Below are 42975 nucleotides of genomic sequence, written 5' to 3'. Positions count from 1 at the left end.
TCTTCAAGGCGCGGTGGTAGCTCTCCACGGCTGCTTCGTCCTGCCCCATCTCTTCCAGCGCCGCCCCCAGGGCGACTTCCGCCTCCACGAACTCTGGCTTGAGTGCGAGTGCCCGTCGATAGGCCTGCGCGGCCGCCTCATGCTGAGCCAGCCGTGCGTGGGCGGCCCCGATGTTGAAGTGGGCGCCGGCCGAGTCCGGTTTATATTGCACAGCCTTGGCAAAAGCCCCTAGTGCATCCTGTGCATCGCCCCGGTCAAGCAGTATGCTGCCCCGGTTGAAGTGCGCCCGCGCCAGGTCGGGCGCCAGGGCAATCGCCTGGTCATAGCGCCGCAAAGCCTCTTGCGCTTGCCCTTGCTGCTCAAGTTCCATGCCTTGTGCCAGCAGATCATCGGCGCTCAATGCCGGACTCTGCGCAGCGGGCACGTCACCTTTTCCGTCCGCACGCGCCACCCGCGCAAATCGGTCAAATAGTCCCATTGATCGCCTCTTCAGCCTGCCGCGGCGGGCAGGGGGTTCTTCTCGCACCACACTTGCCACATGCCGCGCAGGGCGGCCTCGAAATGGACGGCAAAGCGCGGCGCGTCGAAGATGGGTGAGGCCAGCACCTGCTGTCGCAAACCTGCGCGCAGCCTGGCCAGACTTTGCAAGTCACCGGCATGCGAGACCGCACGGGCGACATAGTCAGCGGAGTCTTTCGCGACCCATTCGGGCAGCCCGGCGTTCATCAAGAGGCCGACGCCCTGCCGCGACAAAAAGCGCTCTCCCGCCAGTGTCAGCATGGGAACGCCCATCCACAGGCTCTCGACACTGGTTGTCACTCCAGGATAGGGGAAGGGGTCGAGTGCGATGTCCATTTCATGATACGTCGTCAAATGCTCGCCGCGTTGGACAGGTGTTTTTAGTATCAATCGCTCCGCTTCAATGCCATGGATGCCAAACCGCTCAATGACCTTCTTCCGAACAACATCCGCGTGAAGCTGCGTCGACTTCAGGAGCAAGCGGCTATTGGGAACAGCCATTAACACGCGCGACCAAAGCGCGACGACATCGTCGTTCATCTTGGTCAAATTGTTGCAACTCCCGAAGGTAACGTAACCGTTGCTGATTGCTGGAAGTGCCGAGGGCATGACGTCATGGACCGGGGGGGTGAAGCAAAGATAACTTTCCGGCAGTCGCCAGACTTTTTCCGTGAAGTTCACCTCCTCTGCCTTCGGGAAGGTCCACGCGTCCGCAATGACATAGTCGACAGTTGCTAAGCCCGTGGTTGCCAGATAACCAAGCCAGGTAAGTTGCACAGGGGCCGGTTTCCAGGCAAACACGGGTAGCCGGTTGCGTGCGGTATGGCCCGAAAGGTCAATCAGTATGTCGATACCATCCTCCCGCACGCATTGCGCCATGGCTTCGTCGGAGAGCCGGACTACCGAGCGCCAGCCTTTGCAGCAGGCCCGAAGACGTTGACTCGTCACATCTTCAGTAGCGCGATTCGTATAAGCAAAAAGATCCAGTCGCTCAGGTGTCTGCGAGGAAAGCGCGGTCAGCACGCTCTCCAGAAAATAACCTACCGGGTGGTCTCCCAGATCGCCGGATACCAGGCCTACGCGCAAGCGCCGGTCGGGGTCGGGGACGTTCGGCCAGCTGCTGTGGGGGTGGGCCAATCGCGCCGCCAATTCCCCAAAACGCTGCGCATCCCTGAATGCAAGCGCAGGGGGCAGGCCGGCTATGTAGGTATGCATAAACAGCAGGTTGTTATGTGCCAGGAAACAGCCGGGATCAAGCTCGAGTGCGCGACGAACGCTTTTCAGCGACGACTCATATTCACCCAGGTCCTTCAGCGCATTGCTCATGCCCAGGTGCGCATCCCGCCTTTCTGGGTCTATCTCAAGCGCCCGCTGAAAACTCGCAATGGCCGTGGTGGATTGGCCAATGGCCGCCAACGTGATGGCCTCGTTGAGATGTCCGTCGGCGCTGCCCGGGTCAATCTCAATCGCCAGCCGAAAGTGCTCCAGCGCTTGCTGGTATTGCTCGCGCTCGCACAATGCCGTCCCGAGGCTGTTATGGGGCTGTGCATCATCAGGCTTGATGGCCAATGCGTGCCGGTAACATGCGATTGCCTGGTCAAGCTGCCCTTGCTGCTGAAAAGTCAAGCCAAGGTTGTAATGCACCTCGGCTAAAGCAGGATGGATCTTTAGTGCCTGGCTATAACAGGCAATGGCCTCGTCAAGACGGCCCAGCTCTTTCAGCGCGCTTCCCAGATTGCTGTGCGCTTCGGCAAAGCCGGGATTGATGGTCAATGTATGTCGATAAGCATGAATGGCCTCATCGAGCCGCCCAAGGTCATGCAGAGCGATGCCTCGGGCGTGGTGAGCTTCCGCATAATCAGGATTGAGTGCCAGGGCGGTGTCAAAGCTTTTGATCGCATCTTCAAGCTGCCCGCTTTCCATCATGACGCGGCCCAGCGTGTGATACAGCTCTGCGGATTCCGGTCTGATTTGAGTAGCCTGCCTGTAGCTGGCTACTGCATCAAGATGCTTCCCCAGTTTTTCGAATGCCATTCCGAGGCTGACATGCGCGTCAGCGAAATCGGGCTTCAATGTGATGGCCCGTCGACAGGCGGAGAGCGCTTCGTGCGCGTCTCCCAGGCGCAAGTATGCGTTGCCCATGTTGTAATGCACCGCAGCCGAGTCGGGTTTGTATTTCGCGGCCAGGAGGTAGGCCTCCAGTGCACCTGCCGCTTCGCCTCTATCCAGCAATATGTTGCCGCGATTGAAGTGGGCGCGCGCTAGTTCAGGTTTCAGCTCAATCGCCGCTTTGTAGTGATTCAGGGCTTCTTCCAGTTGCCCCTGGTCTTCAAGCGCAAGRCCCTCCTCAAGAAGGTGTTCCGCTTCGCTTTGGCTTGGAGCGGTCGCATCCTCGATGGCGTTGGCGGGCCCGGATGGCGCTTTCAAGAAACGATCAAACAGCGTCATTTGCCCTTTTGGCCTTGCAGTGCAGTGTCGGGATATTGGGCACACCAGCTGAGCCACATCTCACGCAACGCGGCCTCGAAATGCTCTGCAAAGCGGGGGGCGTCAAAGATGGGAGAGGTCAACACCCGCCGGCGCAGATCGCTTCGCAGCGCGGCCAGGGCTTGTAGATCGTTCGCATGCGCTACCGCGCGAGCAACATAGTCCTGTGGATCAGCGGCGACCCATCCGGGCAAACCGGCATTCATCAAAAGGCCGACGCCCTGGCGCGATAAAAAGTGCTCACCCGCCAGCGTTAACACCGGCACGCCCATCCACAGGGACTCGACACTGGTGGTGATGCCGGGATAGGGAAACGGGTCGAGTGCGATGTCCATTTCATGATATGTCGTCAAATGCTCGCCGCGCGGGACAGGCGTCTTTAATATCAATCGCTCCGCTTCAATGCCATGAGCGCCAAACCGCCCGATGACCTTTTCCCGCACAACATCCTCGTGAAGTTGCGCCGACTTGAGGAGCAGGCGGCTGTTGGGAACGGCCTGCAATATGCGCGACCAGAGAGCCACGACATCGTCGTTCATCTTGGTCAAATTGTTGCAGCTTCCGAAGGTGACGTAGCCGTTGTTGACGGCCGGAAGCGGCCCGGGCAAGGTACCATGGACGGGTGGCGCGAAGCAGAGATAGGTGTCGGGCAAACGCCAGATCTTTTCGGTGAAATAAGCTTCTTCCTCTTTTGGCAGGGTCCATGCGTCCGCGATAACGTAATCGATAGCCGTCAGGCCCGTGGTTGCCAGATAACCAAGCCAGGTAAGTTGCACGGGCGCCGGCTTCCAGGCGAACATTGTCAGCCGGTTGTGCGCCGTATGCCCGGACAGGTCAACCAGGATGTCGATGCCGTGTTCCGTGATGCGCTGCGCCAAGGCTTCGTCTGAAAGGCCGACCGCCGAATGCCAGCCTTTGCAGCAAGCGCGCAGCCGCGCACTTGTCTCATCGTCGCGGGCAAAGGTGGGGTAGGCGAACAACTCCAGCCTGCTTCCAGTGCGGGATGTCAGCGCCGCCAGCACACCTTCGAGGAAACACCCCACTGGATGGTCGCTAAGGTCACCGGATACAAAGCCCACCCGTAACACCCGCTGGGGATCGGGTGGGTTTTGCCAATGCGTGCGGGGCTGGGCCCGACGTGCGGCGACTTCGCCAAAACGTTTCGCGTCCGCCAGCAACTGTTCGGCCGGCAAGTCGGCCACGTAGTTGTAAATGAACAGCAGGTTGTTGTGCGCTAGGACGTTATCCGGGTTAATCTCAAGTGCCCGGTGCAGGGTTTCCATTGCATCGCCAAGGCGGCCTATATCTTTCAGAACACCGCCGAGATTCGCGTAGGCATCCGCGTAATCGGGCTTGAACTTGATGGCGCGCTCAAAGCTCGCGATAGATTCGGCGAGCCTGTTGGTGCGGCTGAAAAGAATGCCGAGGTTGTTGTGGGCTCGAGCAAGCTGAGGGTTGATTTCCAGCGCTCGAAGACAGCTTGCCTCGGCCAGGTCGGGCTTGTTGAGATGCTCCAATACGCTACCGTAGTTGGAGTGCGCGATGGCAGAGTCGGGGGCGATGTCCAACGCCCGCCGGTAACTTTGTGCCGCCGCATCAAATTGCCCGAGGGCCTGCAACACGCTGCCCATGTTCACATACACTTCAGCGAACTTGGGCCGAAGGGACAGGGCTTTTTGAAAACAAACCATGGCGGCGTCCATGTTCTGCCGTCTCTGCATGACGAGGCCCAGGTTGTTATGCGCTTCCGCAGAGCCAGGTTCCATCTCAAGGGTACGACGGAAGCATTTTTCTGCGGGATCAAGTTGTCCGAGATCCAGCAAGGCAACACCTTGGTTCATGTTGGCTTCGGCGTTGTCGGGCTCAATTTCCAATGCGCGGCGGTAGCTGGCGATGGCCTCCCTCTGCTGACCGAGATCTCCCTGGATGTTGCCGAGCTGAATCAGCGCCGCCGCATAATCCGGCGCGAAGGCCAGCACCTGCTGGTAGCTGGCAACTGCCTCATCAATCTGCCCAAGGGACTTCAAGGCGTTACCGAGATTCATCCGGATTGCCGCGTTCGTGGGATCGACCTCGGATGCGTGTCGGAAATACGGCGCGGCCATATCGGCTTTCCCCTCGCGAAGCAGGATGCCGCCGAGGTTGTTGCAGGCTGCCATGTGATCGGGATTGATGGCCAGGGCCTGGCGATAGAGCGCTTTTGCATGATCGAACTGCTCGAGGCCCTGTTCGGCGAGGCCTTGACGGAAATAGACCTCGGCTTGATCGGACTCAAGCCCCAGCGCGAGTTCAAGCGCGGCATGGGCATCCGAGAAATCAGGCTTGAGTGCCAGAGCCTGCCGGTAGGCGGTGACGGCGGCTTCACGCGCCCCGAGGCGCAGATGGGCGTTGCCTATGTTGAAATGCGCGGCGGCCGAATCCGGTTTGTGCTTGATGGCCTCGAGGTAGGCGCCCAGTGCGCTCTGTGCGTCGCCACCGTCCAGCAGAATGTTGCCGCGGTTGAAATGGGCCCGCGCGAGCGTCGGCGCCAAGCCAATGGCCGATTCATAACAGCTTAAAGCCTCGTCAATTTGGCCTTGTTGCTCGAGCTCCATGCCTTTATCCAGCCACTGTCCCGCGGCCAGGGCGGAAGCCGCAGCCGCATCACCGGCGGGTTTGGAGGCGGTGCTTGCGCGTTGCGCGAATCGATCAAAAAGTCCCATGGTTCGCTGACTCTGTAGGCCGCTGACGCTGACGCTGGCCGGGATGGTGAGAATCAAGCGCCGGCTGGACAGTCGGCGGTTGGTCGTTGGTGCGAAACGTTGCTGATTCTATAATCAGCGCACGAGCAACACTATCAGGGATCGATATGGCATTGGCTTGGTTTGACGCCGGCGAGGCAAAAAAATTCGGCACGTCTCTTGCGCAGTTTTTCCTGGAAAGAATTCCCAAGGTAACGGAAAAGAAAGACAAGGAATTTGCCAAAAAAGTCGATTACGTCCTGGAAAAAATGGCGGTGCAGATTGTTCAATTCAAAACACAGCATAAATTGAACACCTACAAGAAGGCCCAGCTCGGGAACGTTTTCAAGTGGACGCTTCTCGATGCCGGTATTTCAGCAGACTATGCGGACGAGATGACACGCTGGGTGATTCAGCGGCTTGAATAAACGATTGGAGCCTGCCGGATTTCCAACGTGACAAAAGTGTCACGCTAAAAATTCAAGGTGACAAAAACCGCATCAAAAACCCTGCTTTCCGAGCGATCTCCAGGGTGCCCATAGGTGTTCAAAGGGGGTAGCGGATGCTGGCATGAAAACTGCTGCGACTTAAGGCCTTTTGGTTTTTATTGTTTTTCATCTAAGGAGTTTTTCATGAAACGTTCCCTCCAGCAGGGTTTTACCCTGATCGAATTGATGATCGTTGTCGCGATCATCGGTATTCTGGCCGCAGTGGCTTTGCCTGCCTACCAGGACTACATGGTTCGCGCCAAAATGTCCGAAGTGATCCTGGCTGGTTCCTCCGGTCGTACCGCCGTGTCGGAAACCTATGCCCAGAAAAACACCATGACGCTGTCGGCTCTTTCGATGGGCGTGCAGGACCAATCAACGAAATATGTTGCTACCGTGACCTATAGCGGTGCCTCTTCCACCCAGGGTGACATCATCGTGATCACCAAGAGTGATGCTGGCCTGCCTACCGGCGCTTCTGCCAAGCGGGTGGTTCTGCGCGGCGATGCGAACACGACTACCGGCCAGGTGAAGTGGAGCTGCGGTGGCGGTTCCACCAGCCCCGTCGAAGCCAAGTACCTGCCAAGTTCTTGCAAAGACTTCTGATCGATTGAATTGTCAAAAAAGCCCCTTGGCCTCTCGCCAAGGGGCTTTTTCTTTGCCTCTTTCATCTTTCCTTCTTTATCTCCATGCGAACGTACATCGTCGCCCTGGCTGCACTCGTCGCGAGTGCTGTGCTTGTTGTCATCTATTGGCCGGGCTTGCAGGGAGGTTTCTTTTTCGATGACGGACCCAGCATCCTTTTTGCGCAAGGTGTGCGCCTCGAAAGCCTGTCGCGCGAATCGATTCATCAAGCGCTCATGAGCGGCGGCGCCGGTCCTTCCGGACGCCCGGTGGCCCAACTGAGCTTTGCGCTCAACTACTACTTCAGCGGTTTTAATCCCTTTGTCTTCAAGGCAAGTAATCTTGCGATCCACCTCGCTTGCGGTTTCCTGGTGTTCTGCCTGGCGTATCGCTTGCTGACGGCGGGCGGGAACGCGGCGAAGCAAGGCAATACGCTTATCGCTTCCGGCGCGGTGGCTGCATTGTGGCTGCTCCAGCCTATCCAGCTTCTTCCTGTTCTGCTCGTGGTGCAGCGCATGACGAGCTTGTCCGCGTTTTTTCTTCTCGCCGCCCTGCTGCTTCATATCTATGGACGGGAACAAGGCGGACGCGCCGGCGCCGCCTGGATCTTGCTGGCATGGGCGATCTTGTGGCCGCTGTCCTTTCTCAGCAAGGAAACAGGTGCACTTCTACCCCTGTTTGTGCTCGCCTGGGAGGTGATTCTGCGCAGAGCTTCATTTGGCAAGCTGGACCGTCTTGCCCATGCCCTTATTGTCTTGGCCGGGCTTTTGCTGGCAGGGGTGGCTGTGTATATGCTGCTGGGGCGTGCGCAATGGTTGTGGGCAGGCTACGGTCTTCGCCCGTTCTCGCTAGTCGAACGGTTGCTGTCGGAAGGACGGATACTCTGGTTTTATCTCGGCCTGATGGTGGTGCCGCGCAGTGAGGCTTTCGGCCTGTACCACGACGACATCGTGGTTTCCACCGGCCTCTTCTCCCCGTGGACAACTTTGCCCGCCTTGTTCGGCTTGTTCGGCCTGGCCTGGCTGGTCTGGCGGCTACGCAGAAGCGCGCCGCTCGCGGCCTTTGGCATCGCGTGGTTCCTGATCGGGCACGCCCTGGAATCCACCGTGCTACCGCTGGAGCTCGCACATGAGCATCGCAACTACCTTCCGCTTCTCGGCGTTTTGCTGGTGGCCGGATGGGCACTGCTTCGCGCCTTGGAGGGTACAAGACGCGCCAGGACGGCAGGTATTTTGCTGGCGGGCATGGCGCTGGCCTATTCCGCTTTGGTCACGGGGCTTCGCGCCAACCAATTCGGTGAGGAAGTGCGACGCACCCAGATCGAGGCCCTGCACCATCCGGCCTCCGCCCGTGCCCGCCATGAAGCGGGGCTGGCGCTGTCCGACCTTCCGGATGCGGTATTGTCGGATTCGAGAATCTACGCTCTCGCTCGCGGGCACTACGTGGCCGCCACCGAAGCTGATCCTAATTTCAAGATGAGCTTGCTTGGCTTGATCCAGCTGGACTGCAAGGCCAAAAAGGCGGTGGCACGGACCGACATTGACGAGCTGTCCCGTCGCTTGCGTGAAACACGTTTCGCGCCGGGCGACAGAGGCGTGCTGTACAGTCTCAAGGCAATGGCTATTGCGGGCACGGCCTGCCTGAACAGGGCCGAAGTTGATGGCTTGTTCGCGGCCGCGCTTGCCAATCCCGGTGTCTCGCCTGCGGTACAGTCCATTCTGCATTCCTGGCACGCAGACTATTTATGGTTGCACGAGCGCGACGTCGCTGCAGCCCGCGGCGCCCTTGGGCGATCGTTGGCGCTGAACCCGGGCAATCCGAGCAACCGTCTCAAGTGGGCGCAGCTGCTGCTCATTTCGGGAGAGCGCGAGCAGGCGCGGCGCCTGCTGCTTGAGTTGCAGGGTGAGAGTTTTTCGGCGGAGGAGCGGCAAACAATTAACGAACTGCTGGCGTCAAAATAACATGACACGGCGCTGACGCGAACCACCCAGGTTTCCAATGATCCACACAGTCAAACTCTCGGTTGTCATACCCGCCAGAAATGAAGCGGCAAATCTGCGCACCATCCTGCCCCGGCTCGTTGCACTCGTGCCGGATGCGGAGATACTGGTTGTCGATGATGGTTCAACCGACGACACGGCTGCAGCATGCCTTGCGTCCCGGGTCAGGCACCTGAGGCATCCCTACCCCAAGGGCAATGGCGCGGCCATCAAGACCGGGGCTCGCGCAGCCCAGGGCGAGGTGATTGTTTTCATGGATGGCGACGGCCAGCACAAGCCCGAAGATGTTCCTCTACTGCTTGAAAAATTCAATGAAGGCTACGACATGGTCGTTGGCGCGCGCCAGGCAGGCTCGCAAGCCGGCCTTCATCGCGCCGCGGCAAACGACATCTTCAGCCGTTTCGCCAGCTGGATGGTGATGCAGCCGATTGCCGACCTTACCTCGGGATTCCGGGTGGTCCGCGCGGCCCGTTTCCGCCAATTCCTTTATCTGCTGCCAAACGGATTTTCGTACCCTACCACGATCACCATGAGTTTCTTTCGGGCCGGTTACAGCGTAGCCTACGCCCCGATTCACTCACCCCGGCGGGCTAACGGCTCCAGCCACATTCATCCCTTGCGTGACGGCTTGCGTTTCCTGCTGATCATTATCAAGATCGGCACGCTGTTTTCTCCGCAAAAGCTTTTTCTTCCCATCAGCGCCGGATTCTTTCTCACGGGCCTTGCCTATTATTTGTATACCTACCTGACTGCCGGTCGCTTCACGAATATGAGCGCGCTGCTGTTCATCTCCGCAATCTTCACTTTCTTGATCGGCATTGTTTCAGAGCAGATATCTGCACTGCATTACAAGAACATCGACACCAGCGACGGCGAACACGACTAGCCCGGCCGCAGTGCAAGGCCTCCCGTCCATCCCCGGCCCCGTAGGCTCGCCCTGACCATGATCCATAGTTTCGCCCTCCCCAGATTTTTCCGCGGCATGCCACCTTCCATGAGGCTGAGCCTGATCGTCTTGATCATGCTGACGGCGGTGCTGGGGTTGATGCAATATGCAACGGGTGGGCGAGTCGCCTACACGATGGACTCATTAACGTACAGGGACGCCGCGCTCCAGTTCCTGTCGGGCCACCCGATGCAGGCTACCAATGTGTCCTCGCTGATGCCGGAGCTCAAACCCCTGGTCCATTGGCCGCCAGCGTATCCGGCCCTCTGGGCGGCCGCCCTGAGCCTGGGGGGCGGCGATATCGACAAAGTCTCTGCCGTGCTGAATCCGATACTGCTGGCGATTACCAGCCTGTCCATCTTCTGGATTTGCTGGATGGTCACCGGCAGAGCGGTCATCGCTGGCATCCTGGCGGTCGTCAACGCGTTCACGCCGATGAGCATGATTGTTTATGGCCACGCGTGGAGCGAGACTCTTTTTATCTCCCTGTTGCTGCTGGGCTACGCGGCATTCTGGAAGTATCGGATATCCAACGAGAAAATCATCTGGCTGGCCGTCGCTGCCGTCCTGATAGGAAGCAGCAACTGGGTGAGGTACGCAGGGGTGGTTTTCCTGCCCCTGCTGGGATTCTCGATTCTTGTGGCATCGGGCTCCGCTGTGGGCAAGCGGATTGCGCATGCCGCGGGCGCCATGCTGCTGGGCGCTGCAGTGGCCTGTCCGCTTTGGTTTCGCAACTGGCAACTGACCGGGAACATTTCGGGTTCAAGCCGCGGAGGCGTGACCAGGGTCGACAGGTTCTTAGAGGACATAACGACCATTGTCGATCTGTTTGAACATTCCTTTTTTGCCTTCAGCATGGTGCTGCGTGCGAACCTGGAGGTTCCGATTCTCATGGCGGTCGCTTTTGTGGCCTATAAAGCTTTTCGCCGCAGCGGTACTCAGTGGCTTCGCCCCCCTGAAATCTGGCTGCCTCTCGTCTGGCTGGCCGGCTATCTGCTGTTCCTGCTTTACGCCAGGAAAGTCCAGGTCACGGTGGACCTGGATCTGCGCATGCTGGCAGTGGGCTTTCCCTTTCTACTTCTTGCGATGGCGCCCGCAGTGGGCGCCGCATTCTCGGACCGAGCCCTGGACACCCGGAAAATACTGATGGCCTTGCTGCTGGGCCTGCTGGTTTACGCCGGCCTTGATCAGGCCGGCAGAGTTCACGCAAACTACGCGTCCGACGGCATTCCGCGTTGGCGGTCCACGTTCGGCCTCGGCTTCCGGGAACTGCGCGACACCTCGCCGACCAGCCGCGCGATCAAGGAAAGCATAGGCCCCGCCGAAGCGTCGACCGTCATACTGACCGACTATCGTGCGCTCTATATCCGGTACCTGACGGGCGCGAAAGCCTATTCACCCGAAGGCAGCGACTGTGCACAGTGGGCCAACATTCCGGGTCCGGGCATCCTGTTCATAGGCAGCAAGGAACTTCCGGCATGGGTGGCCGACTGCCTGAAAGAAAAGCCACAATGGCGATTGCTGCGGCCCGGCGGAAAGGCTGCGCCCTCCATATATGCTAACTGAGCCCTCCTTGAAGAAGGCAAACGCTTGAACATCCTGATGAGCAGCACCTCCTACCCGGAAAGTCCGCAGGATTGGCGTGGCCGTTTCATTGCCAACCAGGCCGGCGCGCTGGCACGGCGTGGCGAGGTCAGCCTTTCGCTCTGGGCGCCGCCGGGTGAGTTGCCCGCCGGCGTGACCGCCGCGATGACCCCTGCCGACGCGCGTTGGCTCGGAGGGGTGTCACGGCAAGGCGGTATCGCGCACCTGCTGCGCACCCGGAAGGCGCTGGCCGTCGGAACCATTCTGGTATTGCTTATGCGCCTGGGCCGCGCCTATCGCCGCCAGCCGGCCGACCTGGTCCACGTCAACTGGCTCCAGAACGCCCTGCCCTTGTGGGGTACCACAACGCCGGCGCTGATCACCGTGCTGGGCAGCGATTTTGGCCTGCTGCGTCTGCCGGGCATGAAGGCCTTGCTGCGCGCCGTGTTGCGGCAACGTCGCGCGATCCTGGCACCCAACGCGGAATGGATGCAGCCGGCGCTGGAGCAGGCCTTTGGCGACCTCGCCGAAATCCGTCCGATTGCCTTTGGCGTGGACGATCCCTGGTTTGAGGTGGTGCGCCAGCCTGCACCAGGCAATGTGCGGCAATGGCTGGCGGTGACCCGGTTGACCCGCGATAAGATCGGCGACCTGTTCGATTGGGGGGAAGGCCTTTTCGATCATGAACGGCAGTTGCACTTGTTCGGTCCTATGCAGGAGGCGCTCGAGCTTCCCTCCTGGGTGCGCTACCACGGCGCCACGCATCCTGCGGACCTGCTGGAGAACTGGTTCCCCCAGGCTTGCGGGCTTATCACCCTGAGCCGCCACGACGAGGGCCGGCCGCAAGTGATGCTGGAAGCTATGGCAGCGGGCTTGCCGGTCCTTGCGTCCGACTTGCCGGCCCACCGCGACATGGTGCAACACCGCGTCACGGGCTGGCTTGCGGCCAGCCGTGAGGAGCTGTCCCAGGGCCTGGGATGGCTGGAAAACCCTCAGCAAAACCAGGCTACAGGGCAAGCGGCTCGAGACGGGATCAGGGACACAATAGGCACCTGGGACGGCTGCGCCGGCCGTTATGTGGCTGCTTACCAAAATCTTCTGGAGCACAACGCGTGAGGCACGACGGCGTATTGCTGCTGGGCGGGGCGGGCTTCATCGGCAATGCCCTGGCCAGGCGCCCCCAGCGTGAGAAGAGGGCTGTGCATATCCTCGGCCGCCAGCAGGAAGCGCAGCTTGAGCAGGTGCTGCCCCAATGCGGCACGGTGGTGCACCTCGCCCGCTCCACCACGCCGGGTGCATCCGCCGCCAGCCCCGACCTGGAGTTGGGCAATCTCGCTTTCACCCTGCGGCTGCTGGACTTGCTGAAAAATCAGCCACAGACGCACCTGATTTTCTTTTCGTCGGGAGGGACGGTGTACGGCAACCCCCAAAGCCTGCCCGTGACGGAGGACAGTGCTATCGCGCCACTTTCCAACCATGGGGCGAGCAAGGCCTCACAAGAGTTTTTTTTCGGCGCGTTGCGGGCTCGCGGCCACGCCGTTACCATCCTTCGCCCCTCGAATGCCTATGGCCCCGGGCAAACGGTGAAAAGCGGCTTCGGCTTGGTGCGCACCGTGCTTGAGCATGCCCGGCTGGGCACGGAGATGGAAATCTGGGGTGACGGCGAGAGTGTGCGCGACTTCATTCACGTTGATGACGTCGCCGAGGCGTGCGCGCGCCTGGTGGACCTTCCGCAAGACAGCGGAACTTACAACCTTGGCAGCGGCAAAGGGCATAGCGTCAACGAGGTGCTGCGTATCGTGGAGAGCGTTGGCGGGCGCGAGGTGAAGAAAACCTATCGCCCGGCCCGTTCGGTGGATGTGCGCAATATCGTGCTGGATATTTCGCGGCTGGAAACCCGGCCGTCCTGGGCGCCGTGCATTCCCCTTGAAGAAGGGGTTCACGGGAGCTGGCAATGGCTATTGGATCAGCCGTGAAATCACACACGGACGGGAGCGCCGTGCGCGCCGGGGCAGAGGCAGTTTCTTTGCAGGAAGGCGCCTGCGGCGCGTCCCTGGGCCAGGTGTGTGCGATTGTCGTCGCCTATTACCCCGACGAGGAATTCAAAACACGGCTTCGTAGCCTGTTGCCCCAGGTGGCGCGTGTAGTCGTGGTCGACAACACGCCGGCGGAAGGCGTCGTGCGTCAACTGGATTTACCGGAGGGCGCAGCAAACATCTACCTGGTCTCAAACCGGGCCAATCTGGGCATTTCAGCCGCGCTCAACCAGGGCCTTCACCACGCCTTGGATGCCGGATGCAAATGGGCGCTGACGCTGGACCAGGACACCCAGTGCTTTCCGGATATGGTGAGCACGCTTCTTGGTGTGTCCGTGGCGTGCACGCCAACGCCGGCAGTCGTTGGGGGGAACTACCTGGACCCAAGGAGCAAGCGCCCCGAGGTTGCGGTCGGAGAGGCCGGGGCCTTCCTGGCGCGAAAAACAGTCATTACCTCCGGATGCCTGGTTGATGTGCGTCTTGCACTGGCGATGGGAGGGTTCCGGGAAGACTATTTCATCGACCAGGTGGATCACGAGTTCTGCCTGCGAGCCCGGGCGCATGGGCATCAGGTGGTCATCAGCCGCAAGCCCGTCATGACGCATAGCGTCGGCGAGTCCGGCGGGGTGCGCCTTCCTTTGTTGGGCATGCTTCCGAATCATCCGCCGGTGCGCAAGTACTACATCGCCCGCAATACGGTGGTCACCGTGAGGACCTATTGGCGGCAAGAGCCCGAATGGTGCTTGCGGCGGCTGGCGCGCCTGTTGCTGGGGCTGGGAGGCATGGCACTTCTGGAGAGGCAGGGCTTCGCCAAAGTCCGTGCATTCGCGGGTGGCGTCGCGGACGGCTTGCGCGGGCGCATGGGCCCTTGCGCGAGGGAGTCGGCGCTGCGACCTCGTTCCGGGATATCCTGAGCTCATTCAACGCATGTTTTGGTCGCCAACCCATTCCCGCCTCCAGTCCTGAACTCTTGGTAGTAACGCCATGATTCGAAGAGCCATTCATATATTGCAATCGCGGGGAATCCGGGGCCTTGCGCGCGCGGCTATGGCGCGTGCACGCGGCATGTTCGCGAAGCCATCCGCGCTGTTACTGACTTACCAGGACAGGTTTATAGGCAAGTCCGGAATCGAAATAGGCGGGCCCAGCCAGGCCTTCACACGAAGAGGTGTATTTCCTGTCTACCCCATGGTTGGAAATCTCGACAACTGCAATTTCGGTGCAAACACGGTGTGGGAAGGGACTCTCCAGCAAGGGAAAACCTTTGTGTTTGATCCGGCAAAGCCCGCCGGCCAACAATACCTCGCGGAAACGACGGCATTGGGCGAGCTTCCGTCCGGAACCTACGATTTTGTGCTGTCCTCGCACATGCTGGAACATACCGCCAATCCTATACTTGCCCTGCAGGAGTGGAAACGCTTGTTGGCCGACGGTGGAACCCTGGTGCTTTTGCTGCCCAACAAACGCCACACCTTTGACCACCGCCGCCCGGTTACCTCATTGGCGCATCTGATCGATGACTTCAACGCCGGAATGGGAGAGGATGACCTGACGCATTTGCCGGAGATTCTGGCGCTGCACGATCTGGAGCGTGACCCCGATGCGGGAGATGTGGTGGCCTTTAAGGCGCGCTCCCTGCTGAATGTGGAAAACCGTTGTTTACATCATCATGTGTTTGACGCATGCCTTGTGCGTGAACTTGTCGAACACGTAGGGCTGAAGGTTCATGCTGTGGAAGAACATGGGCCACATCACATTCTGTTGTTGGCACAAAACAAAAAATGAGATGAGTCCCAGGAAGCCCGCGATCTTGAAGATGCCGCTCCTGGGGCCTGCTGCGACAAAGGCGCCGCGCCGAACAAAGAAGTGCCTACCGACGGAAAGACCCGCGCAAAAAGCGCACAGTGCGAAGCACGGCCGGCAGCAATCCATTCGCCTTGACGATTGCGGTGAATTCTTCGTAGAGTTGATAGAAATAGCTGCCTGGAGGAAGGCCGGGCCAGATAAAAAACGCCCTAAACCGCAGGTGTTTGAGCGAAATGTATTTCGTTTTCGGCGCCGATCGCGAATGGTCGGCTGCGGCTACCTTAAGAGGCGCCGTTGGCGCTTCCAGCACCGTCGGCGTTTCATTGGCTACCGCGTAAAGCATTTTCTCAATCTCCGCGAGAACCGTCCCAGGATCTACGAAGTTTCTGCAATCTGAGCCCCCATATAAGGGGCAGCGCGAGATGGCAGCGCAGGGGCGACACCGCAGGCCCCTTTCGAGGAACGAATAATTCGGCGCGGGGCGGGCGTTGGAATTCTCCGGGCGTGTAGTGGCGAACAGGCAAATGGTGGGGAGCCCCAGAACGTGAACTGCATAGTGCACGGGGAAAGAGTCCATGCCCACCAGAAGATGGTGAGAGCGGAGCAATTCGACAAGAGATTCATAGCTCTTGAATGTCGTGACTCGACACTTGGGGTGATCGTATTGCATACCCGCAAGGACTGTGACCGAATATCCCCTGGCATATAACAGGCTAATCAATTGTTCCTGTTGGTTCTTGGGGTAGATTTTCAAAGGCCAACCGCCATCAAAATGAAGCAGGATTTTGCGAGGGCTGTCGGTGAGTTCTGGCACAAATAGAGTCGGCGCCGCCTTTTTAGGTACCAGCAGTTCCGTTTGCGAGCCAAGGCGTCCACCTAAGGCAAAAATGAAATGATCAATGAGATGGAATTTAGTGACGTTGTAGTTTCGAGAGGGGCGATAGTAGCCGTAGAAACCATCCTCGGGCAACTGGTCGCAAAAGCGCTCGAAATAGAAATGATCGGGAGTAGGAGTGCCATGCTGAAAGTCCTCTCCCCGATTGATCACGGGTAGATCTATCGGTAGCACGGTCATATTGGGCGCATTGTCGCCGACTATGTCCGCGTAGTTTTTATTGACGACAATGCGGGATACGGATGACTGAAGGTGGTTAAGGGCAATGATGAAGAACAACAGGTCACCTGCGTGGTGCGGCATCACTGCGGTGAATGAAATAGCGTCTCTCTGATGAAGCGCTTCGTCACTGTCATTTGCCTGGACCTGCCGGTCCAGTGCCTTTATGGCTCTGTCAGTCACCCACTGATAAATGGACAGGTTGCCCTCATATCGAAAGCCATTGTGGGTACACCATTTCAGGGAAATGTGACCAAGCTGAACATTCGATGCGGTGGCGAAGTAGGCGCGTTGCAGTAGTCCCGTGTCGGTAGTTCCATCGACGGTAGAAAGTAAGGCCAGGAAGCGAGAATCCTTGCTCATCAGCCTCGCCGGAAGCAAATAGCCCGCAGGCCGGCCTTGGTCGTCGCTCAGCACAGCCATCTCATGCTGTAAGGAGGCATTGCGCAACGCGTCCAGCACCAATTCGATGTTCAGCTTCTCCATTCTAAACAAAGGGTTGAAGATGAACTTCGGGGATCGCTGACCAGGTTCGTCCAGCGAACAAAGCCGCACAAACATTTCCTCCACGTAGCGAGCAGGAGTGGAAAAGGCGGAACTGAAGATTTCTGAAAAGGAAAGGGAGCTTCCCGAAATGGTGAAGCTGTGAATTGCCCAGCTGTCGATGTCTGAGCCGGACAGGATAAAGCGGGATTCGTTAATGATCCCGATCTTCATGCCCGAATCCTGAACGACCGTCGCAGCCCGAGGCTTCATGGTTCATCCCCGCGGTGAAGGTTCCGGCGCCAACCCCGGTGTTGAAAAAAGGAAGACAGAAACGAAAGAATGCCTGATGGCCTCAGTATCCTGGCTCTGCATTTTTGAAGCAGGCTATTCGCTCGTTTCAGAAGAGCAAGAGTGGCCGTGTCAGCGGGAAGAACCTGCAGGCGCCGCTGGAGCACTGCAATTGCTTCAGCCCTCCTACCTCTTTCGAGAAAATTCCTGGCCAGGAGCAGGCATTGAGGCGACTGAACGATATCCGGTGTCAGTAGCACCAGAAAGTCATGCAATTCATCGGGGTTCAGGCATACCCACATGTTGTACAGGGCGTGGAAGCCGAAGGGCATACTTTTAAATGTCGTCGATTCGAAGGAGAAGCGCTGCGCTACCGTTTCGGGGGCAAAACGAATGCCGTAACGTTGCTCCAACAACGGGCGGTAGTGACGGCAGATGGCCGCATCCTCCGGGTGAGTCTCAACAATTTCTGGATCACGGAGCGCGTCAAGCAAACGTTTCGATCGCAGCGAAAATCCCCCATTGCCTACCCGATGAGAGTCCTTGAGAAATCCCCATGGTGCGCCTATGTAGTCGTACTGAAGAAATTCCTCCGTCCAGGCCGAGGGGTTGATGATATAGCCATCCCATTGCACGAGAAGTACATGTGAAGTATGTATGTGTGTAACGAGCGTCTTGGCCACAAAATGGGAATACTCGGCGTGGCTTTGTAGGGCGGGTATGCGTTCCACGCGTAGATCCGGCAGGTCATGAAAACCGCTGGTCAAGAACAGGGTTTCAGCAAAGGGAAGCGCTGGCATGGAGTGTCGAAGCGCGCGAACTGCCAAGGGCTGATTGACGCAATCGATGCAACAGAGCGTGATACTTCTCATGGATCGGTTTTGTTGAGATCGGGCGTCGAACTGAGCGGCTGATGATTTCAATGTGATCGATCAAGGTGAGCGGCGGGGAGGGATGGCCCCACCACTACCTTAAAACGGCCGTGATCTGGAGCTCCGAGTAGGCGGTGGAGTTGGCGTCGTAGTCACGCAAGGCATGGGTGAGGCCTCGGAACCGCCGACGGCTATTGAGGTAGGCAATCAGTCTGCGATACGGAGGGAAAAACTTGAAGGGACGAAGACTCCAAGCCGCATCCCACTTCCTGAATCGTTTGACATGCTGCAGATCGCAATAGAGATTGGCGTCCCAACGTTCGTGGTACGAAACATGAATGTCGCCAAAGCCATGACGGGAAAGCAGCGCCGCGATGCCGCTTGCCGTGAAATGAAAAATATGGATCAAGGGTGGCTGGGCCCATACCCATTGCATACCCTGCTCTTGGTAGCCTCGCCCCGAAAAATTGGGCACGGCGAGGAGCAGTCGCCCTCCGGGGGCCAGTAGCTCCTTGAATTGCGCACACATCCGGTCGAGATCGTTGGCGTGCTCGAGAACGTGCAAGGCGACTACGGTATCCCAAGCGCTCTTTTCGGCTGGCGCAGAAGAGGTAAAAGGATCGTAGGTCACACTCGTATGTCCTGCCTCGCGTGCAACTTGGGAAAAGTACCCTACGCCGCCGCCGAAATCCAGTACGCGTCGGCCGAGCAAATTTTTGTACTCTTCCAGGCGCATCCGGCAGTCTTTCAATTTGGCGGGGAAGTGATCGCGATACCAGCGAAAATCGAATGACGATTGATAAATGCGCTGGAGTGAAGCATCGTCAGGAAGCGGGGATGTGAATGCGCTCTGGCAGGCTTTACACCGGGCCAGCTGGTAGGACTTTTCGAAAAAGAGCCAGCGCTTCTCCCCGAACGGAGCGCAGGCATTTTTCTGACAGACTGGGCAAATTGGATTCATCGTCAATTGAGTAGCTGTTAATGTCGGGCTGACAGCCCGTTTGGGGCGCCATGGATTTTGAGAGGCTTTTGAGGAAATAGACAATGGCCGCTATTCTGGAGGGCGATTGTTCGGCTGTCCGCCTTGCCGGCGCGCAGGTGAATCAATTGTGCGGCGTAAAAAATTGCGGACAATCCGAAACGGAGAACCCAGCCACCACCCAAAGGTCGATTTAACGCGTGTGATCTCGTTGCGGAGTCCTTCAAGCTCCGCCTCACGGCTGCGCAGCACTTTCACAAGGCGGATGTACTGGGCGTGCTGTTTTAAAACCGAGGCGGTATCGGGAATACTTAATTTCCTGATGGGCAACCCGCTGCGCTGAGCAAAAAGATGCTCGAGGTTATGACGCAGGTGGAGGGTGGCTGCCGCTCGGCTTGCGTGCGCTTCCAGCTGGCCAAGGGTGCTCGCATACCCGTGGATCATTTCAAGGACGATGGTTTCCGGTGCTTTTTGAAGAAAACCACGGCCAGAGAAATTATTTTGGCCAGCGAGGTCAAAATTGCTTTCATCGAGCCAACCCGGCCCTCCAAAATGATCGTAACAATAGACGGAAACTTTCAAGGCAAGGCAATAGGGGACGGTTTTCCCGATAGTGATTACCGCGTCGTAGCTCCTCAAGAGCTTGGCGCTGATCAAAATCTCGATACCGCCGGCTCCAATGTGCACCACCTCGACACCGCGTTGCCTTAAGATTTTTGCCGCCTGCAGAACTTCTGGCGGAGGATGATTGCTGACGACGGCTAGGCGCTTTAATAGGGGGTTGTGAAATTCCTTCCCTTCAATCCAGTAATTGTTGGGTACGGCGTTGGGAAAAACGAGCACTTGGTCTTCATCCAGCCCGGATGTACTGATGATGTGATTTCTGTTTTCAACAGAATGGGCAAGCAATAGGTCGACGGATTCTCTATGCTCAGGTACTGCTTCCAGCGGTTCGAAATGGGACAGGCTGCAGAAAACCACCGTGGCCGTTTCTACCCCATGAATCAGTATTTCATAAAGCACAGGCGCATGATGGATCCATACAAGATCAAACCGGGCGTTGCTGATAGCCGATCGCGCGGCCAGCAAGTCGATAATTTGGAATCCCAGTTCTTCGAACTCGGAAAGCATAGGCGCGCCAGGCAGTAGGGCCGCAACACAAACCTCCCAACCCATTTCCCGTAGCTCTGCAGCGAGCTCGAGGGTGAGCACTTCCGAGCCCGCATATCCGGCCAAATGGTGCGTGGCAATTAGCACGCGTCGTGGTTGCATGGCATTCATTTGAAAGTGGCAATGTATTTGTATCGATGGGTCGAGTCGATCGATGTCAATGGATCACCACTGCATTGTTGAAGAGGGCATCACCCCATTCGAATAGCGGCCTGGAAAAATCGGATTGCTGGTGGATTGCGGTACCTTTCCGGGCAAGCCATTTTTTTCCGTATGTATCGAACGGAAAATGTCTGACGTAGTAGTCGCAGGTTTCCTCCCATTGCTCAAGCGAGATCGCTTTCCCATAGTGCTGGCAATAGAATCTCGTCTCGATTTGATCAACTCCGGTTGGTTCTCTTGCATCAAGTCCTCTGTATTGGACGCGAGGCAGGTTCCTCCACAGCATTAGAATATCTCTTCGCTCAGGACCAAAAAAACGACGAAAGCCGAGCAGATTCTTTCCCGGGACGAAAGGGGCTTGATCGTCGGGCGTCATGTAGGCGTCGAATAGCTGAATGCGGACGCCGTTGCAAGCCTTGCTGCGGGCTCCTCCAATATAGTTGCGAAGATCGCCAATCACTCTTTCATCGGCGTCGAAACATAGAGTCCAGTCAAAATTCAACCGAGAACGCGCGACTTGAAGCAGCAAACCTCTGTGACGAGTTTCAGCGGAGAGCCGTTCAGCAATTCCGTGCTCCCAAGAGGTGTTTCGAATAATCAAGGCGACCTTGGGATGACTGCGGAGAATGTCAAATGTGCTGTCGGTGCTCGCATCGTCGTAAGCGACAATTGCATCAACGTGTTCGCCGACATGATCAAGCGTATCGCGCAGAATGAGCGACTCGTTGCGGACTCGGGTAATGCCGACAAGAAGGGACTTCTTCTTCAGCAATGCCTTGTTGCAAACGAGAATGCGTTCGGAGTTCCGTAAACGGATGCGTCCGATTTTGCGCCGCCACCAATCACCAAAGCCAAGCATGTTCACACGCCACCTCCCCTTCCCATCGAGGAATTCCGGACTGACTGAATTCAGTTAACACCTCGAAAGAGGCGCATCGTTGGAATTCGTCATAGGCGAACATGATATGGCGGTCGCAAACATTGGCCGAAATCCAGTAGTGGCCGGGAATAAAAGAGGTGCGAGGAAGCGTTAGGCGAACTTCCCGCACGCCTCCCACAAGAAAGATGTTGTCCCGGATGGTATTGAAGATCGCAACCAGCCGACCACTGTCGTTGTGAATTTGAACGCCTAATCCAAACTCGCTGACCGATTGAGCCAAATCGGAGAAATGCAACGAAAAACAAACGGTCAAATCTTCACCAACCTTCAACTGCTGGGCGTCCACGGCGCCGCCGGCAATCATAATGATCTTGTCACTCCCTGACGGGTGTTTGCCGCGGGTGCTCAACACGGAATTTGGGGCATCCGGATTTATTTGCCTTTGCTTGTGGAGTTCTTGATCAACGCGTTGCTGGTAGGCAAAACAAACCTCGCCGGCGTCACCGCTCATGAGCACGTCCCCTCCATCAAGCCAGACTGCACGTTGACAGAAGTTTCTGACGGCGGGAATGGCATGGGTCACTAGAAGAATGGTCGTTCCATTGCTTTGCAGGCTTTTCATCCTCGAGATGGAGCGCTCCTGGAACTCCATGTCTCCCACGGCCAAAGCCTCATCCACAATCAAAATGTCTGGATCAACGTTGACGGCTACCGCAAATGCGAGCCGGACAAACATACCGCTGGAATAAATCCTCACGGGCTGGTCAATAAAATCGCCGATATCCGCAAACTTGACAATCTCGTCAAAGCGTTCGTCTAATTCGGAGCGCTTGAGCCCCATCACCGCCCCCTGGAAATACACATTTTCCCTCCCGGTGAATTCTGGATTGAAGCCAGCGCCCAATTCCAGTAATGCCGAGACTCGTCCATTAATCTGCACCGACCCCGAACTAGGCCTGAGGATTCCACAGATCAGCTGCAACAGCGTGCTTTTGCCTGACCCGTTGCGGCCAATAATGCCGACCGTCTCTCCTTTTTTTATCTCTATAGAGACGTCTTTTAGCGCGGTGAATTCGCGGTGAAAGCGCATTCGTCCTAGCGTGAATGCTTGCTTGATCCGGTCGCCGGGGTGGCCGAAGATGCGGTAGGTCTTGGTCAGATTCTTGACGGAAATGGCAACGTCAGAGTGCATCGGCGAACTCCTCCCGGCTATGTTGGAAGAAGGCGTAACCCAACACCGACACAGCCAGGCAAAAAACCAGCGCCATGGCCCATGCGACCCAGTCAATGGCCTGCCCGGTGACCACGGCGCGTGAGGCTTCGATGACTATTCCCAGGGGGTTGTAGTGGTAAGCGGGGCGCAAGGCGGCCGGTACCGCGCTCATCGGATAAAACACCGGTGACAGAAACATCAGCATTTGCACAAATACCGGCAGGATTTGGGTCATATCCTTGATGAATACGCCCCAGGCCGCCACAAACCAGGAGAGGCCCAGGGCCAGCAGCAGCACGGGAAGGAGCAGAAGCGGGAAAAGTACGATCTGGCCGTGCAGGCCGCCCACCCAGGCCAGCGCTGCCACCAGGATCAGGAAGTTGAACGTGCCGTGAACCAGGGCGGCCCCCAGCGGAACGACCGGCAGGATATCCACGGGGAAGATGATCTTCTTCACAAAGCTGGGATAGCCGCGCACGGAGGCTGGTGCACGGGAAACTGTCTCTGCAAAAAGATTAAAGGTAATCAAACCGCTGTAAAGCAACAGCCAGAAGGGCAAGCCGCTGTTTTGCTGGGGCCAGCGGGTCTGGAAGACCTCGCCGAAGATAAAGGCGAAGATCGCCAGCATCAGCAGCGGGCTGAGGAAAATCCACAGCACCCCGAACATGGCGCCCCTGTAGCGCAGCAGCACGTCTCTTTTAATGAGCTGGCCGAGCAGGTAGCGATGCCGCCAGATATCGGCAAAGATCCGCAGCGGGTTGACGATGATCGCGCTCATGGTGCGGGGGGGGCGCATATCCGCGAGAGAAAGCCGGCCGGGGCTATGCTCGATGGTGAGTGCTGAATCAGAGTTTCCATTATTTTCATTGGCAGTTGCTTACAAGCGCCACACCGTGAATCCGGCCGCGTCAAGCCTGTCGCCATCGAAGCGCGCCTTGACGTCGATAAAACATCCGCCGGATTTCAATTTTTCGGCGTACGAGGAATGCGGCTTGGAGAGCAATGGTTCATGGGCTACCGCAACCACCACCGCATCGGCTTGCGGCAAGGCCTCCCAGGCCAATAGCTCGATCCCATACTCCAGCAAGGCTTCGGCTGCATCGGCGATCGGATCATGGACAAACACGTCCACGCCGTAGGCACGCAGTTCGGTGATCAGGTCCCATACTTTGGAATTGCGTAAATCAGGCACATCCTCCTTGAACGTAATTCCCAGCACGTTGACCTTGGCGCCCTTGATATGCCTGTCCGCCTGGATCAGTTGCTTGACGGTCTGCTCCGCGATGAATTTCCCCATGTTGTCGTTGATGCGCCGCCCCGCGAGTATCACTTCGGGGTGGTAGCCCAGCATCTCGGCCTTGTAAGTCAGGTAGTAGGGGTCAACGCCGATACAGTGCCCGCCGACCAGGCCCGGACGGAATGGCAGGAAGTTCCACTTTGTCCCTGCCGCTTCGAGCACCTCCAGCGTGTCCAGGCCCAGCATGTTGAAGATCACCGCCAGTTCATTCATCAGGGCGATGTTCAGATCGCGTTGCGTGTTCTCGATGACTTTTGCGGCCTCCGCCACCTTGAGCGACGACACTTTATGCACGCCGGCGCCAACCACTTTTTCATAGAGGGCGGCAACACGCTCCAGGGTTTCGGGGCTGTCTCCGGCCACGACCTTGATCGTGTTCGCAAGCGTATGCCGCTTATCGCCGGGGTTGATGCGTTCCGGGGAATAACCGACGTGGAAATCCCGCCGCCATTTCAGGCCCGATACCCGTTCGAGCACCGGAATGCAGACTTCTTCCGTGGCGCCGGGATATACCGTGGATTCGTAGATGACGGTTGCGCCTGGTTTGAGCTGGGCGCCGACGGCCTCGCTGGCGCGGACAAGCGGCGTGAAATCGGGTTTGCGGGCGGCGTCTATCGGGGTTGGAACCGCGATGATGAAGATGCCGGCGTTCGCCAGTTGGGCGGGGTCTGTGGTGAAGGTCAGCCTGTCGGCGGCGCGCATGTCCTGCCCGGAGACTGTGCCGCTGGGATCGAGGTGCTTGTGGTAGCTCTCGATTTTTTGCGCAGAAAGATCGTAACCAATGGTCGGCATCAGCCGGCCGAATGCGACGGCCAGCGGAAGACCGACGTATCCGAGGCCGATGACTGCGACTGCTTCCATGATTCTTGTTCCCTCTCCAATGCATTGGGGCCCTGTTCGCCCGCGGTTTCAAGGCCGAACGGAACGATGCTAACGCATGAGGGGCTGAGAGGCGATTGTGTATGCGCTTTGGGCCGGCTGCGGTCTATGGCCGCGGTTGTACCAAAGGGGCTTTTTGGGCCGATGCACGCTGGGTTCCCGCCGTCCGGGGATCAGGTAACCTCACAGACTTCGGACATTGCAGTGTTGCCAACTTGACACGGTCCGTGACGCCGAACCCCTCTATCCCGCGCTTATGCAATCAATTGTTGTTTCTTTTTTAATAGCCTTGCCATGGCTCAATCCATTTGCGCTTGGGCCCTCCCCTGGTGTTATGCCTTGGCTGGTGACGTTCGCTGCTACCCTGGCTCTGGTTGTTTGTGCATCGCTGCGCACCGCCTCGGGCGAACTCCCGTCTGGCACCCCTTTTGCCGAGCGCTGGGCTGGGCGGGTGGCTTGGGCATGGTTGATTGCCGGTCTGGTTAGTAGCCTGATAGGCCTGATCCAGTACTTCGGCGTCGCGGCGGTCCTCGGGGGCTGGGTGAGCCAGACGGTGCCGGGGGAGGCGTTCGCGAATCTTCGTCAGCGCAACCAGTTCGCCAGCCTCACCAATATCGCCTTGGCGGCCTTGATCTGGCTCGTCAGGCAGCGTGGTGCTGCCGGGCCGCGGCAGTGGGTCCCGCTCGCAGGGGCCGCCCTGCTCGCGATCGGTAACGCCGCGTCCTCTTCCCGCACGGGTTTGGTGGAAATTCTTGTGCTCTGTGCGCTGTTTGGGGCCTGGGGTGCATGGCGCCGCCCCCCCGTTTTGCATCTTTTGCTCACGGTGGTGCTGGCCTATTCCGTGGCGACACTGGCGTTGCCCTGGCTGCTGGGGTTTGACCCGGCGGCGCACGGTATGCTGGCCCGGCTGCGTGGCGGCGAACTGGCTTGCGCGAGCCGCAAGGTGCTGTGGTCCAACGTGCTGGACCTGATCGCGCTGAAACCCTGGCTGGGTTGGGGCTGGGGGGAGCTGGACTATGCGCATTACGCTACTTTGTATGCCGGGCCGCGGTTTTGCGAGATTCTGGACAACGCCCATAACCTGCCTTTGCATTTGGCGGTGGAGCTGGGCATCCCTGTGGCAATGCTGGTTTGCGGCCTTGGCGCGTGGTGGGTGATCCGGCGGCGGCCCTGGCGCGAGACGGATGCCGCGCGCCAGCTAGCCTGGAGCGTGATGGCGGTGATCCTGTTGCACAGCCTGCTCGAATATCCCCTGTGGTACGGGCCGTTCCAGGTCGCTTTCGGCTTGTGCATAGGCCTGCTGTGGCGTAGCGGCGGCGAAGTGCCGGTGTCTGGCGCGCCAGGAGCGCCTGTTTGGAGGCGGTTGCTGGCCGTGGCGGCGATGGTGTGTTGCGCCTACGCCGCATGGGATTACCACCGTGTCAGCCAGATTTACCTGGCCCCGCAGGACCGTAGCGCGGCCTACCGCGACGGTACCCTGGCCAAGATTCAGGACTCGTGGTTGTTTCGCAACCAGGTCCGTTTCGCCGAGCTGAACCTGACGCCGTTGACGCGCGATAACGCCCAATGGACCTTCGACACGGCGACGGCTCTGCTGCACTACTCGCCTGAGCCGTCGATGATTGAAAAAGTGATTGAAAGCGCCGTCATGCTGGGGCTTGACGACGAGGCCTTGATGCATTTGGCGCGTTACCGGGCGGCTTTCCCGAAGGAGCACGCGCGCTGGGCCGCTGCAAAGGCCGGCTTGCCTGAAGGCATTGAGCGTTTGCCTTAGTTCATGGATTGGTGAAACTGCCGGATTTCCCGCCGTGCTTTTCGAGCAGTTTCACGTCGGTGATGGTCATGGCGCGATCCACCGCCTTGCACATGTCGTAAATCGTCAGCAGCGCCACTTGCACCGCGGTGAGGGCTTCCATTTCCACCCCCGTGGGGCCGACGGTCTCCACGGTGGTCCGGCAGGCGATGCTGGAATCGCTCTCCTGTGCCAGGAAGTCGACGGCCACGCGGGTCAGGGCGAGTGGATGGCACAGGGGAATCAGCTCGCTGGTTTTTTTGGCGGCCATAATGCCGGCCACGCGTGCGATGCCCAGGACGTCTCCCTTTTTGGCGCTGCCCTGAAGAATGATGGACAAGGTCGCCGGATTCATTACGATACGGCCCTGCGCAATGGCGATACGGTGTGTGGCCGCCTTGCCCGCCACGTCAACCATATGGGCCTGGCCTTGGTCGTCAAAGTGGGTGAGTGCGGGAGGGGAGGCCATGCTTTTACGAAACCTTTACAACGGGCCCTCATCATAAGACTATGTTTGCGAGTCAAAGTCCCCTCAAGAGCCGTTTGTTGGCGGCGGGTGTTCACTTTGGTATCAGTGTGACCATTGCCGCCCTCGCGGCGGCGCTGGTTTTTTGGATCTGGTACCCCTACCCTTACCGGGAAATTTCAGGCGGCCGCGAGCTGTTCATGATCGTGGTGGCCGTCGATGTGGTGATGGGACCCCTGTTGACGCTGGCGGTGTTCAATGTCAAAAAAGCCGCCAAATTGCTGCGGCTTGACCTGACGGTGATCGGCCTGTTCCAGTTGGCCGCACTGGCATACGGTTTATGGACGGTGGTTGTGGTGCGTCCAGTGCACCTGGTATTTGAAATAGATCGTTTCAGGGCCATTCATGCCATCGAGGTGGCCAGGGACGAGCTGGGGCAGGCGCCGGCGGGGTTGAGGGCGTTACCGCTGACGGGGCCCACGTTGCTCTCAGTGCGCGATTTCAAGGACGACAACGAGCGCTCGGATATGACTTTGGAGGCCCTGGCGGGTAAGCCCCTGGGCGCGCGCCCCGGGTTCTGGCAGCGCTACGATCAGGGCAAGGCCCAGGTTCTAGCGCGGGCCAAGCCCCTGGAGGAACTCAAAAAACGTTTTCCGGCCCAGTTGGCTGAAATTGACGCCGCGCTGAAGTCAGCCTCCGGCGGGAGTGACAAGCCCAGGCCCGTAGGCTATATCCCCATGGTGGGGCGCAGAACATTCTGGACGGTCTTGCTGGACACCAACACCGCAGAGGTCATCGCTTTTGTACCCATTGATTCGTTCTAGGCAGATCCGGCCGCCGAGGCGAGGCCCCGTTTTGGGCCGGCTGGCGCTGGCTGTGCTCGCATGGGTGACTTCAGCCAACCTCTCGCTCGCCCAGGCGCCCGCCAGCGTGCCCGGTGCCACGACCGGCTCCTTGCCCTCGCTGGGTGAAACCTCCGAACTGGCGGCTGCCGCGGAGCGCCGGATCGGTGACCGCATCGCCGCGAGCATCTATCGGGATCCGGATTACGTAGACGACCCGGTGCTGACCGACTACCTGCAAAGTATCTGGCTGCCGCTGGTGGCCGCCGCGCGCACGCGCGGAGAGTTGCATGCGGAGCTTGAAGAGCGCTTTGCCTGGCAGGTGTTCCTGATCCGGGACCGCAGCATCAATGCGTTTGCCTTGCCCGGCGGGTATTTTGGCGTGCACCTGGGGTTGATCGCCGCGGTCGGCAATGCGGATGAAATGGCCGCTGTGCTCGGCCACGAACTCAGCCACGTCACGCAGCGGCATATTTCGCGCATGCTGACGCAGCAGTCGCGCCAGACGCCTTGGATGATTGCCGCCATGGTCCTGGGCGCCCTCGCGGCCGGAAAAAACGGCGATGCCGCCAGCGCCGCCATGGTCGGCGGCCAGGCGGTCGCGGTGCAAAACCAGCTCAATTTTTCAAGGGACATGGAAAGGGAAGCGGACCGCGTTGGCTTTGGCGTGATGACCGATGCCGGTTTTGAAAGTCGCGGCGTGACCACCATGTTCGAGAAGCTGCAGCAGGCTTCTCGCTTGAACGACAACGGCTCTTTTCCCTACCTGCGCTCCCACCCGCTGACCACCGAGCGGATTGCCGCCGCGCAGGCGCGCGTGCAACTGGCCTCCGCCGAGGCCGAAAAACCTTCGCGCGAAAAGCTGGTCGAGGCCGGCAAGGCCCGTGTGCTGCACGCGATGATGGCCTCGCGCGCGCGCATTCTGGCGGCGCCCGGGGTTGATGCGCTGCGCTCCATGGTGACGGAGGCTCAGCGCCGCACCGCTCCGCTGGTGCTGCAGTCGCCGGCCTCGGCGGACAACGTACGCGATGCCGGTGTTGTGTACGCGGGCGCCTATGCGTCGGCGCAGCTGCGCGATTTCGCGGGCGCTCGAAGCCTGCTGGCAAAACTCAGGCCTCTCGTCGCGGAGGTGCCGCAAGCGGCCGGCGCGGCGGATTTGCTGGCCGTCGACATCGACCTGCTGGCAGGGGTGGTCCCGGCCACGGCCGCGAGCTTCGATATCTCAAAGGCGGCAGCGCGCGCGGAGGTTTTGACTCAGGCGCGCGCGCTGCTGGCGGCGCAGCGGGCCCAGGATGTCTCCAGCCGGCTGCAGACCTGGGTGGCCGCGCATCCCAAGGATGCGACGGCCTGGCAGTTGCTTGCGGTCGCGTACGGCAACCAGAACCAGAATGTGCGGGCGATCCGGGCCGATGCGGAAAGCCGGGCGGCGCAGCTGGACTATCCGGCGGCGCTGGACCGCTTCAAGGCGGCGCAGGCCCTGATGCGCAGCAACCCCGGCAGCGCGGATTATGTGGAAGGCTCCATCCTCGACACGCGAACGCGCCAGACGGAGTCACTTATCAAGGAACAGGCGCTCCAGGACAAAGTCGATCACTAGCTGCAGCGCCGAATAAATCAGCGAGCCTATCAGCGCGGCGACAAAGCCCGTCACGTTCAGGCTGCTGGTCAGGCTGGCCGCGGCCCAGAACATGAGCGCATTGACGACGAAGAGGAACAGCCCCAGCGTCACCAGCGTCACGGGCAGCGTCAGCAGCACGAGGATGGGCCGCACCACCATATTGAGCGCACCCAGCACGGCGGCCGCGATCAGCGCGCCGGTAAAGCTGCTCACCACCACGCCCGAATACAGGTAGGCGACCGCGAGCAGGGCGGCCGCGCTGAAAATCCATTTAAGTATGAGTTTCATGGCCAAAGAATACCATCGGGCCGTTCAAAGAAAAATGCGCCCCTGGGGGCGCATTGGCAGGGGGCGGCAGCTCCCGTCAGTCGGTCGCGACCAGCAGGCCGGCGCCCGCCAGCGCGGTGGCGTAACCCAGCACCCCGTGGCTTTCCTGGGCCTGTGAGGCCGTTACCGGCTGCATGTCCTGGCCGAACTTCGGCCGGCGGGCATCCAGCACGCGCGCCGCGCCGTGCTGCTTGATCAGGGACTCGGTCTGGGCGATCAGGGTGGTTTGCGCCAGCTGGGTCAGCACCGTGTCTCCCTCTTGTTCCAGCACCGGCTCCAGCTGGGCGAAGACTTTCTCCGCCCATTTCCCGCGCCAGCTTTCGCGCGCGCTATGCGTCACCCATTTGCTGACGCGGTGCGTCACGCGGGGTGCGCAGCCGACCACGATCCAGCGGGTGGGGTTTCGGGCGCCGCCCGTGGGCAGCATGGGTTGCAGCATCTGCAGGGCATATGCGGCGTCGTCAACGTACACGATGATGTTGTCCATGAAGTTCTCCTTGAGTTGTCGTCGTTTTAGAAAGCTTGCTGTTGGCTGGGTTCAGTGAGGGATCAGGTCTGCGTCGCGGTTGGAGCGGCTGCGCCGGGTGGCCCACCAGCCCGCACCTAGTACGCCGGCCACAGCTACTGCGTAGGTGATCCATGTGGCGGCCGTGTGCAGGGTCGCGGCTGAGGGCAGGGCACCGGGTCCACCGTAAATCGGGTCGAGGAGTTGTTCGCTCACGATCATCTTGGCGGCGGTAAAGGCCAGCACGGCGGCGCCGATGTTGATGATGGCGGGGAAGCGCTCCACGAGCTTGAGCACCATGGTGCTGCCGAACACCACGATGGGGATGCTCACCAGCAGGCCGATGACGACCAGGTCGAAAGAGCCATGCGCGGCGCCGGCCACGCCCAGCACGTTGTCGATGCCCATCAGGGCGTCGGCCACCACAATGGTTTTCATCGCGCCCCAGAAGGTGCTGGCCACGGGGCCGTCGTGCTCTTTGTCGCCCTGGTCGGCCAGCAGTTTGTAGGCGATCCACAGCAGGCCCAGGCCGCCTATCAGCATCAGGCCGGGGATTTTCAGCAGCCACACCACGCCGACGGTCATGGCGGAGCGGACCACGATGGCGCCCACGGTGCCCCAGACGATGGCTTTCTTTTGCAGGTTGGGCGGCAGGTTGCGCGCGGCCAGGGCGATCACGATGGCGTTGTCGCCGGCGAGCACCAGGTCAATGAGGATGATCGCCAGCAGGGCGGACCACCAGGGGGCGGTAAATAGTTCCAAAGCTCACACTCCATATCAAGTTTCGACTTGGAAATTCGCGCGAACGAATTTCCGGATTCGTGAAACCGGAATAGGCTTGTGAATGGTTCGGGTCAGGGAACTGGTGCCGCGAACGCCTCGATCAAACCTGTTCAGGTTTCAATCGAAGGTCTGGCTCGACATGCAGTGTCGCTGCATGCCCAACAAGCCGGAAGTGTGAACTTCGTAATGACGACTTGCTGTTAGCGATTTTGCTGTGGTGTCTGTTATCGAATATTGCAGCAAAACGAGGGAGTTACTCCCCTTCGTCTGGATATTGGACAATAAAAATGGATTTTTTGCAAATCCCCTCTGTTCATCCGGGCCCGCGCGTGCCCTGGAGGACGGAGGCCTGCGCCGGGTGGGCGCGGGTTACGACCAGGCCAGGACGCCGTCGCGCGACCCGCTGTTCTGGATGGCTGCAGGAAGCGGCGGCTTGCCAGCTGCGCCTGCGCACCGGTTGCGGCATGCCGCGGGCCGGCTCGAGACGCCGGCAGTGTTGGCGCCATCCACCCCAGGCGGAACCCCGGCTAAACCCGCGCTGGGAAAGCGATTTTGCGGTCTGGCCGATAATGAACGGCCCGGCTCTGCGGCTTCGCGCATCCTTCTTCTTTGGCGCGGCCAGCCCCCTAATTTGGTACCTTATTTCCCATGCCCGGCATCCACATCACCGATATCGAAGCCGCCATCAATTACTGGCGCGACAAAAAGCCCTCGCCGGACGGCGTGACCCTGGCGCCCGAACTGCGTGCCCTGGCCGAGGTTTATGCGCTCATGGTTTTCTACCATGAGGATGAGGCCGACGAAAAAACCTTCCCGCCCAAGGCGCTCGCGGCCTGGCGCGCCTGGTACGACACCACCGCCGATACGCCCTGCATCGCCATCTGCTCGACCAGCCAGGGCGATGCCCTGTGCAAGGGTTGCGGCCGCACTTTCGACGAGGTGCAGCACTGGCCCGAAATGACGCCCGGCGAAAAGCGGGCGACCTGGCGGCGCATCACGCAGGAGGCCAGCGCCTGGCGCTTTGGCCGCTATGCCGATCGGGCCCTGGAGGGGAAAACGCCGGCCCCTGCTGACGAGAAGGCCTGAGGCCGTCAGCAATTAATTTGACAGCGGTGGGCGGCCGGGCGGGCTAAACTGGCGCCATGCTCAGGCTGGCCCGCGCTCCCAATATCGCCATTGCCGCGCTATGGGTGGACGCCTTGCAGCAGGCCGGTTTTGCGGCCAGTGTGCAGCGCTATTTCCTGGGCAGCGTGGCCGGCGAGCTACCGCCCGACCAGTGCCTGCCCGAAGTCTGGCTCACACACGACCACGAGGAGGCGCGCGCGAAGGAATTGCTGCACAGCCTGCAGAACATACCGCAGCGGCGCTGGCTGTGTGCCTGCGGCGAAATGGTGGAGGGCGGGTTTGAACAGTGCTGGCAGTGCGGCGCCGACATGCCGGCGCCGCCTGCGGCGTCTGCCTAGACGCGCTTGGCGAGGTCCGCAGCCAGGCCGACGTAGCTGCCCGGCGTCATGGCCAGCAAGCGGGTTTTTTCGGTTTCGGGAATTTCCAGTGAGCGGATCAGCGCATGCAGGTCTTCGGCCTTCACGGTCTTGCCGCGCGTGACTTCCTTGAGCTTTTCATAGGCGCCCTGCACACCGTAGCGGCGCATCACGGTCTGTATCGGCTCGGCCAGCACTTCCCAGGAATTGTTGAGGTCGTCGCTGAGCGCCTCACGGTTCAGCTCGAGCTTGTTCAGGCCCACGCTCAGGGAGTTGTAGGCCAGCACGGCATAACCCAGCGCCACGCCCATGTTGCGCAGCACGGTGGAGTCGGTCAGGTCGCGCTGCCAGCGGGAGATCGGCAGCTTCTCGCTCAGGTGGCGCAGCAACGCGTTGGCCAGCCCCAGGTTGCCTTCGGCGTTTTCAAAGTCAATCGGGTTGACTTTGTGCGGCATGGTGGAGGAGCCGATTTCGCCGTCCTTCAAGCGCTGCTTGAAGTAGCCCACGCTCACATAACCCCAGATGTCGCGGGCCAGGTCGATCAGGATGGTGTTGGCGCGTGCCACGGCGTCGAACAGCTCGGCCATGTAGTCGTGCGGCTCGATCTGGATGCTGTAGGGCTGGAACGTCAGGCCCAGGCCCAGCGGCTCGGGCGTTTCGATGACGCTGCGGCTGAAGGCCTCCCAGTCGAAATCGGGCCAGGCCGAGAGGTGGGCGTTGTAGTTGCCCACGGCGCCGTTCATTTTGCCCATCAGCTTGACGGCGGCGATCTTCTCGCGCGCATTGGCCAGGCGCACCACGACGTTGGCGATTTCCTTGCCGACGGTGGTCGGGCTGGCGGTCTGGCCGTGCGTGCGGCTGAGCATGGGCTCGGCGGCGAACAGATGGGCCATCTCGCGCAGCTGGGCGATCACCTTGTCGAGCGCCGGCAGCACCACCAGGTCGCGGCCGCTTTTGAGCTGCAGCGCGTGGCTGGTGTTGTTGATGTCTTCGCTGGTGCAGGCAAAGTGCACAAATTCGCTGGCGCCCTTGAGTTCGGGCCTGGCCTCGAACTTGGACTTGATCCAGTACTCGACGGCTTTCACGTCGTGGTTGGTGGTTTTTTCGATGTCCTTGATGGCCGCGGCGTCGGTTTCCGAAAAATTCTTGACCAGGCCCAGCAGATAGGTGCGGGCGCCCGGGCTCAGCGGCTTGAATTCGGCGAATTTGGCGTCGGACAGCGCGATGAACCAGGCCACCTCCACCTGGACGCGGCGGTGCATATAGCCCTGCTCGGACATCAGGGGGCGTAACTGGGCAAGCTTGCCGGCGTAGCGGCCGTCCAGCGGGGACAGCGCGTTGATGGTGGAAAACGGGGTGGAAGAGCTCATCCTCCAATTGTAGGGCGGCCCCGGGGGCCGGCCTGCGGGACTGTCCAGATTTGCGACGTTTGGAGGGGCCTGTCAGCCGGGGCCCGGGCTTACTCGATAGAATGCACTTCCCTCGGACCACGATCTCACACCACCATGAAACTCATCGGATCCGCCACCAGCCCCTATGTGCGCAAAGTGCGCATCGTAATGGCCGAGAAAAAGCTCGATTTCCAGTTCATCCTGGAAGATGTCTGGGCGGCGAACACCACCATCAGCGCGTCCAACCCCCTGGGCAAGGTGCCCTGCCTGGTCATGGAAGGCGGCGAAGCCGTGTTCGATTCCCGCGTGATCGTCGAATACCTGGACACCCTGTCGCCCGTCGGCAAGCTGATTCCGACCCAGGGCCGCGAGCGTGCCGAAGTCAAAACCTGGGAAGCCCTGGCCGACGGCCTTGTCGACGCCGCCATCCTGGCGCGCCTGGAAGCCACCTGGAGCGGCCGCAGTGCCAAGCAGCGCAGCGATGCCTGGATTGACCGCCAGATGGGCAAGATAGACGCCACCCTCAAGGCCATGAGCACCGGCCTGGGCGACAAGGCCTTTTGCAGCGGCATCCACTTCAGCCTGTCGGACGTGGCGGTCGGCTGCGCGCTGGGCTATCTTGACCTGCGCTTCACGCAAGTCAACTGGCGCGAACTCTATCCCAATCTTGCCAAGCTGCAGGACAAGCTGATGCAGCGCCCCAGCTTCGCGGAAACGATTCCGCCGGGCTGATCAGACAAGGGGAGGCTTGCGCCCGGGCATTCGCCGCGGCGGGGCGAGCACCCGGAGCCAAGGACCGCCACGCGCAAGGGCGCGCCGCCCATGGGCGGGGCCTTGCTGGCTGGAATATAAAAATGCTGCGAAGCGCCCCGGCGCGAACGAGGGAGGGAGGGAGGAGGAGGAGCGCCCCGGGATTGCAGCTGAACCTGGACGGCTCAGAAGGCTTCGCAACAATGAAACTGTTTTGTGCCAGCGCTGCTTGTGACAGCAAATGCGCTTGCGTAAGTATGAGCGCACAAGCCGCCCGGAGTTCCCCCCGGCCGCGCTGCATCAGGTAAATTTTTGTTAACGACGCAGGGCAGGTATGGGAAGCCGAAATGGCCGCGGATGACATTGCGCTTCACGGCACCACCACTAGCTGTTTTTCGATCTCCTGGATGAAGGCGCGGCCGGCCGGATCGGCCGCGGAATTGAAACTGGTGACACTGCTGCCGTCTCGCGCGATCACGTATTTGTAGAAATTCCAGCGCGGCATGGTGCCTGTTTTGGCCGCCAACTGCTTGAAAAGTGGATTGGCGTCTTTGCCGGTCACACTGGTCTTGGTGAACATGGGGAACTTGACCCCGAAGGTGTTTTCGCAGAAGTCCGCGATTTCCTTGTTGCTGCCGGTTTCCTGCGAAAAGTCGTTGGAGGGAAAGCCCAGCACCACCAACCCCCGGTCCTTGTACCTGGCGTAGAGCGCCTCCAGCCCCTGGTATTGGGGCGTGAAGCCGCAGAAACTGGCGGTATTGACCACGACCACCACTTGCCCGCTGTACTGGCACAGCGACTGCGGCTTTTCGTCCTGCAGGCGCAAAAAGTTTTGTTGCAAAAGAGCGGGGCAGGCCGCGGGCGCCGCCGGGCCGGCCGGGGCCGCTGCCGCCGGGCTGGCGGCGATCAGGGCAGTGCAGCAAAGCATGCCCAGCAGGAGGATACGGGGCTTGAAGGCGGGCATGGTTAAACTCACGGGCAATTGGGTGGTGGGTGCACTGCGGTTCATTCTGGCGCTGTTCGGTTGGCGGCACAAATCGCCTGGGCGGGAGACCCCACAGCAGGCGCTGCGGCACTTGCGGGATCCAGGCCGTTTTTTTGAGTGAAAAAACAGCTGAATTCGAGCCCCGCGTAGGCAAACATGCCGGAATGAGCCCGAATTTGCCTGATTTGCCGGTAATTTGCCGACAAATCGCAAGTTGTCACATTAGCCGCCTAAAATCACCCCTAATACCCAGGATGCGCCCGGCAGCGTCCAAGGCAGATTTATCCGCGAATTCGATCGCGAAGGAGTTCTCAATGCTTTACCCCGAACTGTTCAAACAACTTGAATCCGTCCGTTGGGACATGGACAAGGACATTCCATGGGCCAGTTTTGATCCGGCCAAGCTGACCGATGAGCAGGCCCAGACCATCAAGATGAATGCCATCACCGAATGGTCCGCATTGCCCGCCACGGAAATGTTCCTGCGCGACAACAAGGATGACAGCGACTTCTCGGCCTTCATGTCGATCTGGTTCTTCGAAGAGCAAAAACATTCGCTGGTGCTGATGGAATACCTCAAGCGCTTCCGGCCCGACCTGGCCCCCACCGAAAAAGAGCTGCACGAGGTTCGCTTCGAGTTCGAACCCGCGCCCGCGCTGGAAACCCTGATGCTGCATTTTTGCGGCGAGATCCGCCTGAACCACTGGTACCGCCGTGCCAGCGAATGGCACACCGAGCCGGTCATCAAGCAGATCTACACCCAGCTGAGCCAGGACGAAGCGCGCCACGGTGGTGCCTACCTGCGCTACATGAAGCGCGCCATCAACAACTTCGGCAATGAAGCGAAATCCGCCTTCACCAAGGTCGGCGTGCTGATGGCCAGCGCCCGCCGCACGGCGCAGGCCCTGCACCCAACCAATCTGCACGTGAACAAGAGCCTGTTTCCGCGCGACACCATCCAGAGCCGCTTGCCCAACCCGGAGTGGCTGGAGCACTGGCTGGACACACAGATCAAGTTCGACGCGGTGTGGGAGGGCAAGGTGGTCGAGCGCATCCTGCACAACCTGAGCCTGCTGATGAACCAGAGCTTCAAGACCGTGCAGGAGCTCAACCGTTACCGCAAGGAGATCGGCAAGGAGCTTGCCGATTCCATCAGCGCCAAGCCGTCTCCCGCCGGCGCCTGATGCAGGACCTGCGCTGGCCGAGCAGCGCCGGCGGCCGAAGCCGGGTGGTCGCGCGCGGCGCGCAGGTGTTCGCGGTGGCGAACGCCAGCGACCCTCAGCTGGATTTTGATGGCCAGCTTTCGCAGACGCTGGAGATGCTTGACGCCCACCTGGCGCATGTAGGCGCTTCGCGCGCATCGCTGCTGAGCGTGCAGATATTCCTGTCCGACATGCGGCACAAAAAACAATTGGACGCCGCCTGGCGCGCGTGGGTGGGCGAGGACAGCGCCGCCTGGCCCCAGCGTGCCGTGGTGGGCGCCGAGCTGGACGGCGGCCTGCTGGTCGAGATCGTGGCCCAGGCCTTCCGTTAAAGTCGCGGGATGCCCAGCCATCCCCAGCCCCCTGAATTCCTGAAAAAAATCGTCTCCCGAGAGGAGGCGCCGCGGCGCCTGGCCGCGCTGCCCCGCCCTATCGTCTTTACCAACGGGGTGTTTGACGTGCTGCACCGCGGGCATGCCAGCTACCTGGCCCAGGCGCGCGCGCTGGGCGGCAGCCTGGTGGTGGCTCTGAACACCGACGCCTCGGCCCGGCGGCTCGGCAAGGGGCCGGACCGGCCGCTCAACAACGAAGAGGATCGCGCCGTCATGATGGCCGCGCTGGAGTCGGTGAGCCTCGTCACCTGGTTCGACGAGGATACGCCGCTGGAGCTGATTTCCGGGCTGCGGCCCGACCTGCTGGTCAAGGGGGGCGACTACGACATGGACAAGCTCGCCGAAACGGCGGTGGTCAGGGCCTATGGCGGCGACGCCCGGGCGATCCCGTTTGTGGACGGCTATTCGACCACCGCGCTGGTGAAAAAAATCAGGGCTGCGGGCGGCACTTGAGGCCTGTGCGGCAGCGTCAGGCCGTCTTGGCGATCAGCACGGCATTGGAGCCGCCGAAGGCAAAGGAATTGGACATCACCGCACGCAGGTCCTTGGCGCTGCGCGGCGTCAGCGGGACGTAGTCCAGGTCGCAGCGCGGGTCGGGCTGGTGCAAAAAGGCCGTGGGCGGCAGTTGCCCGGCGCGCAGGGCCATCACGCTCGCGATGAATTCCATGGCGCCGGCCGCGCCCATGGCATGGCCGTGCACGCCCTTGCTGGAACTGATAGGCAGGTCCCAGGCCAGGTCCTGGAAGGCCAGCTTGATGGCGCTGGTTTCCACCACGTCGCCTACGTCGGTCGCGGTGCCATGGGCATTGAGGTAGCCGATATCGGCGGCCCGCATTCCCGCATCCGCCAGCGCCAGCGTCATGGCGCGCGCCTGGCCTTGGGCATCGGGCTGCGTCAGGTGATGGGCATCGGTGGTGGAGGCGTAGCCGCAGAGTTCGGCCAGGATGGTAGCGCCACGGCGTTTGGCGCTTTCCCATTCTTCGAGCACCAGCATGGCGGCGCCTTCGGCCAGCACCAGGCCGCTGCGGTCGGATGAGAACGGGCGGCAGGATGTTTCGGGGCCGTCGGCGTGGGGCTTGGCCAGCGTGTGCATGGCTTGCCAGGCTTTGATGGTGCCGCGGTTGAGCAGCGCCTCCGAGCCGCCGGCCAGCATGGCGTCGGCATAGCCATGGCGGATTTGCCGGAAGGCCTCGCCAATGGAGGCGGCCGAGGAAGCGCAGGCGTTGGAGATGGTGCTGCTCGGCCCCTTCAGGCCGAACTCCATGGAGACATGGGCGGCAATCGCGTTGTTCATCGCCAGCACCACGGTCATGGGGCGCAGGCGGGCAACCTTTTGCTCGAGCAAGGCCGTATAAGCCACGTCGGTGGAACTGGCGCCGCCGCTGCCCGTGCCCAGGGATACGCCAAAGCGCTCGGCGGCAAAGCTGTTGTGCACGGCGGCGGGGTCCCCCAGGCCGGCCTGCGACATGGCTTCGCGGCCCGCCACCAGCGCAAACTGGCTGACGCGGTCCATGGTCAACAGCCGGGCGCGCGGGAAATGGGGGTCGGGATCAAAATCGATCGCGCCGGCCAGCACGCTTTCGGTGCCGGTGGGGAAGGGAATGTCGACGGCGCGGATGCCGGAGCGGGCGGTCAGCAGGGCGTCAAAAAAAGCCGGGGTGCCGGTCCCCACAGCGGAAATGACGCCCAGACCCGTGATGGCAACGCGACGCATGGATGTCCTGGGGCGCCCGCCAGGGGCTTAAGCGGCGGGCTTGCCCGATGGCAGCAAAGGCTCGATCAGCTGGACCATTTCGGCCAGGGTCCGGGGCGGATTGGCCTGGTCGGGAATCTGGATGCCGAACTGGTCTTCAATCTGGAAGAGGAATTCGATGACCGCCAGGGAGTCCAATCCAAGGCTTTCCAGCGTGGCATCAGGCAGCAGTTTTTCCTCGCTGATGCCAAATGTCTCGGCAAAAAGTTTGATCAAATCAGAATTCATCACCCAACCAGTACGTATATGCAAAGCGTCATTGTCCCACCATCGCCGTGACAGCTGACCTTTGTTCAAACCTCGAGGTTATTTTACAAAAGCGGTGGCGTTGTTTTTGTGCTTCAGGGGGTGTACATCTGCCGGACGGCATCCGACAGGCTGAACGTTCCCAGGAGCTCCCCTAAATAGCTGACAGGCGCCGGTGCAACGGCCGCTGCGCCGATTTCGGCGCGCAAACGGGCGTTGCTGAACACCGCATCGGCTGTCAAAAAAGGCAGGTAGGGTTGCAGTGCCTCGAACATCCAGCGCTGGCGGGCGAATTTGGGTGTCGGCACGAAGTCGCGCCCCCGCATCACCAGCTTGCCTATGCCCGGCATGGTGGCCGTCAACTCGTCGGCCAGCACTTTGAACGTCATGGAGTCTTCGCCGGTTGACACGTGGTAGCAGTCGTGGGCCAGTTCGCCCTTGAGCAGCATTTCGGCGAAAGCGCCGGCGATGAAGTCCACGGGCGCGAAATCGAGCTTGGCCAAGGGGTCCAGGGGAACGTCCCCTAACTCGGCCATCACGGGAATCGACCACAGCATATTGCGGGAAAGCTTGGCGTCGTCAATGCCGCGCGACAGCACGATGCCGGGGCGCAGGCTGACAAAGGGGCTGCCTGCGGCGCGCAGCAAGGTTTCGGCGTCGCGCTTGGACCGGATGTAGTCATTGGCGTAGCCGGCAAATGGCATGTCTTCCGTGATCACGCCGCGCGGCTCGGTGGTAACCGCCGCGGTGCCGACAAAAAAGCCGCGCTGCGACGGAGCCAGGTTTTTAAGAATGCCGGAAAACTGCTCGGCCGCCTTGATGTTGATAGGGTAAACCCCTGCGCCGGGCTTGAAGGAGGTGCTGGCCGCCGAGTGCAGGATCACGTCGGCGGACTGCAGCACGGCCGTGCTCAGGCCGAAATTGGGCTCGATGACGTCGCCGGCTTCGGCGGACACCATTTCGGCGAATTCGGGTTTCCACAGAACGCTCTTTTTCAGGCGCTCCAGGAGGCGGTCACGGGCTTGGTTCGAATCGGCGGCGCGCACCACAGCGGTGCTGTAGACGCCGCGCGCGGCCAGAAGAAGCATTAACTCGCCGCCAATCAGGCCGGTTGCGCCCGAAAGCAGTACGCGTTTAGACATGTGAAGAAATGTAAAGCAGAACCTGGAAGTATAAGCCAGCCCATGTGACAGAGCTGCAAAACCCCACTGGGCGAAACCGTCTAAATCAGCACAATCGCACGCTGGCCGGGCTTTTTTGGGCAAGTGGGGCAAGCACCCCCTCGCCGCACCCGGTTTATTCCCCGGCCTGCGCCGGAGCGGGGGCGTCGCCGCTCCGGCCGCGCAATCGCCTGCTGGTGCGCCGGATGAAGTGCTCCAGGTCGTCGATATAGGTGAACACCGCAGGCACCACCAGCAGGCTGAGCACGGTGGAGGTGATCAGGCCGCCGATCACGGCAATCGACATCGGCGAGCGAAAGCTCGGGTCGGCCGCGCCCAGGCCCAGCGCGATAGGCATCATGCCGGCGCCCATGGCCAGCGTGGTCATGATGATGGGCCGCGCGCGCTTGTGGCAGGCGTCCAGCAGCGCGTCCCAGCGCGACATATTGTGGTCGCGCCGCGCCACGATGGCGTACTCCACCAGCAGGATGGAATTCTTGGTGGCGATGCCCATCAGCATGATCAAGCCGATCAGCGAAGGCATGGAGAAGCTCTTCTGTGCGACCAGCAGGCCGACGAAGGCGCCGCCCAGGGACAGCGGCAGGGCCGCCAGAATGGTGACCGGATGCAGGAAGTCCTTGAACAGCAACACCAGCACGATGTAGATGCACAGCACGCCGGTCAGCATGGCCAGGCCGAAGCTGGCAAACAGCTCTCCCATGACCTCGGCATCGCCGATTTCCACCACCTTGACGCCCGCCGGCAGGTTCTTGATGGCCGGCAACTGCTTGACGGCCTCGGTGATGTCGCCCAGGGCCCGGCCCGAGAGCTCGATCTCGAACTTGACGTTGCGCGACCGGTCGTAGCGGTCTATGACCGCCGGCCCGCCGGTGATTTCCAGCGTGGCCACCTGGCCCAGCATGACCGGGCCGACGCCGGGCTTGACGCTGGGCACGGCCAGGCGCTCGAGCACGCTCAGGTCCTTGCGGGCCGCATCGTCGAGCTTGACGACGATGGGCACCTGGCGCTGCGAGAGGTTGAGCTTGGGCAGCGATTCCTCGTAGTCGCCGACCGTCGCGATACGCAGCGTCTCGCCCATGGCCGCACTGGTCACGCCCAGGTCGGCCGCGCGCGCGAAGTCCGGCTTGATGGCGATTTCAGGCCGCACCAGGCTGGCGCTCGACGAAATATTGCCCAGGCCGGGAATCGTCCGCAGATCTTTTTCCACCGCCATCGCGGCGGCCTGCAGGGCGTTGGCGTCCTCGGCCGTCAGCACCAGCATGTAGGCTTCGCCGGATCCGCCCAGGCCGACCTTGCTGCGCACGCCGGGCAGCGATTCCAGGGCCGCGCGCATCTTGTTTTCAATGCCCTGCTTGCGCGGGCGTTCGTTGCGCTCATCGAGCAGCACGGTCAGCGTGGCCTTGCGGGTTTCCGCCGCGCCCTGCATGGCGAAGGGGTCGCCGCCGGCCGTGCCCCCGCCTATGGTGGTATAGACGTTCTTGACGTGCTCGACCTTGCTGATGAGCTGGCGCGCGTGCTCGGCCGAGGCCCTGGTCTGCGCCAGTGTCGCGCCGGGCGGCAGCTCCAGGTAGACCTGGGTCTGCGAGTTGTCGTCGGGCGGGATGAAACCCGTGGGCAGCAGCGGCACCAGCGCCACCGAGCCGAAGAAAAACAGCGTGGCCATGGCCATGGTCTTCACGCGGTGATGCAGGCACCAGGTGGCGGCCCGCATGTACCACCGCATCCAGCCCGGATCGGTGTGCGTGCCCACCACGGGCTTGAGGATGTAGGCCGCCATCATGGGCGTGAGCACCCGCGCCACCACCAGCGAGGCGAACACGGCCAGCGACGCCGTCCAGCCGAACTGCTTGAAGAACTTGCCGGCCACGCCGCTCATGAAGGCGGTGGGCAGGAACACGGCGATCAGGGTGAAGGTGGTGGCAATCACCGCCAGGCCGATTTCGTCGGCCGCCTCCATGGCGGCCTCATAAGGCGTTTTCCCCATGCGCAGGTGGCGCACGATGTTTTCCACCTCGACGATGGCGTCGTCCACCAGGATGCCAATCACCAGCGAGAGCGCCAGCAGCGTGATCACATTGATGGAAAAGCCCAGCAGGTGCATGCCGATGAAGGCCGGGATCACCGACAGCGGCAGCGCCACCGCGGAGACGAAGGTGGCGCGCCAGTCGCGCAGGAACAGCCACACCACCAGCACGGCCAGGATGCCGCCCTCGTAGAGCAGGTGCATGGAGCCGTCGTATTCCTCTTGCACCGGCTTGACGAAGTTGAAGGCTTCCACAAGTTCCACGTCGGGGTATTGCCGCTTGAGTTCAGCCAGCGCGGCCTGCACGGCGGCGCCCACGGCCACTTCACTTTCCCCGCGGCTGCGCGAGACCTCGAACCCGACCACAGGTTTGCCGTCCAGCAGCGCGGCCGCGCGCGGCTCGGCGGTGGTGTCGGTCACGGTGGCGACCTGGTCCAGCCGTATGCGCCGGCCGTCGCTCAGGGCCAGCTCGATGCCGGCCAGTTCCGCGGCCGACTTCACCGTCGCCAGGGTGCGCATGGGCTGCTCGCTGCCGCCCAGGTCGGCGCGCCCACCGGCGCTTTCCGTCTGCACCTGGCGCAGCTGGCGCGAGATGTCGGACGCCGTGGCGCCCAGGGCCTGCAGGCGCGACGGATCCAGCGCCACGCGCACCTCGCGCGAGACGCCGCCCACGCGGTTGACCGCGCCC

39 protein-coding genes (1 of these 39 running past the window's edge) are annotated in these 42975 nt (G+C 60.7%); 18 read left to right on the top strand and 21 right to left on the bottom strand.

Annotated features, from left to right (window positions below):
* From AC1DUN_RS19935 to AC1DUN_RS19925, 3 genes are all read right to left on the bottom strand, one after another.
* Positions 1-478, bottom strand: a 478-nt coding sequence (locus AC1DUN_RS19935; protein WP_477715481.1) for a tetratricopeptide repeat protein, incomplete at its 3' end; no start/stop codon positions are given.
* Positions 479-489: 11 nt separating this feature from the next.
* Positions 490-2967, bottom strand: a complete 2478-nt coding sequence (locus tag AC1DUN_RS19930) for a tetratricopeptide repeat protein (protein WP_477715480.1) — start codon at positions 2965-2967, stop codon at positions 490-492.
* Positions 2964-5765 (bottom strand): tetratricopeptide repeat protein, encoded by a 2802-nt coding sequence (locus AC1DUN_RS19925; RefSeq protein ID WP_477715479.1) that lies wholly within the window; start codon positions 5763-5765, stop codon positions 2964-2966. Before AC1DUN_RS19925 ends, AC1DUN_RS19930 begins: the two co-directional genes overlap by 4 nt.
* Positions 5766-5854: 89 nt before the next feature.
* Between AC1DUN_RS19925 and AC1DUN_RS19920 the strand changes: the two genes are divergently transcribed.
* From AC1DUN_RS19920 to AC1DUN_RS19880, 9 genes are all read left to right on the top strand, one after another.
* Positions 5855-6154: a hypothetical protein gene (locus AC1DUN_RS19920; RefSeq protein ID WP_477715478.1), complete on the top strand. Its 300-nt coding sequence runs from the start codon at positions 5855-5857 to the stop codon at positions 6152-6154.
* A 204-nt stretch (positions 6155-6358) separates the two neighbouring features.
* Entirely contained in the window at positions 6359-6820 is a 462-nt protein-coding gene (locus AC1DUN_RS19915; protein WP_477715477.1) for a pilin, read from the top strand.
* 83 nt (positions 6821-6903) lie between these two features.
* Complete coding sequence (locus AC1DUN_RS19910; RefSeq protein ID WP_477715476.1) at positions 6904-8799, top strand: tetratricopeptide repeat protein; 1896 nt, start codon at positions 6904-6906, stop codon at positions 8797-8799.
* Between the two features lie 37 nt (positions 8800-8836).
* Positions 8837-9724: a glycosyltransferase family 2 protein gene (locus tag AC1DUN_RS19905; RefSeq protein WP_477715475.1), complete on the top strand. Its 888-nt coding sequence runs from the start codon at positions 8837-8839 to the stop codon at positions 9722-9724.
* A 57-nt stretch (positions 9725-9781) separates the two neighbouring features.
* Positions 9782-11350 (top strand): hypothetical protein, encoded by a 1569-nt coding sequence (locus AC1DUN_RS19900; RefSeq protein ID WP_477715474.1) that lies wholly within the window; start codon positions 9782-9784, stop codon positions 11348-11350.
* Positions 11351-11374: 24 nt separating this feature from the next.
* On the top strand, positions 11375-12484 hold the full coding sequence (locus tag AC1DUN_RS19895) for a glycosyltransferase family 4 protein (RefSeq protein ID WP_477715473.1): 1110 nt from the start codon (positions 11375-11377) through the stop codon (positions 12482-12484).
* Complete coding sequence (locus AC1DUN_RS19890) at positions 12481-13344, top strand: NAD-dependent epimerase/dehydratase family protein (RefSeq protein WP_477715472.1); 864 nt, start codon at positions 12481-12483, stop codon at positions 13342-13344. Before AC1DUN_RS19895 ends, AC1DUN_RS19890 begins: the two co-directional genes overlap by 4 nt.
* Complete coding sequence (locus AC1DUN_RS19885; RefSeq protein WP_477715471.1) at positions 13341-14318, top strand: glycosyltransferase family 2 protein; 978 nt, start codon at positions 13341-13343, stop codon at positions 14316-14318. Before AC1DUN_RS19890 ends, AC1DUN_RS19885 begins: the two co-directional genes overlap by 4 nt.
* A gap of 70 nt (positions 14319-14388) precedes the next feature.
* On the top strand, positions 14389-15189 hold the full coding sequence (locus AC1DUN_RS19880) for a class I SAM-dependent methyltransferase (RefSeq protein ID WP_477715470.1): 801 nt from the start codon (positions 14389-14391) through the stop codon (positions 15187-15189).
* A gap of 85 nt (positions 15190-15274) precedes the next feature.
* Here the strand turns inward: AC1DUN_RS19880 and AC1DUN_RS19875 are convergent, their stop codons facing one another.
* The 8 genes from AC1DUN_RS19875 to AC1DUN_RS19840 form a co-directional block, all read right to left on the bottom strand.
* A complete protein-coding gene (locus AC1DUN_RS19875) occupies positions 15275-17041 on the bottom strand; it encodes a glycosyltransferase family 9 protein (RefSeq protein WP_477715469.1) in 1767 nt (588 codons plus the stop codon).
* Between the two features lie 35 nt (positions 17042-17076).
* Positions 17077-17898, bottom strand: a complete 822-nt coding sequence (locus AC1DUN_RS19870) for a DUF5672 family protein (protein WP_477715468.1) — start codon at positions 17896-17898, stop codon at positions 17077-17079.
* 166 nt (positions 17899-18064) lie between these two features.
* Complete coding sequence (locus tag AC1DUN_RS19865) at positions 18065-19015, bottom strand: class I SAM-dependent methyltransferase (protein WP_477715467.1); 951 nt, start codon at positions 19013-19015, stop codon at positions 18065-18067.
* A 6-nt stretch (positions 19016-19021) separates the two neighbouring features.
* Complete coding sequence (locus AC1DUN_RS19860; RefSeq protein WP_477715466.1) at positions 19022-20221, bottom strand: glycosyltransferase family protein; 1200 nt, start codon at positions 20219-20221, stop codon at positions 19022-19024.
* Between the two features lie 55 nt (positions 20222-20276).
* Complete coding sequence (locus AC1DUN_RS19855) at positions 20277-21140, bottom strand: glycosyltransferase family 2 protein (protein ID WP_477715488.1); 864 nt, start codon at positions 21138-21140, stop codon at positions 20277-20279.
* On the bottom strand, positions 21124-22353 hold the full coding sequence (locus tag AC1DUN_RS19850) for an ABC transporter ATP-binding protein (protein WP_477715465.1): 1230 nt from the start codon (positions 22351-22353) through the stop codon (positions 21124-21126). The genes AC1DUN_RS19855 and AC1DUN_RS19850 overlap by 17 nt, the downstream gene beginning before the upstream one ends.
* Complete coding sequence (locus AC1DUN_RS19845; protein ID WP_477715464.1) at positions 22343-23152, bottom strand: ABC transporter permease; 810 nt, start codon at positions 23150-23152, stop codon at positions 22343-22345. Before AC1DUN_RS19845 ends, AC1DUN_RS19850 begins: the two co-directional genes overlap by 11 nt.
* A 99-nt stretch (positions 23153-23251) precedes the next feature.
* Positions 23252-24532: a nucleotide sugar dehydrogenase gene (locus AC1DUN_RS19840; protein WP_477715463.1), complete on the bottom strand. Its 1281-nt coding sequence runs from the start codon at positions 24530-24532 to the stop codon at positions 23252-23254.
* A 274-nt stretch (positions 24533-24806) separates the two neighbouring features.
* Between AC1DUN_RS19840 and AC1DUN_RS19835 the strand changes: the two genes are divergently transcribed.
* Entirely contained in the window at positions 24807-26324 is a 1518-nt protein-coding gene (locus AC1DUN_RS19835) for a PglL family O-oligosaccharyltransferase (RefSeq protein WP_477715462.1), read from the top strand.
* A 1-nt stretch (position 26325) separates the two neighbouring features.
* Here the strand turns inward: AC1DUN_RS19835 and moaC are convergent, their stop codons facing one another.
* A complete protein-coding gene (gene moaC, locus AC1DUN_RS19830; protein ID WP_477715461.1) occupies positions 26326-26811 on the bottom strand; it encodes a cyclic pyranopterin monophosphate synthase MoaC in 486 nt (161 codons plus the stop codon).
* A gap of 41 nt (positions 26812-26852) precedes the next feature.
* Between moaC and tfpZ the strand changes: the two genes are divergently transcribed.
* Both tfpZ and AC1DUN_RS19820 read left to right on the top strand, forming a co-directional pair.
* On the top strand, positions 26853-27632 hold the full coding sequence (gene tfpZ / locus AC1DUN_RS19825; protein ID WP_477715460.1) for a TfpX/TfpZ family type IV pilin accessory protein: 780 nt from the start codon (positions 26853-26855) through the stop codon (positions 27630-27632).
* A gap of 64 nt (positions 27633-27696) precedes the next feature.
* On the top strand, positions 27697-29247 hold the full coding sequence (locus AC1DUN_RS19820) for a M48 family metalloprotease (RefSeq protein ID WP_477715459.1): 1551 nt from the start codon (positions 27697-27699) through the stop codon (positions 29245-29247).
* Here the strand turns inward: AC1DUN_RS19820 and AC1DUN_RS19815 are convergent.
* The 3 genes from AC1DUN_RS19815 to AC1DUN_RS19805 form a co-directional block, all read right to left on the bottom strand.
* The gene (locus tag AC1DUN_RS19815; RefSeq protein ID WP_413326536.1) at positions 29203-29556 is read right to left on the bottom strand and encodes a phage holin family protein; all 354 of its coding nucleotides are present in this window, start codon (positions 29554-29556) and stop codon (positions 29203-29205) included. The two genes, AC1DUN_RS19820 and AC1DUN_RS19815, sit on opposite strands and share 45 nt — an antisense overlap.
* A gap of 76 nt (positions 29557-29632) precedes the next feature.
* A complete protein-coding gene (locus AC1DUN_RS19810) occupies positions 29633-30082 on the bottom strand; it encodes a hypothetical protein (RefSeq protein ID WP_477715458.1) in 450 nt (149 codons plus the stop codon).
* 51 nt (positions 30083-30133) lie between these two features.
* Complete coding sequence (locus tag AC1DUN_RS19805; protein ID WP_477715457.1) at positions 30134-30862, bottom strand: TerC family protein; 729 nt, start codon at positions 30860-30862, stop codon at positions 30134-30136.
* 669 nt (positions 30863-31531) lie between these two features.
* Between AC1DUN_RS19805 and AC1DUN_RS19800 the strand changes: the two genes are divergently transcribed.
* Both AC1DUN_RS19800 and AC1DUN_RS19795 read left to right on the top strand, forming a co-directional pair.
* Positions 31532-31969, top strand: coding sequence for a DUF3717 domain-containing protein (locus AC1DUN_RS19800; protein WP_477715456.1), 438 nt, complete (start codon positions 31532-31534; stop codon positions 31967-31969).
* 56 nt (positions 31970-32025) lie between these two features.
* Positions 32026-32346 carry a DUF2007 domain-containing protein gene (locus AC1DUN_RS19795; protein ID WP_477662115.1) on the top strand — a complete coding sequence of 107 codons (321 nt, stop codon included), beginning with the start codon at positions 32026-32028 and terminating at the stop codon, positions 32344-32346.
* On the opposite strand, the gene purB is transcribed toward AC1DUN_RS19795, so the two are convergent.
* Positions 32343-33734 (bottom strand): adenylosuccinate lyase, encoded by a 1392-nt coding sequence (gene purB, locus AC1DUN_RS19790; protein WP_477715455.1) that lies wholly within the window; start codon positions 33732-33734, stop codon positions 32343-32345. The genes AC1DUN_RS19795 and purB overlap by 4 nt on opposite strands.
* 135 nt (positions 33735-33869) lie before the next feature.
* On the opposite strand from purB, the gene AC1DUN_RS19785 reads away from it, so the two are divergent.
* Positions 33870-34487 (top strand): glutathione S-transferase family protein, encoded by a 618-nt coding sequence (locus AC1DUN_RS19785; RefSeq protein ID WP_477715454.1) that lies wholly within the window; start codon positions 33870-33872, stop codon positions 34485-34487.
* 388 nt (positions 34488-34875) lie between these two features.
* On the opposite strand, the gene AC1DUN_RS19780 is transcribed toward AC1DUN_RS19785, so the two are convergent.
* Positions 34876-35433, bottom strand: a complete 558-nt coding sequence (locus AC1DUN_RS19780) for a glutathione peroxidase (protein WP_477715487.1) — start codon at positions 35431-35433, stop codon at positions 34876-34878.
* Positions 35434-35804: 371 nt separating this feature from the next.
* Between AC1DUN_RS19780 and AC1DUN_RS19775 the strand changes: the two genes are divergently transcribed.
* From AC1DUN_RS19775 to rfaE2, 3 genes are read left to right on the top strand one after another with little or no spacing between them, the layout of a single operon-like run.
* Positions 35805-36674 (top strand): ferritin family protein, encoded by an 870-nt coding sequence (locus tag AC1DUN_RS19775; RefSeq protein WP_477662112.1) that lies wholly within the window; start codon positions 35805-35807, stop codon positions 36672-36674.
* The gene (locus AC1DUN_RS19770) at positions 36674-37024 is read left to right on the top strand and encodes a Rid family hydrolase (RefSeq protein WP_477715453.1); all 351 of its coding nucleotides are present in this window, start codon (positions 36674-36676) and stop codon (positions 37022-37024) included. Before AC1DUN_RS19775 ends, AC1DUN_RS19770 begins: the two co-directional genes overlap by 1 nt.
* Positions 37025-37033: 9 nt before the next feature.
* Positions 37034-37537 carry a D-glycero-beta-D-manno-heptose 1-phosphate adenylyltransferase gene (gene rfaE2 / locus AC1DUN_RS19765; protein ID WP_477715452.1) on the top strand — a complete coding sequence of 168 codons (504 nt, stop codon included), beginning with the start codon at positions 37034-37036 and terminating at the stop codon, positions 37535-37537.
* Positions 37538-37553: 16 nt separating this feature from the next.
* On the opposite strand, the gene AC1DUN_RS19760 is transcribed toward rfaE2, so the two are convergent.
* The 4 genes from AC1DUN_RS19760 to AC1DUN_RS19745 form a co-directional block, all read right to left on the bottom strand.
* Complete coding sequence (locus tag AC1DUN_RS19760; RefSeq protein WP_477715451.1) at positions 37554-38798, bottom strand: beta-ketoacyl-[acyl-carrier-protein] synthase family protein; 1245 nt, start codon at positions 38796-38798, stop codon at positions 37554-37556.
* 27 nt (positions 38799-38825) lie between these two features.
* Positions 38826-39053 carry an acyl carrier protein gene (locus AC1DUN_RS19755; RefSeq protein WP_051001974.1) on the bottom strand — a complete coding sequence of 76 codons (228 nt, stop codon included), beginning with the start codon at positions 39051-39053 and terminating at the stop codon, positions 38826-38828.
* Between the two features lie 125 nt (positions 39054-39178).
* The gene (locus tag AC1DUN_RS19750; RefSeq protein WP_477701161.1) at positions 39179-40225 is read right to left on the bottom strand and encodes an SDR family oxidoreductase; all 1047 of its coding nucleotides are present in this window, start codon (positions 40223-40225) and stop codon (positions 39179-39181) included.
* A 154-nt stretch (positions 40226-40379) separates the two neighbouring features.
* A protein-coding gene (locus tag AC1DUN_RS19745) for an efflux RND transporter permease subunit (RefSeq protein ID WP_477715450.1) crosses the window boundary here: on the bottom strand, positions 40380-42975 show its 3' portion. 512 nt of this gene lie beyond the right edge of the window; 2596 of the gene's 3108 nt are visible here — the last part of the coding sequence; its start codon lies off the right edge, out of view; the stop codon is at positions 40380-40382.

Source organism: Polaromonas sp. P4_F6 (genome assembly GCF_056401275.1).
Note: the sequence above shows the minus strand (reverse complement) of the source record. Positions and strands in the feature narration are given on the sequence as shown.

Coding starts and splice junctions, on each gene's coding strand:
- AC1DUN_RS19910 (WP_477715476.1), top strand. CDS start 6,904: ATGCGAACGTACATCGTCGCCCTGGCTGCACTCGTCGCGAGTGCTGTG.
- AC1DUN_RS19750 (WP_477701161.1), bottom strand. CDS start 40,225: ATGTCTAAACGCGTACTGCTTTCGGGCGCAACCGGCCTGATTGGCGGC.
- purB (WP_477715455.1), bottom strand. CDS start 33,734: ATGAGCTCTTCCACCCCGTTTTCCACCATCAACGCGCTGTCCCCGCTG.
- tfpZ (WP_477715460.1), top strand. CDS start 26,853: ATGTTTGCGAGTCAAAGTCCCCTCAAGAGCCGTTTGTTGGCGGCGGGT.
- AC1DUN_RS19875 (WP_477715469.1), bottom strand. CDS start 17,041: ATGAAGATCGGGATCATTAACGAATCCCGCTTTATCCTGTCCGGCTCA.
- AC1DUN_RS19810 (WP_477715458.1), bottom strand. CDS start 30,082: ATGGACAACATCATCGTGTACGTTGACGACGCCGCATATGCCCTGCAG.
- moaC (WP_477715461.1), bottom strand. CDS start 26,811: ATGGCCTCCCCTCCCGCACTCACCCACTTTGACGACCAAGGCCAGGCC.
- AC1DUN_RS19915 (WP_477715477.1), top strand. CDS start 6,359: ATGAAACGTTCCCTCCAGCAGGGTTTTACCCTGATCGAATTGATGATC.
- AC1DUN_RS19785 (WP_477715454.1), top strand. CDS start 33,870: ATGAAACTCATCGGATCCGCCACCAGCCCCTATGTGCGCAAAGTGCGC.
- AC1DUN_RS19900 (WP_477715474.1), top strand. CDS start 9,782: ATGATCCATAGTTTCGCCCTCCCCAGATTTTTCCGCGGCATGCCACCT.
- AC1DUN_RS19770 (WP_477715453.1), top strand. CDS start 36,674: ATGCAGGACCTGCGCTGGCCGAGCAGCGCCGGCGGCCGAAGCCGGGTG.
- AC1DUN_RS19920 (WP_477715478.1), top strand. CDS start 5,855: ATGGCATTGGCTTGGTTTGACGCCGGCGAGGCAAAAAAATTCGGCACG.
- AC1DUN_RS19835 (WP_477715462.1), top strand. CDS start 24,807: ATGCAATCAATTGTTGTTTCTTTTTTAATAGCCTTGCCATGGCTCAAT.
- AC1DUN_RS19795 (WP_477662115.1), top strand. CDS start 32,026: ATGCTCAGGCTGGCCCGCGCTCCCAATATCGCCATTGCCGCGCTATGG.
- AC1DUN_RS19845 (WP_477715464.1), bottom strand. CDS start 23,152: ATGAGCGCGATCATCGTCAACCCGCTGCGGATCTTTGCCGATATCTGG.
- AC1DUN_RS19860 (WP_477715466.1), bottom strand. CDS start 20,221: ATGCAACCACGACGCGTGCTAATTGCCACGCACCATTTGGCCGGATAT.
- AC1DUN_RS19800 (WP_477715456.1), top strand. CDS start 31,532: ATGCCCGGCATCCACATCACCGATATCGAAGCCGCCATCAATTACTGG.
- AC1DUN_RS19780 (WP_477715487.1), bottom strand. CDS start 35,433: ATGCTTTGCTGCACTGCCCTGATCGCCGCCAGCCCGGCGGCAGCGGCC.
- AC1DUN_RS19775 (WP_477662112.1), top strand. CDS start 35,805: ATGCTTTACCCCGAACTGTTCAAACAACTTGAATCCGTCCGTTGGGAC.
- AC1DUN_RS19840 (WP_477715463.1), bottom strand. CDS start 24,532: ATGGAAGCAGTCGCAGTCATCGGCCTCGGATACGTCGGTCTTCCGCTG.
- AC1DUN_RS19855 (WP_477715488.1), bottom strand. CDS start 21,140: ATGCTTGGCTTTGGTGATTGGTGGCGGCGCAAAATCGGACGCATCCGT.
- AC1DUN_RS19880 (WP_477715470.1), top strand. CDS start 14,389: ATGATTCGAAGAGCCATTCATATATTGCAATCGCGGGGAATCCGGGGC.
- rfaE2 (WP_477715452.1), top strand. CDS start 37,034: ATGCCCAGCCATCCCCAGCCCCCTGAATTCCTGAAAAAAATCGTCTCC.
- AC1DUN_RS19760 (WP_477715451.1), bottom strand. CDS start 38,798: ATGCGTCGCGTTGCCATCACGGGTCTGGGCGTCATTTCCGCTGTGGGG.
- AC1DUN_RS19815 (WP_413326536.1), bottom strand. CDS start 29,556: ATGAAACTCATACTTAAATGGATTTTCAGCGCGGCCGCCCTGCTCGCG.
- AC1DUN_RS19905 (WP_477715475.1), top strand. CDS start 8,837: ATGATCCACACAGTCAAACTCTCGGTTGTCATACCCGCCAGAAATGAA.
- AC1DUN_RS19870 (WP_477715468.1), bottom strand. CDS start 17,898: ATGCCAGCGCTTCCCTTTGCTGAAACCCTGTTCTTGACCAGCGGTTTT.
- AC1DUN_RS19850 (WP_477715465.1), bottom strand. CDS start 22,353: ATGCACTCTGACGTTGCCATTTCCGTCAAGAATCTGACCAAGACCTAC.